This is a genomic window from Janthinobacterium rivuli (assembly GCF_029690045.1).
GTDB lineage: Bacteria > Pseudomonadota > Gammaproteobacteria > Burkholderiales > Burkholderiaceae_D > Janthinobacterium > Janthinobacterium rivuli.
Genome location: NZ_CP121464.1, coordinates 1428795 through 1486465 on the forward strand (window position 1 = coordinate 1428795; position 57671 = coordinate 1486465).

General features: G+C 61.1%; 43 protein-coding genes (2 of these 43 cut by a window edge). 25 read left to right on the plus strand and 18 right to left on the minus strand.

Going from position 1 to position 57671, the window contains the following annotated elements:
- The 4 genes from P9875_RS06475 to P9875_RS06490 form a co-directional block, all read right to left on the minus strand.
- On the minus strand, window positions 1-186 hold the 5' portion of the coding sequence (locus P9875_RS06475; protein ID WP_035825103.1) for a polyhydroxyalkanoate depolymerase. Its footprint begins 1035 nt before the window's first position; the window shows 186 of its 1221 coding nt (coding positions 1-186); its start codon is at window positions 184-186; the stop codon falls past the left edge of the window.
- Between the two features lie 273 nt (window positions 187-459).
- The gene (gene fdxA, locus P9875_RS06480; RefSeq protein WP_034782458.1) at window positions 460-783 is read right to left on the minus strand and encodes a ferredoxin FdxA; all 324 of its coding nucleotides are present in this window, start codon (window positions 781-783) and stop codon (window positions 460-462) included.
- Window positions 784-1148: 365 nt separating this feature from the next.
- Window positions 1149-1436: a protealysin inhibitor emfourin gene (locus P9875_RS06485; RefSeq protein ID WP_099400755.1), complete on the minus strand. Its 288-nt coding sequence runs from the start codon at window positions 1434-1436 to the stop codon at window positions 1149-1151.
- An 87-nt stretch (window positions 1437-1523) separates the two neighbouring features.
- A complete protein-coding gene (locus P9875_RS06490; protein WP_035825108.1) occupies window positions 1524-2918 on the minus strand; it encodes a hypothetical protein in 1395 nt (464 codons plus the stop codon).
- Window positions 2919-3118: 200 nt separating this feature from the next.
- Here P9875_RS06490 and P9875_RS06495 point away from each other — a divergent pair, with 200 nt between their 5' ends.
- The 4 genes from P9875_RS06495 (at window position 3119) to proX (ending at window position 7379) form a co-directional block, all read left to right on the plus strand.
- Complete coding sequence (locus P9875_RS06495) at window positions 3119-3403, plus strand: polyhydroxyalkanoic acid system family protein (RefSeq protein WP_099400757.1); 285 nt, start codon at window positions 3119-3121, stop codon at window positions 3401-3403.
- A 572-nt stretch (window positions 3404-3975) separates the two neighbouring features.
- Window positions 3976-5208 carry a glycine betaine/L-proline ABC transporter ATP-binding protein ProV gene (gene proV, locus P9875_RS06500; protein ID WP_035828675.1) on the plus strand — a complete coding sequence of 411 codons (1233 nt, stop codon included), beginning with the start codon at window positions 3976-3978 and terminating at the stop codon, window positions 5206-5208.
- Complete coding sequence (proW, locus tag P9875_RS06505) at window positions 5205-6311, plus strand: glycine betaine/L-proline ABC transporter permease ProW (protein ID WP_278317881.1); 1107 nt, start codon at window positions 5205-5207, stop codon at window positions 6309-6311. The genes proV and proW overlap by 4 nt, the downstream gene beginning before the upstream one ends.
- Before the next feature lie 9 nt (window positions 6312-6320).
- A complete protein-coding gene (gene proX, locus P9875_RS06510) occupies window positions 6321-7379 on the plus strand; it encodes a glycine betaine/L-proline ABC transporter substrate-binding protein ProX (protein ID WP_278317882.1) in 1059 nt (352 codons plus the stop codon).
- A 91-nt stretch (window positions 7380-7470) separates the two neighbouring features.
- Here the strand turns inward: proX and P9875_RS06515 are convergent, their stop codons facing one another.
- From P9875_RS06515 to P9875_RS06525, 3 genes are all read right to left on the minus strand, one after another.
- Window positions 7471-7941, minus strand: coding sequence for a GNAT family N-acetyltransferase (locus tag P9875_RS06515; protein ID WP_278317883.1), 471 nt, complete (start codon window positions 7939-7941; stop codon window positions 7471-7473).
- 47 nt (window positions 7942-7988) lie between these two features.
- Window positions 7989-8243, minus strand: a complete 255-nt coding sequence (locus P9875_RS06520; RefSeq protein ID WP_034760268.1) for an acyl-CoA-binding protein — start codon at window positions 8241-8243, stop codon at window positions 7989-7991.
- A gap of 200 nt (window positions 8244-8443) precedes the next feature.
- Window positions 8444-8800 (minus strand): FKBP-type peptidyl-prolyl cis-trans isomerase, encoded by a 357-nt coding sequence (locus P9875_RS06525; protein ID WP_034760263.1) that lies wholly within the window; start codon window positions 8798-8800, stop codon window positions 8444-8446.
- A gap of 197 nt (window positions 8801-8997) precedes the next feature.
- On the opposite strand from P9875_RS06525, the gene P9875_RS06530 reads away from it, so the two are divergent.
- The 7 genes from P9875_RS06530 to P9875_RS06560 all read left to right on the plus strand — a co-directional run bounded on the left by P9875_RS06530 (window position 8998) and on the right by P9875_RS06560 (window position 17447).
- Window positions 8998-9969: a beta-propeller fold lactonase family protein gene (locus P9875_RS06530; RefSeq protein ID WP_034760259.1), complete on the plus strand. Its 972-nt coding sequence runs from the start codon at window positions 8998-9000 to the stop codon at window positions 9967-9969.
- An 11-nt stretch (window positions 9970-9980) separates the two neighbouring features.
- Entirely contained in the window at window positions 9981-10832 is an 852-nt protein-coding gene (locus P9875_RS06535) for a polysaccharide deacetylase family protein (RefSeq protein WP_423221820.1), read from the plus strand.
- Window positions 10829-11869, plus strand: coding sequence for a sterol desaturase family protein (locus P9875_RS06540; protein ID WP_423221821.1), 1041 nt, complete (start codon window positions 10829-10831; stop codon window positions 11867-11869). Before P9875_RS06535 ends, P9875_RS06540 begins: the two co-directional genes overlap by 4 nt.
- Window positions 11869-12696, plus strand: coding sequence for an EI24 domain-containing protein (locus tag P9875_RS06545; protein ID WP_099400760.1), 828 nt, complete (start codon window positions 11869-11871; stop codon window positions 12694-12696). Before P9875_RS06540 ends, P9875_RS06545 begins: the two co-directional genes overlap by 1 nt.
- Before the next feature lie 31 nt (window positions 12697-12727).
- Window positions 12728-13513 (plus strand): competence/damage-inducible protein A, encoded by a 786-nt coding sequence (locus P9875_RS06550; RefSeq protein WP_278317884.1) that lies wholly within the window; start codon window positions 12728-12730, stop codon window positions 13511-13513.
- A gap of 364 nt (window positions 13514-13877) precedes the next feature.
- Window positions 13878-17006, plus strand: coding sequence for a transglycosylase domain-containing protein (locus P9875_RS06555; RefSeq protein ID WP_278317885.1), 3129 nt, complete (start codon window positions 13878-13880; stop codon window positions 17004-17006).
- Between the two features lie 60 nt (window positions 17007-17066).
- Window positions 17067-17447 (plus strand): hypothetical protein, encoded by a 381-nt coding sequence (locus P9875_RS06560; RefSeq protein WP_099400763.1) that lies wholly within the window; start codon window positions 17067-17069, stop codon window positions 17445-17447.
- On the opposite strand, the gene P9875_RS06565 is transcribed toward P9875_RS06560, so the two are convergent.
- Window positions 17444-18049 carry a glutathione S-transferase family protein gene (locus P9875_RS06565; RefSeq protein ID WP_278317886.1) on the minus strand — a complete coding sequence of 202 codons (606 nt, stop codon included), beginning with the start codon at window positions 18047-18049 and terminating at the stop codon, window positions 17444-17446. The genes P9875_RS06560 and P9875_RS06565 overlap by 4 nt on opposite strands.
- Window positions 18050-18180: 131 nt before the next feature.
- Here P9875_RS06565 and P9875_RS06570 point away from each other — a divergent pair, with 131 nt between their 5' ends.
- The gene (locus P9875_RS06570) at window positions 18181-19533 is read left to right on the plus strand and encodes a TAXI family TRAP transporter solute-binding subunit (protein ID WP_278317887.1); all 1353 of its coding nucleotides are present in this window, start codon (window positions 18181-18183) and stop codon (window positions 19531-19533) included.
- Between the two features lie 139 nt (window positions 19534-19672).
- On the opposite strand, the gene P9875_RS06575 is transcribed toward P9875_RS06570, so the two are convergent.
- The 3 genes from P9875_RS06575 to P9875_RS06585 form a co-directional block, all read right to left on the minus strand.
- A complete protein-coding gene (locus P9875_RS06575; RefSeq protein WP_099400765.1) occupies window positions 19673-19957 on the minus strand; it encodes an XRE family transcriptional regulator in 285 nt (94 codons plus the stop codon).
- Window positions 19954-20304 carry a type II toxin-antitoxin system RelE/ParE family toxin gene (locus P9875_RS06580; RefSeq protein ID WP_176388880.1) on the minus strand — a complete coding sequence of 117 codons (351 nt, stop codon included), beginning with the start codon at window positions 20302-20304 and terminating at the stop codon, window positions 19954-19956. Before P9875_RS06580 ends, P9875_RS06575 begins: the two co-directional genes overlap by 4 nt.
- Window positions 20305-20460: 156 nt before the next feature.
- A complete protein-coding gene (locus P9875_RS06585; RefSeq protein WP_070303347.1) occupies window positions 20461-20922 on the minus strand; it encodes a rhodanese-like domain-containing protein in 462 nt (153 codons plus the stop codon).
- 385 nt (window positions 20923-21307) lie between these two features.
- Here P9875_RS06585 and glnA point away from each other — a divergent pair, with 385 nt between their 5' ends.
- The 6 genes from glnA to P9875_RS06615 all read left to right on the plus strand — a co-directional run bounded on the left by glnA (window position 21308) and on the right by P9875_RS06615 (window position 28640).
- A complete protein-coding gene (gene glnA, locus P9875_RS06590; protein ID WP_029496182.1) occupies window positions 21308-22723 on the plus strand; it encodes a type I glutamate--ammonia ligase in 1416 nt (471 codons plus the stop codon).
- Between the two features lie 181 nt (window positions 22724-22904).
- On the plus strand, window positions 22905-23387 hold the full coding sequence (locus P9875_RS06595; protein ID WP_099401069.1) for a DUF4124 domain-containing protein: 483 nt from the start codon (window positions 22905-22907) through the stop codon (window positions 23385-23387).
- 5 nt (window positions 23388-23392) lie between these two features.
- Window positions 23393-24481, plus strand: coding sequence for a nitrogen regulation protein NR(II) (glnL, locus tag P9875_RS06600; RefSeq protein WP_278317888.1), 1089 nt, complete (start codon window positions 23393-23395; stop codon window positions 24479-24481).
- Window positions 24482-24529: 48 nt separating this feature from the next.
- Window positions 24530-26020, plus strand: coding sequence for a nitrogen regulation protein NR(I) (gene ntrC, locus P9875_RS06605; protein ID WP_035825145.1), 1491 nt, complete (start codon window positions 24530-24532; stop codon window positions 26018-26020).
- A gap of 146 nt (window positions 26021-26166) precedes the next feature.
- Window positions 26167-27132 (plus strand): magnesium/cobalt transporter CorA, encoded by a 966-nt coding sequence (gene corA / locus P9875_RS06610; RefSeq protein ID WP_034760218.1) that lies wholly within the window; start codon window positions 26167-26169, stop codon window positions 27130-27132.
- A 134-nt stretch (window positions 27133-27266) separates the two neighbouring features.
- Complete coding sequence (locus P9875_RS06615; RefSeq protein WP_278317889.1) at window positions 27267-28640, plus strand: GAF domain-containing sensor histidine kinase; 1374 nt, start codon at window positions 27267-27269, stop codon at window positions 28638-28640.
- Window positions 28641-28655: 15 nt separating this feature from the next.
- On the opposite strand, the gene P9875_RS06620 is transcribed toward P9875_RS06615, so the two are convergent.
- On the minus strand, window positions 28656-30284 hold the full coding sequence (locus tag P9875_RS06620) for an NAD(P)/FAD-dependent oxidoreductase (protein WP_035825150.1): 1629 nt from the start codon (window positions 30282-30284) through the stop codon (window positions 28656-28658).
- Window positions 30285-31771: 1487 nt separating this feature from the next.
- On the opposite strand from P9875_RS06620, the gene P9875_RS06625 reads away from it, so the two are divergent.
- On the plus strand, window positions 31772-34834 hold the full coding sequence (locus P9875_RS06625) for a TonB-dependent receptor (protein ID WP_099400768.1): 3063 nt from the start codon (window positions 31772-31774) through the stop codon (window positions 34832-34834).
- 157 nt (window positions 34835-34991) lie between these two features.
- On the opposite strand, the gene P9875_RS06630 is transcribed toward P9875_RS06625, so the two are convergent.
- Window positions 34992-35717 carry a 16S rRNA (uracil(1498)-N(3))-methyltransferase gene (locus P9875_RS06630; protein WP_278317890.1) on the minus strand — a complete coding sequence of 242 codons (726 nt, stop codon included), beginning with the start codon at window positions 35715-35717 and terminating at the stop codon, window positions 34992-34994.
- Between the two features lie 196 nt (window positions 35718-35913).
- On the opposite strand from P9875_RS06630, the gene tkt reads away from it, so the two are divergent.
- Window positions 35914-37911: a transketolase gene (gene tkt, locus P9875_RS06635; protein WP_099379390.1), complete on the plus strand. Its 1998-nt coding sequence runs from the start codon at window positions 35914-35916 to the stop codon at window positions 37909-37911.
- 78 nt (window positions 37912-37989) lie between these two features.
- Complete coding sequence (gene gap / locus P9875_RS06640) at window positions 37990-39000, plus strand: type I glyceraldehyde-3-phosphate dehydrogenase (protein ID WP_010395244.1); 1011 nt, start codon at window positions 37990-37992, stop codon at window positions 38998-39000.
- 50 nt (window positions 39001-39050) lie between these two features.
- Here the strand turns inward: gap and P9875_RS06645 are convergent, their stop codons facing one another.
- Both P9875_RS06645 and glnE read right to left on the minus strand, forming a co-directional pair.
- Complete coding sequence (locus tag P9875_RS06645) at window positions 39051-39833, minus strand: YoaK family protein (RefSeq protein WP_278317891.1); 783 nt, start codon at window positions 39831-39833, stop codon at window positions 39051-39053.
- Between the two features lie 13 nt (window positions 39834-39846).
- On the minus strand, window positions 39847-42600 hold the full coding sequence (gene glnE, locus P9875_RS06650) for a bifunctional [glutamate--ammonia ligase]-adenylyl-L-tyrosine phosphorylase/[glutamate--ammonia-ligase] adenylyltransferase (protein WP_423221822.1): 2754 nt from the start codon (window positions 42598-42600) through the stop codon (window positions 39847-39849).
- Window positions 42601-42859: 259 nt separating this feature from the next.
- Between glnE and P9875_RS06655 the strand changes: the two genes are divergently transcribed.
- The 3 genes from P9875_RS06655 to tldD all read left to right on the plus strand — a co-directional run bounded on the left by P9875_RS06655 (window position 42860) and on the right by tldD (window position 49469).
- Complete coding sequence (locus P9875_RS06655; protein ID WP_341353819.1) at window positions 42860-47020, plus strand: YhdP family protein; 4161 nt, start codon at window positions 42860-42862, stop codon at window positions 47018-47020.
- Window positions 47021-47050: 30 nt separating this feature from the next.
- The gene (locus P9875_RS06660; protein ID WP_099400774.1) at window positions 47051-47851 is read left to right on the plus strand and encodes a carbon-nitrogen hydrolase family protein; all 801 of its coding nucleotides are present in this window, start codon (window positions 47051-47053) and stop codon (window positions 47849-47851) included.
- A 157-nt stretch (window positions 47852-48008) separates the two neighbouring features.
- Window positions 48009-49469 carry a metalloprotease TldD gene (gene tldD, locus P9875_RS06665; protein WP_278317893.1) on the plus strand — a complete coding sequence of 487 codons (1461 nt, stop codon included), beginning with the start codon at window positions 48009-48011 and terminating at the stop codon, window positions 49467-49469.
- Window positions 49470-49539: 70 nt separating this feature from the next.
- On the opposite strand, the gene P9875_RS06670 is transcribed toward tldD, so the two are convergent.
- Window positions 49540-52386 carry a TonB-dependent receptor gene (locus tag P9875_RS06670; RefSeq protein ID WP_278317894.1) on the minus strand — a complete coding sequence of 949 codons (2847 nt, stop codon included), beginning with the start codon at window positions 52384-52386 and terminating at the stop codon, window positions 49540-49542.
- Window positions 52387-52884: 498 nt separating this feature from the next.
- Here P9875_RS06670 and aroG point away from each other — a divergent pair, with 498 nt between their 5' ends.
- On the plus strand, window positions 52885-53949 hold the full coding sequence (gene aroG / locus P9875_RS06675) for a 3-deoxy-7-phosphoheptulonate synthase AroG (protein ID WP_086146852.1): 1065 nt from the start codon (window positions 52885-52887) through the stop codon (window positions 53947-53949).
- A gap of 79 nt (window positions 53950-54028) precedes the next feature.
- Here aroG and P9875_RS06680 read toward each other — a convergent pair whose 3' ends face one another.
- Both P9875_RS06680 and P9875_RS06685 read right to left on the minus strand, forming a co-directional pair.
- The gene (locus tag P9875_RS06680) at window positions 54029-56875 is read right to left on the minus strand and encodes a TonB-dependent receptor (RefSeq protein ID WP_278317895.1); all 2847 of its coding nucleotides are present in this window, start codon (window positions 56873-56875) and stop codon (window positions 54029-54031) included.
- Window positions 56876-57232: 357 nt separating this feature from the next.
- Window positions 57233-57671, minus strand: partial view of a TonB-dependent receptor gene (locus P9875_RS06685; RefSeq protein ID WP_278317896.1) — the end only. The gene runs 2237 nt beyond the window's last position; 439 of the gene's 2676 nt are visible here — the last part of the coding sequence; the start codon falls outside the window, past its right edge; its stop codon occupies window positions 57233-57235.

Sequence of the window (57671 nt, forward strand, 5' to 3'; positions counted from 1 at the left end):
GAATTGTGGTTTTTCGTAGTCTTTGCCAAGGCGGTACATCAGCTCGTAGCCGGCTGCGATGCGTTGCGAAAACGGGGTGTGGGCCAGTGGAGAAACCGGGTTGGTAAATAACTTGGAGGACATGTCTGCCCATTGCATCACCGGAGTGAGGAAAGAGCGTTGCAGTTCGTGCAGTTGGTAAAGCATATAGAGTCCTTGTTTAATTCCAAGCGCCAATATCGGCTCAAATATCATAATCCAATTTTACGATATTTGTTGAGGACAAAATGTGCATTACCACGCATAGATCCACAGTTTGCGCTTTGGTGTGACAGCGCGCCACACTTGCGTGGATAGACCTGCAACGATGCTTTAAAAGCAAAAAAAGCAGCGTTTCCGCTGCTTTTGTCTGTTTTTTTGCCGCTACGCCCGTGCGGAAAAGAATCTTCCCGCCGGAACGGCCGCGGCATCGCCGTGCGTTTAGCGCACCAGCATGTCGAGCTTGTCCTTGACGTCCTTGAATTGCTCGGCTTCCGGCAAGGCAGCCTTCGTCTTGGTGATCGACGGCCAGTTACGCGCCAGATCGACGTTGATCTTGATGAAGGCTTGCTGGTCGCCCGGCACGTCTTCTTCCGCGAAAATCGCGTTCACCGGGCATTCTGCCACGCAGACGGCGCAGTCAATACATTCGTCCGGATCGATCGCCAGGAAGTTCGGGCCTTCCCGGAAACAATCTACCGGGCAGACATCGACGCAGTCGGTATAGCGACAGGCGATGCAGGATTCGGTGACAACGTGGGTCATAACAGTCCTATCAATTTTTGGGGAGGTGCTGTAGCGCCTGCAGGAAACTCGGCGGCGCATACTAAAGCAAAGCATTGTATTTTAAGGCAATTCGCTATTTCTCACAAATCCCGCTTATATACAATACGTATAAGCAAATTCATTTTTTGGCAGTGCCGTTGCCGCGCAGAGTGGGCAATTCAGCGACTATCCGGGACGTTGCCATGAAGAACGCGGCAAGAAAGCGACAGTCGCCCGCCGGTGCGGGGTGCAGGGCGGGCGACGCAAGGGCTTGCCGTGTGGTGTTTTTGTTTTACTCAAATCAAGATCAGTAAAAATAAGTGCCAGGCATGTGCCAAACATGTGCCAAACAAGTGCCGGAACAATCAGGCGCTGGCGCGTATTTGCGTCAGTAACTGTTGCCAACGTGCATTTTCAGCACTGCCATCCTCGGCAAAGGTGATGGTGCGGCGCGCGGCAGGGGCGTCGACGGTGATCTGCCATTGAGGGATATCGGCGCCCACCTGTTCGCCCGTGGCTTGCGGGTGCGTGAAAAAGCCGCTGCTGGCCAGTGCCGCTTCCAGCCCGGGGCCGGCCGGGTGGGCCTGCGTATCGATCTCGTACTGTTCGCTCAGGCCGGCAAAGCCGCCGCTGCTGCGGGCTGAAATTTTCATGCTGCTCCTTCTTGAGGATGGTGGTGGGGACGTGATGCGGCATGTCATCGCCTGTGGCTGAATGCTGGCTGGTGGGCGCGTACGGCGTTATCGGGGGGCGTAACTGCGGCACCAGGCCGCCAGCGCTTCGCGTTCCGCTTCCAGCAATTGATCGGACTCGCTGTATTCCGCATGGTTCATGGTACCGCAGCAGGCCCGCCTGTCTTGCACGGCACCTTCGTCATCGACGATGCCTGCGGCAAAGTTCATCTGTCCATCCCCCGTCATGGCGTTCTTGAGCACTTCGCGCACGGTAAAGCTGTTGCGGATGAAATCCAGGTAGGTAGTGTAGCCATCGGCCTGCGCCAGGGTCAGCATGTGGCCAGCCACGTCGGCGTACGTGGCTGCGTGATCGGGGGACGCCACCAGGGCGCGCAAGACCAGGCTGCGCAGGTAGTCGCCGCAACGGTGCAGCACGGCCGCGTCGTCTTCCAGCTGGGGCTGGCGTTCGTGGGCAAAGATGTCGGCCAGGATGTCGTAGATGGCGCCCGTAAACACTTGCGAGATGGCGTGCACTTCCGTGCCTGCTTCCGACAATTTGATGTCATTGTCTGCATTGCGCAAACCGTTAGGCCGGCCCAGCGCCAGGCCGAACTGCTCCGCCAGGTCGGCCAGGAAGGTTTTATCGTGGAGGTCGGATTTGGTTTGCGCGATCACGGCTTCGACCTGGTCCAGCTGCGACAGGGCCAGGAAGATGGCCGTCAGGTCGCCGAACGATTCATGCAAGCCGCCCGTCTGCGGTGGATTATTGTTGAGCAGCCAATTCGGCTTGAGGCCATCGAGGATGGCGTGTCCTGTTTCATGCGAAACGATGTCGAGCGAACGGCAGGTGTAGACGCGCTCGGTGGCTCCGCTGGGGATGAAGTCGCCGAACTTGAGGGCGTTGTCGCTGCGGCTGTAATAGGCATTCATGACGTTGGGCAAGCCGTGCGGGAACACGCGCAGCGGTTCCGTATTGTTGGCGTTGTTCCATTGCCAGGGCAGGGGCGGCGCCGTGTCGTTGCTGGCCATCGCGCGCTGGTACATGGTGAGCGTCATGCGCACGATGGCAAACGTGTGCACGGCGTCGAACTGGTCGGTGTTGGGCGAGACGATGAAGTCGCCAAAGGCGTTCGGGCTGACCCGGGCGATGCCCGGCTCGCCGAACGTGATGCGCGCATCGCGCGGGCCTTGCAGGGTCAGGCCGGGCAGGAAGGTCTTGCGCGTGCCCAGTTCGCTCACGGACGGGTCTTGCTTCCAGATCAGCACGCGCGAACCGACAGGCACGGCGGCCAGGTCGCGGGCCGTTGCCTCGGTCAGGCGCGGCCGACCCGGCTGCAGGGTCAGTTGCGCATTCTTGCGGTGCTGGCGGTAGGGCGCCGAGGGGGTGGGGACATAGCCGACGGGCAAGGACACGCATTTGGTCAGCACGGCTTCGACCGGCACGATGACTTTCTGGTCCATGGTAGCTCTCCAAGACACTTGCAACTGGAATGGAGATAGTCGGCCTGCTTCGCTGGTTTCGGTTTGATGTGGCGCAAGCGCCGCACAGGAAAGCGCGGTTTTTTCCATGTGCCGGCATTCCCCATGGCTGCGGCTGCCGCGTGGCGGCTGGTATGATGCTGGCCGTATGGCACCCGTTTTTATAATAAAAGGATCGTTTGATGGCGGATATAAATATAGTTCAGCAACATAAGCTGACAGCAGAAAAGGCGCGCGAAGCGGCGCAGCAAGTGGCCGACAAGCTGGCCCAGGAATATGACCTGGCGTGCGCCTGGGATGGCGACGTGCTGCGTTTCGAGCGCAGTGGCGTCGATGGGTCGCTGACCCTGGAAAAAGAGCAGGCGCAACTGCAAATCAAGCTGGGCTTCATGCTCAGCGCCTTCGCTTCCACGATTGAAGGCAAGATCGCCGAGAAGATGCGCAAGGTGTTTACCGAGACAGTTTGAGTCGCTTGTCTGGCGCCATGTTTGGTGCTAGGGAACGTGTCGCAGTGATGGGCGAAAAGACGATGAAAACACGTCGCTTTTCGCCTTTTTCACGTCTGACTGTACGCTGGCGAACATTGCTAGCACATTTCTATTTGGAAAGCCATTGGACTTTGGTGGCTTTTTGCGTTATACTTGAGTCATATTTACAACAGCTACACCGCGTTTCACCTTCTGCTTCGCAGTACTCCCCACTCGCTGAGTGGTGAATAATTCTTCGGGTTTTACACCCGCATCCAGTTAAAAAGTAGCTTGGTCGATTTTTTCGGTCAAATACATTTGGTGCCATGTATTTGCATGGCGCTAGCGTTGTTAAAAGTCCTGAACCACAGCCTCTTTTAGCACGCACACGGCACCCCGGCACCGGCTTTGGCCATCCGCTGGTCACACGCGTGTCACCCCCTGTTACCTGTCGCTCCCGTGCGCTTTTTGCGCCGTGGCGTAGCCGACGCAACAGGGTTTGTTGATTCCCGCCGCAAGCTAGCAGCTTGCTGGGTTTCATTCCATTCGTCAAATCGAGGGAGAACCACATCGTGGCAAAACAAATCATTATCGACCATGTGTTCAAAGTGTTCGGCGACAAGCCAGAAGAAGCACTTGAACTCGTTCATCAGGGCGCCAGCAAGCAGGACATCCTGGCCAAGACTGACTGCACCATCGGCGTTTTCGACGCCACCTTTACCATTGAAGCGGGCGAGATATTCGTCATCATGGGCCTGTCCGGTTCGGGCAAGTCGACCCTGGTGCGCATGCTGAACCGTTTGATCGAGCCGACCGCCGGCCGCATCCTGATCGACGGCAACGACATCAATACCTTGCCGGACGCCCAGTTGCGCGCCCTGCGCCGCAAGGACATCAGCATGGTGTTCCAGTCGTTCGCGCTGCTGCCGCAAATTACCGTGCTCGACAACACTGCCTTCGGCATGGAACTGGCGGGCATGCCCAAGGCCGAGCGCCATGCGCTGGCCCAGCAAGCGTTGGAGCAGGTAGGCCTGGATGGCTACGGCGCCAGCTATCCCGACGAATTGTCGGGCGGCATGCAGCAGCGCGTGGGCCTGGCCCGTGCGCTGGCTTGCGATCCATCGATTTTGCTGATGGATGAAGCGTTTTCCGCGCTCGATCCAATTATCCGTACGGAAATGCAATCGGAACTGCTGCGCTTGCAGCAAATCAAGCGCCGCACCATCGTCTTCATTTCGCATGATCTCGACGAAGCCATGCGCATCGGCGACCGCGTCGCCATCATGAAAGACGGCCACGTGGTGCAAGTGGGCACGCCGGAAGAAATTCTGCGCAAACCAGCCAACGATTACGTGCGCAACTTCGTGCGCGGCGTCGATGCGGCGGCCGTGTTCAAGGCCAGCGATATTGCCCGCAAGAGCCAGATCGTCGTGTCGGAATCGCCGAGCCGCGGTTCGCGCGCCGCGCTGTCGATGCTGGAAGAGCAGGATCGCGCGTTTGCCTACGTCGTCAATCCGCAGCGCAAGTTCCTTGGCGTCGTGTCGGCCGATTCGCTGCGCAGCGCGCTCGACGGCCATGTTGGTCCGCTGGGCCTGGCGCATGCCTACCTGCCCGACGTGCAGACCATCAACGCAGATGAGCCAGTCGCCGGCCTGTTCGGCCAGGTGGCGCAACTGCCTTACGCCGTCCCTGTGGTGGCCGATGACGGCAGCTTCCGCGGCGCCATCAGCAAGACAACCTTGCTGAAGTTCCTTGACCGCGACACGCCAGCCATAGCCGAACAACAACAGAAAGGACAAGCATGAACCCCAGCACCGTTTCCACAGTAGAAGCTGTTGTTGAACAGCCAGCCGCGCAAATCAATCCCTGGGCGCTGACGCCGCCGACCGACGCCAGCACTGCCTGGCTGGACGCCGCCGCGCCTGCCGTGCAGCCGGAACATGCGACCGGCTTTCACCTGACGCAGATTTTCGACGGCTCGCTGCCGCTGGAAAGCTGGATCAACCAGGGCCTGGGCTGGGTTGTCGCCCATTTCCGCCCTTTCTTCCAGGCAGTGCGCGCGCCGATCGACAGCGTGCTGTCCGGCGTGGAAGGCGTGCTGCTGGCGGCCCCGTCGCTGACGGTGATCGCCATCATCGGCTTGCTGGCGTGGCAATTTACCAGCCGCACGCTGGCCGTCGGCACCGTGCTGGCGCTGCTGGTCGTGTCGATGCTGGGCATCTGGCCCGAAGCCATGACGACCTTGTCGCTGGTATTGACGTCGCTGGCGTTCTGTCTGGCCATCGGCTTGCCGCTGGGTATTTTCCTTGCCAGCAGCGACCGCGCGCAGAATATCCTGCGCCCCCTGCTCGACGCCATGCAGACGACGCCTGCCTTCGTCTATCTGGTGCCGGTGGTGATGCTGTTTGGTATCGGTAATGCCCCAGGCGTGATCGTGACGATCATCTTTGCCCTGCCGCCGCTGGTGCGCTTGACCAACCTCGGTATCCGCCAGGTGCGTCCCGACCTGATCGAAGCGGCACGCGCCTATGGCGCCTCGCCGTGGCAGTTGCTGACCCGAGTGCAGTTTCCGCTGGCCATGCCATCGATCATGGCCGGTATCAACCAGTCGCTGATGCTGTCGCTGTCGATGGTCGTGATCGCCTCGATGATCGCCGTCGGTGGCCTGGGCCAAATGGTATTGCGCGGTATCGGCCGCCTGGACATGGGCCTGGCAACCGTCGGTGGCCTGGGCATCGTGCTGCTGGCCATCACCCTGGACCGCTTGACGCAAGCGATGGGCCAGCCACGCCGTGGCGTGCGCCACTGGTACCAGACGGGTCCTGCGGGTTTCGTGCTGCGCCTGGTGCGCGGCAATGCACAGAAAAATAATGTTGAACAGCAAGCTACGCTGGCCAACGCACAATAAAGGAAGCACATGCATCAAATTGACAATTTTAAAGTGACGCAAAAATCGCAACGCAAGTTCCAGCTGTTTTCCGCCCTGGCGATTGCCGCCATGGCCCTGACCACCAGTCTGGCCATGGCGCAGACGCCGGCCGTGGCCGCCGATGTGCTGCCCGGCAAGGGTGTCAAGGTGCAGCCGCTGCAAAGCTCGATCGCGGAAGAAACCTTCCAGACCATGCTGGTCGACAAGGCGCTGGAAAAGCTCGGTTATGAAGTGCAGCCGATCAAGGAAGTGGAATACCCGACGGCGCATATCGCCATCGCCAACGGCGACGCCACCTTCATGGCCGTGCACTGGGACCCGATGCACAAGGATTTTTATAACAATGCGGGCGGCGACGCCAAGCTGTTGCGCACGGGCCAGTATGCCGGTCCTGCCGCGCAAGGTTATCTGATCGATAAGGCAACGGCGGAAAAGTACAACATCACGAATATCGACCAGCTGCGCGACCCGACCCTGGCCAAGCTGTTCGACCATGACGGCGATGGCAAGGCCGACTTGACGGGCTGCAACCCGGGCTGGGGCTGCGAAGCGCTGATCGAGAATCACATGGATGCGTATAAATTGCGCGAGACGGTGACGCACGTGCAGGGCAGCTATGCGGCCCTGATCGCCGATACCCTAGGCCGCTACAAGCGTGGCGAACCGATCCTGTACTACACGTGGACGCCGTACTGGGTCAGTGGCGTGCTGGTGCCGGGCAAGGACGTGATCTGGCTGAAAGTGCCATTCTCGGCCAATCCGGACAAGGTGAATACCCGCCTCGACGATGGCAGCGATTACGGTTTTGCCGTCAACACGGCACGCATCGTGTCGAACAAGGCCTGGGCCGAGAAAAACCCGGCCGCGGCCAAGCTGTTCGAAGTGATGCAGCTGCCCGTGGCGGACATCAATGCGCAGAATGAGCGCATGCGCCGCGGCGAAAACACGCAGGCCGATATCGCCCGCCATACGGCCGGCTGGATCAAGTTCCACCAGCAAAAGTTTGACGGCTGGATCGCGCAGGCGCTGGCGGCAGCCAAGAAGTAAGTGTTAACGCCGTTTCAACATGAAAAAGTGGCTACCATTTTGGTAGCCACTTTTGCGTTAACAGCCTGTTTTTGTGGTTTTTGGTGAGTTTTTAGCCGTTTTCGGCCAGTTTCAGGTGCAAAATGGGGAAAGGCTTGCCGAACGGGTCAAGCGGCGAGCGGTTTTCCACGGTAAAGCCCAGGTGGCGGTAAAAGCCATGCGCCTGCGTGTTGTGTTCGTTGACGTCGACGGCCGTGGCTTGCAGCTTGACGATGGCGTACTGGACCAGATTGCGGCCGGCACCGCTGCCGCGCCGGTCCGGATGCACGAACAGCATTTCGATCCTGGCGTGCTCGACGCACAGGAAGGCGTAAGCGACGCCGTCATCGGCGCGCAGCACATGCAGCAGGCGTTCGGCCGTCACTCTGGCCAGCTCTTCGCGTACGAAGGGCATCAGGAAGGCGATATCGCTATCGGCGAGGAAATCGTGGGTGGCGCGTACGGACAGGTGCCAGACGTCGAACAAACGGGGCAGGTCGGCGGCATGCGCCAGCGAAACCTGGGAAATCAGTGATGGTGTCATGCAGAAATTATACTGCCCCGACAGGCGCCGGGGCAGGGGAGGGACGATCAGTCCTTCAAGTCTTCGATCAGGTCGATGTATTGCTGTTGCGCATCTTCCTTCGAGGTGCCGGCCAGGGCCGCCCAGGCGTCGAACTTGGCGCGGTTGACGAAGTCGGTCATGCCAGGACGCTCGCCCGTGGCGTCGCCGCTCGACGCTTGCTTGAACAAGGCGTAGATTTTCAACAAGGTCATATTGTCCGGACGCTCGGACAGGGTCTTGGAATCGAGCTGCGCTTGTTCGAATTGCTCTTGTAAACTCATGATGGCTCCTGTGTGCTGATGGAATCGCTGGAAAAGTGCGGCAGGCCCGGCGGAGTGGCCACCGTGCGTGCTGCAGTGCCTGACATCATAGTGAAAAAAGCGCGCCGTGCATTAGAGGACACCCTCAAAACAAAAAACGCCGCCGCTGCGTGAACAGGGGCGGCGCCGGTACAGTCGCTTCAGCGCTGCGGAGTCGGTTCTTATACGCCCAGCAGTTCGACGTCGAAAATCAGGGTGGCGTTCGGTGGAATCACGCCGCCGGCGCCGCGTGCGCCATAGCCCAGTGCCGCAGGGATGATCAGCTGGCGCTTGCCGCCCACTTTCATGCCTTGCACGCCTTCGTCCCAACCCTGGATGACGCGGCCTGCGCCCAGCGGGAATTCGAATGGATCGTTGCGGTCCTTGCTCGAGTCAAATTTCGAGCCGGCGCTGCCGTCGTCGTTCTGCAGCCAGCCCGTGTAATGCACGACAACATTGTTGCCGGCTTGCGCTTCAGCGCCTTCGCCAACGACGGTATCGATGTATTGCAGGCCGGAAGCGGTAGTGGTGGTGGTCATGATAATCCTTGTGTAGGCGATGAAAGCTTCAGATTGTAGAGCAATGAGTTGCAAAGCGCCATTCCAGGCCCGACACAGGGAAAAAACGGAAATTATGGCGATGTGTGGCTGCCGGCAGCATTTAAGGGGGGATTTCGCACAATAAATACAGTGTTCCACGTAAAATGCATGTTTTGTATTTAACAGTGATTTCTTCCATGTTCCGCAGTCTACGCCGCCTTGTTTTTTCCTCGCTGTGCCTGGTTTCCGCAATATCGACGGCGCAAGCCGAAGTGGTGGTGGTGCTCAATTCCCGTGATGCCACGGTGCAACTGCTGGACCAGAAAACCTATGCTCCCCTGTCGACCTTTGCCGTCGGCAAGGAACCGCATCATCTGATGGAAACGCCGGACGGCAAGTCGCTGATCGTCGCCAGTTCCGTCGGCAACGAGCTGATTTTCCTCGACCCCGTCTCGGGCCAGATCCAGCGCCGCATCAGCAACATCCTCGACCCGTACCAGATCGGTTTTTCGCCGGACCAGAAATGGTTCATTTCGAATTCGCTGCGCCTGGACCGCATCGACCTGTACCGCTACGACGGCAAGAACCTGACCCTGGCCAAGCGCATCCCGCTGCCGAAACTGCCTAGCCACATGGCGTTCACGGCCGACAGCACCATGGCCTTCATTACGCAGCAGGGCAGCAACCAGGTCAGCGCCATCGATCTGGCCACGCAAACCGTCAAATGGACGATGCCTGTCGGCCCGGCGCCGGCCGGCATCACGATGACGCCCGATGGCAAGCATTTGCTGGTCGGCATCATGGGCAGCGATTACGTGGAAGTGATCGACTGGCGCACGCAAAAGACCGTCAAGCGCATCAAGGCGGGCGCCGGCACGCACAATTTCCGCGCGCTGGGCGACAACCGCATGACGTTCGTCTCGAACCGCGTGTCGAACACCATCAACATCATCGACCAGCAAACCCTGGAAAATGTGGGCACCATCAATGTGCCGGGCGGCCCCGATTGCATGGAAATCACCCCGGACGGCAAGACCATGTGGGTGACCCTGCGCTGGATCAAGAAAGTAGCCGTGATCGATCTGACCACGCGCAAGGTCATCAAGACCATACCGGTGGGCCGCTCGCCCCATGGCGTGTATTTCGCCACCCACTCGCCGCGCATGTGATGGCGGGTGTGATGATGAAACGCCTCACTTTCGCGGGCTGCGTGCCCGCCATGCTGCTGTGCGCCAGCGCCATGCTGTCGCCCGCGCATGCCGCCGCACCGGTGCCGGCAGCCCAAGCCGCACAGGCTCCAGCCGCATCTTCGGCCCCGGCCGCTTGCAAGGGCACGATCTACATGACCTTCGACACGGGCAGCCAGTCGCAAGCGCAGCTGATCGCCGACGTGCTCAATCAGCGCCATGTGAAGGCAACTTTCTTCCTGGCCAATGAAAAGACCACGCGCGGCGACTATTCGCTCGATGCCTCGTGGGCGCCGTACTGGAAAGCCAGGGTCGCCGAAGGCCATGCATTCGGCACGCATACGTTTGACCACGTGTACTGGAAGAAGGATCTGGCCAACGGCTTGATCCAGGTCAAGCCGCAGTTCGGCAAGGATGGCGGCAAGCTCGCTTCCTTCACCGACAAGCAGTTCTGCGAGGAATTGCGCCGCGTCGATACGCGCTTCCAGGAGTTGACCGGGCATAAGCTTGACCCGTTCTGGCGCGCGCCGGGCGGCTACACGTCGCCGCGCACCCAGGCGGCCGGCAGCGCCTGCGGCTACCAGCATGCGGGCTGGGCGCCGGCGGGGTATTCGGGCGATGAACTGCCCAGCGATAAATATCCGAACGCCATGCTGCTGAAAAAAGCCCTGGCGAACTTGCGCAGCGGCGACATTTTCATTGCGCACATGGGCATCTGGTCGCGCAAGGATGCGTGGGCGCCGGCCAACCTCGACGCCCTGATTGGCGGATTGCAAGACAAGGGGTTCTGCTTTGCCACCCTGCGCGAGCATCCTGCCTACGCGCAAAAGAAGGGCCAGCCATGATCGCCGCCGATATCCTCGGCTACGTCACGCCCGTGATCGACACGGTGGTCGACGCTTTTGGCGTGGCGCAAGGCTGGCTGTTCCAGACCATCGTCAATCCGCTCGTGTATCACCTGGGCTTTGGCGAATTCACGGAAGAAGCGTTCGAGGGAACGGAATGGCTGCTGATCGGCCTGTGCGAACTGGTGCTGCTGTTTCTCGTGCTGCGTCCGCTCGAAGCCCTGATTCCCGCGCAAAAGATCACCGACCCGCGCGCCCGCTGGAACGATTTTTTGTACACCGTGCTGCACCGCATCGGCCTGTTTTCCGTCGTGGTCTTCTTTACGCTCGATCCGCTGATGGATGCCTTGGCGGGCGCCTTGCGTTTCGACAATATTCATCCCTTGAACCTGGAATCGCTGTTGCCCGGCATCAGTCCCTTGCTCAGTTTTATCATTTATTTTGTGATACTGGACTTCGTCGACTATTGCTACCATCGGGCCTCGCACCATTTCGGCTGGTGGTGGGGCTTGCACAGCCTGCATCACAGCCAGCAAAACATGAACTTGTGGAGCGATGACCGCAACCACTTGCTCGACGATTTTTTACGCGACGTGGTGATGGCCCTGGTGGCGCTCGGTATCGGCGTGCCGCCGGGCCAGTATGTGCTGCTGGTGTCGATTTCGCGCATTCTGCAAAGCTTGCAGCATGCGAATGTGAGGATACACTTCGGCCGCATCGGCGAGCGGCTCTTGATCTCGCCCCGTTTCCACCGCACGCACCATGCGATCGGCGTGGGGCACGAGTCGAAGGGAAAGGGCAGCATGGGTGGTTGCAACTTCGGCGTGGTCTTGCCAATTTGGGATATGCTGCTGGGCACCGCGAATTTCTCGTCGGGCTATGCGCGCACGGGCGTGCGCGACCAGCTGGCCCGCATCGACAGCAATGGCGTGGGCCGCCCCGGACGCGAGTATGGCCGCGGCTTCTGGCAGCAGCAATGGCTGGGCCTGCGCCGCATGGTGGAATTTGCAAGAGTTAAACGAAAAGGACGCCGTTGATGCGTAATGTGTTGAATTCGTATGGCCGTGCTTTCCTGTCGCAATTGCATGGCAGGATATTGCTGCTGAGCGTGGCGCCCTTCATCCTCTCACTGGTGCTCTGGGGCGGATTGCTGTATGTGGGCTTGCAGCCGCTGATCGACAGCCTGCATGCGCTGTTCACGCAGTACGATTTCTTCCGCACCAGCGGCCAGGTGTTGTCCACCTTTGGCCTGGGCGTGCTGAAAGCCGTGATCGTGCCGCTGATCGCCATGTTCATGCTGCTGCCGCTGATGATCCTGACGGCGCTGATCTTCATGGGCCTGTTCGCCATGCCGGCCATCGGCCGCCATATTGGCGGACGGCACTTTCCGCAACTGGACAAGAAGCATGGCGGCAGCCTGCTCGGCAGCGTCGCCACTTCGCTGGCGACATTCCTGCTGTTTATCCTGGTCTGGGTGCTGATGCTGCCCCTGTACGCGTTTCCGCCGGCCGCACTGGCGGGGCAGGCCGTGCTGTGGGGCTGGCTGACGTACCGCGTGATGGCGTACGACGCCATGGCCGACTACGCCAGCGCGGAAGAGCGCCACGCCATCATGCGCGAGCAGCGCTGGCCCCTGCTGGCCATCGGCATGGTGTCCGGCGCGGCCGGCGCCGTGCCGGGCATGCTGTGGATGGGCGGCGTGATGTCGGTGGTGTTTTTCCCCTTCCTGGCGGCGTTTGCCATCTGGCTGTATGTGCTGATCTTTATCTTTACGGGTTTGTGGTTCCAGTATTACTGCCTGGAAGCACTGTCGCGTTTGCGGGGCGTACGCGGCATGACCGACGTGGCGCCGGCCGACGCCTGACCATTATTATCGAATTCTACGAGGGAGCTTCATGGCTATCGGATTGATCATCATCGGCGACGAAATCCTGTCGGGCAAGCGCACGGACCAGCATTTCCCGAAAGTAGTACAAATGCTCAAGCAACGCGGATTGCAGCTGAGCTGGGCGGAATACGTGGGCGACGAGCCGGCCCGCCTGGTTGCCTTGCTCAAGCGCAGCTTTGCCAGCGGCGACATCGTCTTCAGCTTTGGCGGCATCGGCGCCACGCCGGACGACCATACGCGCCAGGCGGCGGCCGATGCGCTGGGCTTGCCATTGGTGCTGCATCCGCAGGGCAAGGTCAATATCCAGCAGCGCATCACGGAAATGGGAGCAGAGGCGGGCGTGCCGGCCGATTTGAACTCGCCGGAAAACCTGCACCGCCTGAAAATGGCGGAATTTGTCGATGGCGCCGAGCTGATTCCGAATCCGTACAACAAGATTGCCGGCTTTGCCGTGCGCGAGCATTACTTCGTGCCGGGCTTTCCCGTCATGTCCTGGCCCATGATCGAATGGGTGCTCGACACGCATTACCCGCACCTGTTCAACCAGGTGCCGCACGCGGAACATGCCTTGCTCGTGTATGAAACGGCCGAATCCCTGCTGACGCCGCTGATGGTGCGCCTGGAAGCGGAGTTTCCGCTGATTAAGGTATTCAGCCTGCCCAGCGTGGGCGATGCGCAGACGCGCCGGCATATCGAACTGGGCGTCAAGGGCGAGCCCGCGCAAGCGACGGCCGCCTTCGCGCAGATGTGCGCCGCGCTCGATACCTTGCAGGCCGAATACACCACCATCTGAGCTGCAGCCAGCCCGGCGCCGGCGGCTTTTTCGCTGGCGTCCAGCCCGCTTTGCATCTATGTACGCAAGCGTACATTCCAAGACGTTGTTTTTTTGCGAAAATCTTCAATGAAGCAAGATTTTTGTGTGCGCTCGTCAGTCGTTTTCATGCCGATGTGGTGGAATGGTGAACAGGGGCCTTGCGTGTCGAACGCGGGGTCGCCTGCCTGTGCAGTAACGTGTTTTTTTGATTCACCGGTATGGACATCATGTTAAGCAAGCTTTGTTGTGACCGGCCCTGGCTGGCCCTCGTCTTATCCCGCGCGGAGCGGTATCGCTACCGCATTTCCCGCGCCGTCCAAACCCAACTTTATCCCAGCATCCCATGAAAGACACAGGCGTCAATCTGGCCGCGCAAGAGCGGCCCCCTTCTGATCCACTTTCCGACACGGGCGCCGAGGCGCCGCCGCCGGCGAGTCCGCCGAAGAAGCGCCGTTCGCGCATCTGGCCCATCTTTGCCATCATCGCGCTGGCGCTGATCGCCGGCGTGGCATGGTTCGTCATGCGCGAAGTGCGCACCTCGGCCCTGCAGGCGGAGTTTTTCACGCGCCTGGACCGCCAGCTGGCGTTCAAGGTCGAGCCCGGCCCCGCACCGGCGGGCGCCATCCGCTATCCGCAGCACGGCCCGTATGACGAGCGGCTCGGCTATGCCAGCTTGCCTGACTTCATCACCAAGCTCAACGCGCGCGACTATGCCGTGACGGCGCAGGCGCGCATGTCGCCGAAGATGGTGCAACTGGTCGACCGGGGCATTTTTGCCACGTATCACGAGAAAAACCGCGCAGGACTGACCATCCTCGATTGCCGCGCCGCACCGCTGTTCGCGGCCAGTTATCCCGAGCGCATGTTCGACGGCTTTGCCGAAGCGCCGCCCGCGCTCGTGCAAAGCCTGCTGTTCATCGAAAACCGCGAATTGCTGGACCCGGGCACGCCCGAGCGCAATCCCGCCGTGGAGTGGGACCGCCTGAGCAAGGCTGTCCTCGACAAGGCGCTGAACCTGTTCGGCGGCCACCGCGGTGGCGGCGGCAGCACCCTGGCCACGCAGATTGAAAAATATCGCCATTCGGAAGACGGACGCACCAGTTCCATGCAGGACAAGCTGATGCAGATGATTTCGGCCAGTCTGCGCTCCTACCAGGATGGCGAAAACACCATGGAAGCGCGGCGCAAGATCGTCGTCAACTACCTCAACACCGTGCCGCTGTCGGCCAAGAGCGGTTTTGGCGAAGTCAACGGCATTGGCGACGGCATGTGGGTCTGGTATGGCCGTCCATTTGCTGAAGTGAAAACTTTGCTCAAGGGTAATATGGACCAGCCGGGCAGTGCGCTGGCCTACAAGCAGGCGCTGAGCCTGCTGATCGCGCAGCGCCGTCCTTCGCATTACCTGGTGGCCGGCGGTGCTGACCTGGAAGAACTGACCAACAGCCATCTGCGCCTGCTGGCGCAAGCGGGCGTGATCTCGCCGCAGCTGCGCAACGCGGCCATCGCCGAGAAGCTGCGCCCGTCGACGGCCTCTGGCGTGCAATCGGAGGCATCGACCTCGTTCGTCACGCGCAAGGCCTCGAATGCCGTGCGCAACCACCTGGCCAGCATGCTCGGCGATCCGCGCTTGTACAACCTTGACCGCCTCGACCTGAAAGTGGTTAGCACGCTCGATGCGCAGGCGCAAAACGCCGTCACCAAGGTCTTGCGCGAATTGCGCGACCCGGAAGTGGCGAAAGCGGCCGGCTTGACGGGCAAAGGCATGCTGGGCAATGGCGACCCGGCCAATGTCGTCTACAGCTTTACCTTGCTGCAAAAGGGCGACCAGGCCAACTTGCTGCGCGTGCAGACCGATAACTACGACCAGCCGCTCGACATCAACGAAGGCGCCAAGCTGGACTTGGGTTCCACGGCCAAGCTGCGCACCCTGGTGACGTATATGGACATCATCGACCAGTTGCACCAGCGCTACAGCGGCATGGGTGCTAGCGAGCTTGGCAAGATCGCCGTCGATCCGAAGGACATGCTGTCGCAGTGGGCGATTGCCTATCTGAAACCATTGGCCATCGGCGAGGCGCGCAACCTGCCGGCCATGCTGGCGGCCGCCATGGAACGCAAATACTCGGGCAACCCGGGCGAAGGCTTCTTCACGGGCGGCGGCTTGCACCACTTCGGCAACTTCTCCAAGCTTGACGACAGCCGCATCATGACGGTGCAGCAGGCGCTGCGCCAGTCGACTAACCTGGTGTTCGTACGCCTGATGCGCGACGTGGCCCGCTACTACATGTTCTCGCGTCCCGATTCCTCGGCCTCGCTGCTGGCGGACGCCGATGATCCGCGCCGCGCCCAGTACCTGAGCCGTTTTGCCGACAAGGAGGGGCGCGAATTCCTGCACCGCTTCTACCAGAAGTACCGCGGCAAGAGCGTCGACGAGCAGGAAAAAATCCTGCTGGCCAGCATCCGCCCGACCCCCGTGCGCCTGGCCAATATCTTCCGCACCGTCAATCCGAAGGGGACCGTCGCGGAATTTGGCGATTTCCTCAACGCCAACCTGACGTCGCAAAACGAAGTGCCGCCCGAGCGCGTGGCCAGGATGTACCAGCAGTACGCGATGGAAAACTGGTCGCTGGCCGACCGCGGTTATCTGGCCAACGTGCATCCGCTGGAACTGTGGATGGTGGCGTATCTGCGCCAGCACGAAGGCTCCACCCTGTCGCAGATGGTGGCGGCCAGCGAGAAGGAACGCCAGGAAGTCTATAAATGGTTGTTCAATACGCACCGCAAGCATGCGCAGGACCGCCGCATCGCCAACTTGCTGGAAGTGGAAGGTTTCCTGGAAATCCACCGCCAGTGGAAGAAGATGGGCTATCCCTTCGACTCGCTCGTGCCGTCGTATGCGACGACCCTGGGCGCCTCGGCCGACCGTCCTGCCGCGCTGGCCGAGTTGATGGGCATCATCATCAACGATGGCGTGCGCAAGCCGAGCGTGCGCATCGATTCCATGCATTTCGCCGCCAACACGCCGTATGACACCATGGTCAAGCGGGGCACGAAGGTGGAAGCGGAGCAAGTCCTGTCGCCGGACGTGGCGAAAGCGGTGGCCAAGGCCATCCGCGAAGTGGTGTCGGACGGCACGGCGAAACGGGCGAAGACGGCGTTTGTCGGCGCCGACGGCGTGCCTATCCCGATGGGCGGCAAGACGGGCACGGGCGACCAGCGTTTCGACGTGTATGGCGCCGGTGGCCGCCTGATCGAGTCGCGCTATGTGAACCGTTCGGCCACGTTCGTCTTCAATATCGGCGAGCGCTTCTATGGCAGCATGACGGCGTATGTGCGGGGGCCGGAATCGAAAAACTACGATTTCACCAGCGCCTTGCCCGTGCAACTGCTGGTGTCGCTGGCGCCGAGTTTGATGCCGCTGATCGAGGCGCCCGCGCCGGCCGAAGGCGTGGCCAAGCAGTGCACTAACTAAAAATATCTAGCCTGTGTGAACGCCGGCCCGCAAGGCCGGCGTTTTTTTTGAGGAGTGCAATTGGACAGGACGCAGCAGATTTTTCAGCAATACCACCGCTTTGACGATGGCGCGCTCGTGTCCATCGAGCAGCAGTATCAGCCCGGCGGCGTGCAGGCCGTGCGCATCGTCTTGTACGCAAGAAATCATGGGCTGGAAGGCAATGTTTGGCGCCAGGTCGCCGTCACCGTGGGCGACGTGCGCGAATTGATGATGAAGACGCCGGGCAACTTCATCAACCGCATCTGCTGCGGCGTGAAGCTGCTGCGTTACGGCGATGTCTGGTGCGTGGATATCGACGGCACCTACATGCACGATGAGCCGGCGACCCTGGATGAGGTGCGCCGCGATGGCGATTGCTACGTCATCGGCGGCACGGTCGAGGCAATCGAACTCGATTAACCGGCAAACACGGCCGTTTTATCTTCCAGGCGCGCGTGATACGCGGCGATGGCCGGGTAGTCGGGGCGTTGCATCGGCGCCATCAGCCAGCGCTTGACGGACAGGCCCAGCACGATATCGGCCAGGGTGAACGTTTCGCCGCAGACGAAGGCGCCCGTGCGCTGCAGCTGCTGTTCCAGCACGCCCATCATCTTGTTCCATCCGGAAATACCGGCCACCAGCTGGGCCGCATCCTGGTGCGCCGGGCTGTGGCGCACCAGCGACATGAAGGCGTAGCGCCAGTTGTTGTTCAGGTCACCCATCTGCCAATCCATCCATTTTTCCACTTCCGCGCGGGCGCGGGGCATGCTTGGCAGCAAGTCGTCGCGTCCCGCCTGGGCGCACAGGTAGCGGCATATCGTGTTCGACTCCCACAGCACCAGGTCGCCGTCGAGCAGCACGGGCACCATGGCGTTCGGGTTCAAGGTCAGGAAGGCCGGGTCGTCCGTGGCGCGAAAGCCGCTGCCCCAGTCTTCGCGTTCGTAGGGCAGGTCGAGTTCCTCGCACGTCCACAGGACTTTGCGGACATTGATCGAGGCGGCTTTTCCAAGAATTTTCAGCATGCGGGGCTCCGGAGGACAAATGGTTGATCTTGCACTGTAGCGGATTTGGCCACGCCGCGCATGTGAAAGTGCCTTGCATAGTTGAGGTTTTCTTGGCATCGTAGCCACCCATGAAACCTATGCGCCACCACATGTCCAAAATCCTCGCGTTCAGCCGCTTTTCCGTGCGCGATTTTCTCGCCACCGCCGGTCCCACCTTGCTGCTGGTCGGCGCGTTTTGCGCGCTCGCTTACTGGCTGGTCGACCCGGCGCCGCCACGCCAGGTGAGCCTGTCGACGGGGCAGGACAATAGCGCGTACGAAGAATTCGGCAAGAAATATGCGGCTACCCTGGCCAAACACGGCATCAAGGTGACCTTGCAACCGTCGCTGGGTTCGCAGGAAAACCTGCAGCGCCTGAACGCGGGCAAGACCGATATTGCTTTCGTGCAAAGCGGCTCGACGGAACACGACGATGCCGAGCGCCATGGCCTCATTTCCCTGGGCAGCCTGTTTACGGAACCCGTCTGGCTCTTCATGCGCGAAGACAAGGCCGTGACGGAACTGACGCAACTGAAGGGCCTGAAGATCAACCTGGGGCCGGAGGGCACGGGCGTGCCCGGCCTGTTCCGGCAGTTGCTGTCTGTGAATGGCGTCGAAGCGAAGGAATTGACGGTGAGCGACTTGCAAAACACGCCCGCCACGGTGGAGCTGCTGGAGGGGCGCATCGACGGTCTCGTGTTCAGCTCGGCACCGGAAGCGCCGCTGATCCAGATGCTGCTGCAAACGCCGGGCATCAAGCTGTTTGATTTTTCGCAAGCGGAAGCCTACACGCGGCGTTTGCCTTTCCTCACGCATGTTGTCTTGCCACGCGGCATCGTCGACCTGGGGCAGAATATTCCCGCGCAGGATTATCATTTGATCGCGCCGACGGCCACCCTGGTGGCGCGCGAAGACTTGCATCCGGCCCTGGTCGACCTGTTCGTGCAGGCGGCGGCCGGCATCCATGGCGGCACGGGCTGGTTCCAGCAGCAGGGGCAGTTCCCGTCCGCGCGCTACACGGAAATTCCCGTGGCGCCGGAAGCGCTGAAATTCTACAAGGATGGCGCGCCCGTGCTGCAGCGCTACATGAGTTTCTGGCTGGCCAATTTCTTTGATCGCATGTGGGTGCTGGTGGTGGCCTTGGGCGCGCTGATTTTACCGCTGTCGCGCGTGGTGCCGCCCTTGTACGTGTGGCGCATCCGCTCACGCGTGTACCGCTGGTATGGCCAGTTGCGCACGGTCGAGCAGGCGCTGGAAGACGTGCCGCCAGAGCAGCGTGCGCAAGTGTATGCGGCGCAATTGAAACGGCTGGACCAGATCGAGGAGATGGTCAACCAGATCTCGATTCCCCTGTCGTTTGCCGATGGTTTGTATGGCTTGCGCAGCCACATCAATTTCGTGCGCAAGCGCATCCTGTCCCTGATGGGCGAGCATCCTGCCGCCGAGGCGGGCGAGCCGGCCTGAGCAATTCACTCGCTTAACAACGCCTAATAAAAACCGTAGCGAGCGGAAGGAAGTTGTGGTTGAGAAGCGCAACTGTACGAAGGTACAGTGAGCATCGCAGACCGCAAATTACGACGCGTAGTAGGTTTTGATAGGCGTACTAAACGAGGGTGATCGACAGCTTGCGTCCCACCAGCGCGGCGGCCCGCTCCAGGGTCGACAGGGTGACGTCGCTGCTGGGGTCGAGCAGGCGGTCGAGTTGCGAGCGGCTCGTCTGCAGCAGGGCCGCCATGCGCGTCTTCGACATCGATTGTTCCTGCATCGCCTGCGTCAATTGCCAGGCGATCACTTCCTTGATGGCGCGGTTTTGCGTTTGTTCGAAGATGCCTTCTTCCTTGAGGAAGTCGTCGAGACTGCTGCCGAGGTGGGGTGAGGTGGCGTTCATGTCAGTTCCTTGTAGCGTTTTCGGGCCAGCGCCAGGTCGTCATCGGGCGTGGCACGGGTTTTCTTGATAAAGCCGTGCAGCGCCACCAGGCAGTCGCCGTGATGGCAGATCAGCACGCGCGCGATGCGGTTGCCGGGCAGGCTGCTGCGTACTTCCGACAATCCTTGCCCCAAATGGCGGCACAAGGGCATGCCGACGGGCCAGCGCCATTGCGCATGCATCAAGTCCTGCCCGATCATATGGCGCTCTTCAACTGGCAAGGACTTGAGCCAGTCGCGCACGGGTTCGCCGCCATTGCCGTTCGCATAGAACAGCAGGGTAATCTGCCGCAAGCCGGAAGCATCCATGACGCACCTCTACGTTGTACTATATAAGGTACACGTTCGCAAGAAGAATTTGCGCCGCAGTTGAAAAAATCGGGCGCGCATGGATGGTTGTAGCCGATGGCGGGCCGCAAGGTGGCCCGCCAGATCAAACACTGTTCAGATAGTCAGTTGGCAGCGTCAGGCGCCCAGCCACGGCAACCCCGCCTTGCACCAGCCGCCGATCTGCTTGCGGTGGCCGTCGGCGTCCTTGTCGCCCTCGAAGCCTTCGAGGATGTCGAAGCAGTGCAGGTAGCCGTGCTCGGTCGCCAGCTTGGCGGCGTGGCGCGAACGCACGCCGGAGCGGCACAGGAACAGCAGCACCTCGTCCTTGCCGGCCTGGGCGGCCAGCTGCGCGAGGAAATCGGGATTCGGCACGCCACCGGGATAGGTGGCCCACTGCACCGCACCATGCTGGGTATCGGCGATGTCGACCCGGCCCACCCAGTCGCGCTCGGCATTCGTGCGCACATCGATGAGCTTGACGGCGGGATCGCCCTGCAGCAGGTCATACGCTTCCTGCGGCGTGACGGCGCCGGCATACGGCGTACCTTCATTGGCCCGGCTGCGGGCGGTGGTCAGGATGTCGGCGGCGGTGGTCATGGCGTCCTCGATGAAAGTGGGCAGGTGTGGACGATTATAGTGCGCCGTCCGCGCCTCGCAAACGGAAAACCATGGTGCATCGCGTATGCACCACAACGAGGCATTTTTCAAGAATCGGCACAAAATGCACGATAATGGTGCGTTATTCGTTTTTTGCACTTGCTTAGTGCATTCTTGATTTGACGCAAACGCAGCAGGAAAATCGCGGGCAGGAAAACTTTCACTGGCAAGGCCGGGTTTTGACCTGGGCCGCCACATCCCATCAGAAGCTGGCATGGAATCTGCTATGATCCTTATGAGTTTTGGTGGCACGCAATGTTTGCTTCGCTTCATCAGCCCAGACGCACTAAGGTCGGCTCACCCCACATTCATTTAGGAGATACGCATGGCAATGACAGCCGCAGAAGTCTTGAAGATGGTAGAAGAAAACGAAGTCAAATTCGTTGATTTCCGCTTTGCTGATACCCGTGGTAAAGAGCAGCACGTGACGGTTCCCGTGTCGCACTTCGACATGGACAAATTCGAGTCGGGCCACGCCTTTGACGGTTCTTCGATCGCTGGCTGGAAAGGCATTGAAGCGTCCGACATGATCTTGCTGCCGGATCCAAACACGGCCAATATCGACCCGTTCATGGAAGAAACGACCCTGTTCATGCAGTGCGACGTGATCGAACCGTCGGACGGCAAGGGCTACGACCGCGACCCGCGCTCGATCGCGAAACGCGCCGAAGCCTATCTGAAATCGTCGGGCATGGGCGACACCGCCTACTTCGGCCCTGAGCCAGAATTCTTCATCTTCGACAGCGTGCGCTGGAAGATCGACATGTCGGGCTGCTTCGTCAAGATCGGTTCGGACGAAGGTTCGTGGTCGACCGGCAAGGACATCGAAGGCGGCAACAGCGGCCACCGTCCTACCGTCAAGGGCGGCTACTTCCCCGTGCCACCAGTGGACAGCTTCCAGGACATGCGTTCGGAAATGTGCCTGATTCTCGAGTCCTTGGGCATCCCGGTTGAGGTACATCATCACGAAGTGGCCGGCGCCGGCCAGAATGAAATCGGCACCAAGTTCTCGACCCTGGTCGAGCGCGCCGACTGGACGCAAAACCTGAAATACGTGGTGTGGAACGTGGCGCACAGCTATGGCAAGACCGCCACCTTCATGCCGAAACCTATCGTTGGCGACAACGGTTCGGGCATGCACGTGCATCAATCCGTATGGAAAGATGGCAAAAACCTGTTCGCTGGCGACGGCTATGCCGGCCTGTCCGATTTCGCCCTGTACTACATCGGCGGCATCATCAAGCACGCCAAGGCACTGAACGCGATCACCAACCCGGGCACCAACTCGTACAAGCGTCTGGTACCAGGCTACGAAGCACCAGTGAAACTGGCGTACTCGGCGAAAAACCGTTCCGCCTCGATCCGTATCCCGCACGTGGCCAATCCAAAAGGCCGCCGCGTCGAAGCGCGCTTCCCGGATCCACTGGCGAACCCGTACCTGTGCTTCGCCGCACTGCTGATGGCTGGCCTGGACGGCGTTGCCAACAAGATCCATCCGGGCGAAGCCGCCTCGAAAGATCTGTACCATCTGCCGCCAGAAGAAGACGCACTGATCCCGACCGTATGCGCTTCGCTGGAAGAAGCTCTGGATGCACTGGACAAGGACCGCGAGTTCCTGACCCGTGGCGGCGTGTTCAGCGATTCGATGATCGACGCTTACCTGGAACTGAAAATGCAGGACGTACAGCGCATGCGCATGACCACGCATCCTGCCGAGTTCGACATGTACTACTCGCTGTAATGGCGCCACGCCGGCAATGTGCCGGTAGTGAATAAAAAACGCGGGTGAGGCGATGGTCTCGCCCGCGTTTTTTTATGCAGTACCAATGCGGCGCCAGTACGGTGTTGTATAGTCGGCCAAGGATTGATACGGCACGAGCCGACAGGAGTGAAGATTGACCAAGCATTACAGAATGGCGCTGATGGCAGGATTGCTGGGCGCGGCGGCACAGGCGCACGGGCAGCTGTATGTCTGCGCCGATGCGCAAGGACACAAGACGTACACGGACAAGCGGGCTGGCGCGCATTGCCAGCTGCTCGATTTGCCGGGCGCCATGACGGAGCCGCCACGCAGGACGGCGCCGCTGGCCGGCGCGCCGGCCCGGCCCGCCACGCAGGCGGCGGCCACGGCTGCGCCTGCCGCTGGCGCGTTTCCCAAGGTCGATGGCGCCGAACAGCGCGCGCGCGACCTGGACCGGCGCCAGATCCTGCAGGACGAATTGCGCAGCGAAGAGCAGAAGCTGGCGGCGCAGCGGCTGGAATTCAATGCCGGCCAGCCCGAGCGCCAGGGCAATGAGCGTAACTATGCGAAATACCAGGAAAGAGTGGCGCAGTTGAAGGACAACATTGGCCGGACACAGCAGAACGTCGAGGCCCTGAAACGCGAGATCGCGAATATTCGGTAAAGCACATGACACTAGACAACCATTCCAGCCGTCCCGCCCACCTGGCCGGCCTTGATTTGCTGGCCTCGGCCGTGATCCTGCTCGATGGCGATGGCCGCATCAGCTATGCCAACGCGGCGGCGGAAAACTTGCTGGAAAGCTCATTGAAGGCCTTGTCGCGGCAAAAGCTGACGGCGCTGTTCTTGAATCCCGAGGAGCTGGCCGGCATTTGCGCGCAGGCGCTCGAACATAAATTTTCCGACTTGCGCCAGGATCTGAGCCTGGAGCGCCTGGGGCGCGAGCCGCTGCGCGTGCACAGCATCGTCAGCGCGCTCGACGCGCCGCGCGACGGCGTGCTGATCGAGCTGCGCGAAAACGTGCAGCAATTAAAACTCGACCGTGAGGAGCGCATCCTCGACCAGAGCCAGGTCAACAAGGAGCTGATCCGCAACCTGGCGCATGAAATCAAGAACCCGCTGGGCGGCATCCGCGGCGCGGCGCAGCTGCTGGAGCTGGAATTGCCGGCCCTGCACCTGAGCGAGCTGCGCGAATACACGCAAGTGATCATTAAGGAAGCGGACCGCCTGCAAACCCTGGTCGACCGCCTGCTGGCGCCGCACCGCCGCCCGCATATCGTCGGCGACGTGAATATCCACGAAGTGTGTGAAAGGGTCCGCAGCCTGATCCTGGCCGAGTTTCCCAGCGGCCTGACCATTTCGCGCGATTACGACGCGTCGATTCCCGAGTTTCGCGGCGACAAGGAGCAATTGATACAGACCGTGCTCAACATCGCGCATAACGCGGCGCAGGCACTGGCCGAACGCATCGAAGCGGGCGATGCCGAGCTCATTTTCAAGACGCGCGTGGCGCGCCAGGTGACCCTGGCCAAGGTCCGTTACGGCCTGGCATTAGACTTGCATATCATTGACAATGGACCGGGCATCGCACCCCAGATCTGCGACCGGATTTTCTACCCGCTGGTGTCGGGCAGGGAAGGCGGCAGTGGGTTGGGACTGACCTTGGCGCAAACCTTCGTGCAACAGCACCTGGGCGTGATCGAGTGCGAAAGCCGGCCTGGATACACCGATTTCAGGATCGTTCTACCCTTGCCATAAGCGAGGCGGTATCCCACCCATGAAATCCATTGCGGGACGCACACACTAATGAAGCCAATCTGGATAGTTGACGACGACGAATCAATCCGCTGGGTGCTGGAAAAAGCCCTGGCGCGGGAAAATCTCGCCACCAAGAGTTTTGCCAATGCGCGCGACGCCATCGCCGCGCTGGAATTTGACACGCCGCAAGTGCTCGTGTCCGATATCCGCATGCCGGGCGCGTCCGGCCTGGAATTGCTGCAGACGGTCAAGTCGCGCTTTCCCGGCTTGCCAGTCATCATCATCACGGCCTTTTCCGACCTCGATTCGGCCGTCGCAGCCTTCCAGGGCGGCGCCTTCGAATACCTGGCCAAGCCGTTTGACATCGACAAGGCTGTCGAGCTGATCCGCCGCGCGCTGGAAGAAAGCCTGCGCGAGACCAGCGTTGAGTCGGGCCCGTCGGAAACGCCGGAAATCCTCGGCCAGGCGCCGGCCATGCAGGAAGTGTTTCGCGCCATCGGCCGCCTGTCGCAATCGAATGTCACCGTGCTCATCACGGGCGAATCCGGTTCCGGCAAGGAACTCGTGGCGCGCGCGCTGCACAAGCACAGCCCGCGCGCGGCGCAGCCCTTCATTGCCCTGAACACGGCGGCCATCCCCAAGGATTTGCTGGAATCGGAACTGTTCGGCCATGAACGCGGTGCCTTTACGGGCGCGCAGACGACGCGCCGCGGCCGCTTCGAGCAAGCCGAGAACGGCACCTTGTTCCTCGATGAAATCGGCGACATGCCGTTCGACCTGCAGACGCGCTTGCTGCGCGTATTGTCCGACGGCCATTTCTATCGCGTCGGCGGGCATCAGCCCATGAAGGCGAACGTGCGCGTCATTACGGCCACGCACCAGAACCTCGAGCAGCGCGTGCGTGACGGCCTGTTCCGCGAAGACTTGTATCACCGCCTGAACGTGATCCGGCTGCGCCTGCCCAGTTTGCGGGAGCGGCGCGAGGATATCCCCATTCTGGTGCGCCACTTCCTGGTGCAAAGCGCGCGTCAGCTGGGCGTGGAAGCCAAGCGCATGAGCGAGCCGACGATGCAGTTCTTGAGCAGCCTCGACTTGCCCGGCAATGTGCGTCAGCTGGAAAACCTGTGCAACTGGATCACCGTCATGGCGCCAGGCCAGACGGTGGAAATCAAGGACTTGCCGTTGGAACTGACGCAGGGGCAGGGCGATGGCGCCGCCACGGTGGCGGCGAGCGAAGCTGTGCCGGCGGCCGTTGCCCATGCGCAGGGCGGCCAGGTCTTTGAAGCGGCCGCGCCTGCCAATGGCGCGCCGCCGGGCTGGATTGGTTTACTGGAATTGCAGGCGGCCGGCATGCTGGGCGCAGGGCAGCAGGAAGTCATGGCCGTGCTGGGGCGGCAATTCGAGTCGGCCCTGATCAAGACGGCGCTCAAGCATACGCACGGGCGCAAGAATGACGCCGCCGTGCGCCTGGGCATCGGCCGCAACACCATCACCCGCAAGATATCCGAACTGGGCATCGACGGCGCCAAGGACGACTGATTGCCGTCCGGACGGGGTTTATGCCCCGTCCGCTTCCCCTTGCGGCGTTTCTCGCACGCCACAACACCCACAACAATGACAGGCGATAAGGTAAGCTGGCGCCTGCCGGACTGTTTCGTCCGGTCTTAACTTTATTGTGGAACTGTATGCTGATTAACTGCGTGGCCTACCAGGATGGCAAAAAACTGGCCGACTTGCCGATCGACGACATCAGCGATTACGTCGAGCGCCCCGATTGTTTCGTCTGGGTCGCCCTGCTCGACGCCACGCCGGACGAACTGAAACAGATGCAGCACGAGTTTTGCCTGCACGAACTGGCGGTCGAGGACGCACAGCGGGGCCACCAGCGCCCGAAGATCGAGGAATATGGCGATTCCCTGTTTGCCGTCGTGAAAACCGTGGAAATGGTCGAGAACGAACTGGTGCTGGGCGAAGTCGACATTTTTGTCGGCGCCAACTACGTGCTCTCGTCGCGCAGCAACAGCTCGCAAGGTTTCCTTGGTGTCCGCGCGCGCGCCGAGCGCGAACCGCACTTGCTGCGCCAGGGTTCGGCCTTCGTGCTGTACGCGCTGATGGACGCCGTCGTCGACCGTTACTTTCCCGTGCTCGACGCGCTGGAATCGGAGCTGGAACTGATCGAGGACCGCATCTTCGACCGTGGCACCGAGCGCGACAATATTGAACGGCTGTATCAGTTGAAACGCAAGGTCATGGTCTTGCGCCATGTGGTCGCGCCCCTGATGGAAGCGGTGGGCAAGCTGCACGGCGGCCGCGTGCCGCCGCTGTGCCACGATACCCAGGAGTATTTCCGCGACGTGCACGACCACTTGGCGCGCATCAACGGCACGCTCGACACCATCCGCGACACGATCAGCACGGCCATCCAGGTGAATCTGTCGATGGTGGCCATCGACGAGAGTGAAGTGAACAAGCAGTTGGCAGCCTGGGCGGCCATCTTTGCCGTGTTCACGGCGTTTGCCGGCATCTGGGGCATGAACTTCAAGTTCATGCCGGAGCTGGACTGGCATTATGGCTATCCGGCCGCCGTGGCAGTGATGAGCTGTGTCTGCGGTTATATGTATTACTTGTTCAAGCGTTCCGGCTGGCTGTAAAAAATTCCTGTGTATCTGTATTATTAAGCAATAGCCAGGGGTACAATCGCGGCAGGTCCGCTGGGGCGGGCCATGGCTGAGAGTCGCCGCGCCGGCAGGCGTGGCTGCGCTTGCGGTGCCGTGCAGGAGCATTCATGAGTATTCCGTTGTTCGATGTGAATTCGCAAGAACCCCTGTTCGATGCCGAGCAGCGGCGCACCCTGGCGGAAGCGGCCCTGCGCTCGATTACCGCCTCGACGGCGCACGCCCGTGGCGACGACTTCCTGCGCATTCTCGTCAAAGACCTGGCCGAAGCACTCGACGTGCACTATGTGATCGCCGGGCGCCTGGTGCGCCTGGACGATGGCAGCGAAGGCATCCGCACCCTGGCCCTGTGGGGCGGCGATGGCTACCAGCCGAATATCGAATACAGCCTGCAGCACACGCCTTGCCAGGACGTGACCTGCCAGAGCATGTGTTTTCACGGCAGCGATATCCAGCGTCGCTTTCCATTCGATAGCCTCCTGGTCGACATGCGGGCGGAAAGCTATGTCGGCATGCCGCTGATCGATACCGATGGCAAGACCCTGGGCATCCTGTCGGCCATCGACACGCGGCCCATCGATGAAAACAAGCGTTTGCTGGCCTTGCTGCTGCTGTCGATCTTCTCGGCGCGCGGCGCGGCCGAGCTGCAGCACCAGGAGCGCACCCAACAGCTGGAAGAAATCGTGCGCCAGCGCAGCGAATCGCTGCTGGCGGCGCAGGCGAACCTGATCGAGCAGGAGCAGATGGCGGCCCTCGGTTCGCTGGTGGCCGGGGTCTCGCATGAAGTCAACACCCCCATCGGCGTGGCGCTGACGGCGGCGTCGAGCATGGGCAGCTATGCCGACCAGCTGGTGCAACTGCTGGGCGGCGCCAAGGTCAGCCGCGCCGAACTGATCGACATTGCCGAGTCGCTGAAAGGCGCGGCCGCCTTGATCGAGCGCAACCTGGCGCGCGCCGCCGACCTGATCGGCAACTTCAAGCAGCTGGCCGTGGACCAGGTCAGCGAATACGTGGCCGACCTGGCCCTGCACGACTATGTGCACGGCCTGGTGTCGGCGCACAGCCCGGAACTGCGCAAGGCGGCGCTGGGCGTGGAACTCGATATCGCGCCCGATTGCCAGGTGCGCCTGGCGGCCGGCAAGCTGTCGCAAATCCTCTCGAACCTGTTGATGAACAGCGCCCGCCACGGCTATCCGCAGGGCGGGCCGGGGCGCATCACGATACGCGCGCGCATCGAGGCGGACGGTGATGAGGCGGCTACGCGCTGGCTGCTGCTGGAATTTTCCGACGACGGCATCGGCCTGGCGCCGGCCGTGCGCGAACACATGTTTGAACCGTTTTTCACCACCAAGCGGGGCCAGGGCGGCTCCGGCCTGGGCATGCACATCGTCTACACGATCGTGCAGCAACTGGGCGGCCAGGTGTGCGCCATCGACAGCACACCCGGCTGCCATATACAGATCAGGCTACCGCTGGCAGCCTGATCTGCTGTACGGACCTCAGGCGGCGGCCATCGACAGCGCTACCGCCTCTGCCACTTTGATGCCATCGACGGCCGCCGACAGGATGCCGCCCGCATAGCCGGCGCCTTCGCCAGCGGGGAACAGGCCGCGCGTGTTCAGGCTTTGCAGGTTGTCGTCGCGGCGCTTGATGCGGATCGGCGACGAGGTACGCGTTTCCACGCCCGTCAGCACGGCGTCGGCCTTGTAGTAGCCCTTGATCTGCTTGTTGAACGCCGGAAACGCTTCACGCAGGGCCGTGATCGCGTATTCGGGCAAGGACGGCGCCAGGTCCGTCAGGTGCACGGCCGGCTTGTAGGACGGCACCACGCTGCCGAACTCCGTCGAGGCGCGGCCAGCGACGAAGTCGCCGACCAATTGCCCCGGGGCATCGTAGTTGCCGCCGCCCAAGGCAAACGCGCGCTCTTCCAGTTCGCGCTGCAGGGCGATGCCGGCCAGCGGGTCGCCCGGGTAGTCGGCCGGCGTGATGCCGACGACGATGGCGCTGTTGGCGTTGCGCTCGTTGCGCGAATACTGGCTCATGCCGTTCGTCACCAGGCGGCCCGGTTCCGAGGCGGCCGCCACCACCGTGCCGCCCGGACACATGCAGAAGCTGTAGACGGAACGGCCATTGCTGGCGTGGTGCACGAGCTTGTAGTCGGCCGCGCCCAGGATAGGGTGGCCGGCGCTGGGGCCGAAGCGGCAGCTGTCGATCAAGGATTGCGGATGTTCCACGCGGAAGCCGATCGAGAACGGTTTCGCTTCGATGTACACGCCGCGCTTGTGCAGCATCTCGAAGGTGTCGCGCGCGCTGTGGCCGATGGCCAGCACGACGTGGTTGCTGGCGATGGTTTCACCATTGTCCAGCACCACGCCGCGCACCTGGCCACCGTCGGCACCGGGGACGATGTCGAGGTCGACCACCTTGCTGCTGAAACGGTATTCGCCGCCCAGTTGCTCGATGTTCGCGCGCATTTCTTCCACCATCTTGACCAGGCGGAAGGTGCCGATGTGCGGCTTGCTCACATACATGATTTCCTCGGGCGCGCCCGCCTTGACGAATTCCGTCAGGACCTTGCGGCCGTAATGCTTGGGATCCTTGATCTGGCTGTACAGCTTGCCGTCCGAGAAGGTGCCGGCGCCGCCTTCGCCGAACTGCACGTTCGATTCCGGATTCAGTTCGCGCTTGCGCCAGAAGCCGAAGGTGTCGACCGTGCGTTCGCGCACCTGCTTGCCCCGTTCCAGGATGAGGGGACGCAAGCCCATCTGCGCCAGGATCAGCGCCACGAACAGGCCGCACGGACCCGTGCCGATGACGATGGGGCGCGGTTCAGTGCTGTGGCCGGCCAGCTGTTCGCCGCCAGCGACGAATTTGTAGTCGGTATCGGGCGCGGGCATCAGGTGCACATCGTGCTGCAGGCGCGCCAGCACGGCCGCTTCATTTTTGACGTCCACATGCAGCGAGTAAATCAACACCACGGCGCTGCGCTTGCGCGCGTCATAGCTGCGTTTGAAGACGGTAAAGCCGAGCAAATCGGCGGCGGCTATGTCCAGGCGCGCCAGGATGGCGGCGGGCAGGGCCGCTTCGTCGTGTTCGAGGGGGAGTTTTACTTCGTTGAGTCGCAACATGGTGTCTATCCGAAAAGTGCAGGGCTCCGTATCTAGCGGAGAGTGGGCAGCCGCGTGGCGTGGCGCAAGGCGGCATTTTACTCCTTCTGGCACGCAATGCATGGCGGCCCGGGCGGATGTCGGGCCATTTTCCTGCCCCATGGAAGTTGCCGGCGGCCGGGTTCAGCGCAGGAGGCGGCGCTTCCCCAGACGTCATGGTGGCATCGGCTACATGAGGCGATGGCATGACAGCAAACTTCCGCAATGCACCATTTGGGTGCGCCAGCCTGTCGTTGAACAGCCTCGGCTGGCATTTGCAATGCGGTAGGCAAACTCTGCCTGAAAAGTTGATGGCGAGGTGTTTTACCTGTCTTTGAGCACAGTTCATTTTGTGTGCTGGGGAGCTGTTTTTGCACGCTCAAATTACACACGTCCGTGCACCGGTTGATCAGGCGGGCTAGCGGTCAAATAAATTGATTATCAATATGTATAGGCAAATTCTGAATTTTCTTGCCAAGTTGAATGGACAAGAAGTGCAGCAGCGATACGGGGAGAGGGGATTTTTGGCAGCCTCGGGACGGCTGCCATCGTGGCATGGCGGGGCAGCGTGCTGCTGGGGCTGCCACATTGAAGCTTCGCGCGCGGGAAGGATGCTGCGCTCCGGCACCGGCCATCCAAGTCTGCTTTTTATTTCAAATTATTGCGTTTAATAACTGCGGAATTACTCGATGCGATTCTCCCGGAATGGCGAGGTTATTGCATTTCCGAGTTAATTTCTTTGATTGTTCAGATATGATTTTTTGATGGTGCTGATTTTTTTGTTTCTCAGAGGGGAGGGAATGCAGGGTATATTTCTATTTGTTATTTATTTTAATATTGAATATAAAAATTTCACTGCAGGATTTTGATAATCGTTGGTGTATCTAATAACTTATATTCAAATGTGAATATTCTCGTTGAAGATATTCATACAATGTAATTGAAAACTTAAGATTTGAATAGTTCAATTCGATTGTGTGTTGTCAATCTGCAACAGGCCTGCCGCCATCCCACAGGCTTCGCGTGCTGAAAGGCAGGGTGCCAAGGGCTGCAGGCGCGCCACGCCAGGCATTTCAGATTGTGGCCATGCACGCGAGACGCACGCAACGTCATGTGTTTTTAAACAATAATTTTTCGCATATTAATATGCGTTTTTTTTGCAGTGCATCAAAATGGTGCATTGCCGCACAATCTTGGACGCATTTGCCATTTCCCCGCTCCATTCATTTTGTTGTATCTTTGCATCATATTTTTCTCCTATGTTGACAGTGAACAATCGCCTATGGTTTTATGTATCGCTTAGGCAAGTAGGTTTTCCTGTTTTGTCTGAAGCCTGTCCTATCAGTGGCGGGGAGTGTCAAGTCATCAAAAACTAAAACCGGAAATAAAAACGTATTAAACATGATTTAGTGCTTAAATTTACCAAGCAACTCTACCAGAGACGCTTAATCTAATAATTAGGAAACCACATGTTGAGAAAAACTGTTTTAGTACGCGCGCTGGCGCTGGCCTTCAGTGCCGGCGCCATGTCCGCCATGGTCGTTGCGCCCGTCATGGCGCAGTCGAACGCAGCAGGTAGTATTTTTGGTAAGGTCGGCAGCGGCACCGGCGATACCGTCGTGTTGCAAAACAATGGTACCAACCAGACGCGTTCCACGGCAGTTGATGCAAACGGCTCATTCCGTGCTACGAGTCTGCCTATCGGTACTTATACCGTAACGCTGAAGAAGGGCGAATCGGTTGTTGGTACTACGTCGCTGGAAGTGCTGGCCGGTCAAGGTGTCGAGGCAATTTTCCCTGCCGCTGGCGGCGTTCAGGCCGTGCAAGTGACGGGGCGTCGCAACCGCATCGATATCTCGAGCTCGACCAATGGCGCGACCTTTACCGCACGCGAGCTGGACAAGTTGCCGATCGCACGTAACGTCGACGCAATCGTTCAACTCTCCCCGAACACCACCCGTGGCGACCCGACCTATCCTGCCGGAGCCAGCTTCGGCGGTGGCGGCGCTTCGGAAAATGCCTACTATATCAACGGTTTCCCGGTAACCAACCCGTTGTCGCAATTGGGCGCAATGGAACTCCCATTTGGCGCGATCGCTCAAGCTCAAGTTTTGACGGGCGGTTATGGCGTTGAGTTTGGCCGGTCGGTTGGCGGCGTGGTCAACGTCACGACCAAATCCGGTACCAACACCTGGGAAGCCGGTGCACTGGTATCGATCGCACCGAAGTCGTTGCGCGCCAAGTCCCGTGACATGTACTACGCCAATACCGGTGTTTTCCCGCAAACAGACGGGACCCTGCGTATTCGCCGCGAAGACAATGAATTCGAGCAAAAACAGTACTCCGCCTATGTCGGTGGTCCGCTGATCAAGGATACCTTGTTCGGTTTCGTTGCACTGGAGCAAACGCGCGCCGAAAGCAATGGCGTCTTTGGCGGCCGTACCGCGCTGACTAACGGTGATAACGGCTGGCGCGATTACAAGACCACCACCGAGCGCTACTACGGTAAGCTGGACTGGAATATTTCCGATAATCATCGTATCGAATTCACCACGATCGGTGACCTGCCGGAGACCAACACGCAATTCCGTTCGTATGATTACGCGACCCGCGCCGTCGGCAGCAAGGTCAACTCGTCAACCCACGAAGAATACGGCCCATTCAACCCGAACGGCGGCGAAGCAAATATCCTGCGCTACGTTGGTAACATTTCCGATAACCTGACCGTCACTGCCCTGTATGGCAAATCGCGTGCCAAGCATATCTATGAGCCTACAGGCTACGATCCAACGCTGGCACAAGTGAGTGCGGCAAAGGCGGATCAGGCACCAGGCTTGAACTACACGGGTGGTCAGCCGTTCTCGACCAATCAACCAGTCAATGGTTCCACCGACCGCGTAACGTCCAAGCGTCTGGATTTGGAATACAAGATTGGCAACCACACCCTGCGTGCTGGTCTGGACAATAACAAGATGTCCTCGGCAGACGCTGGCGACGCTTTGGCCGGTGGCGCACTGTGGTTGTACGGCAAGACCCCAGATGCTACCAAGCCATTTGACGTTCCTGGCGGCCAAGTTGGCGCGCTGGCAGGCAAGGGCCCGCTCGCATCGCAAGGTTTTTATGTGTCGCGTGTCCTGTCCTCGACCGTATCGAATGCTTTCGCTGGTCAGGATGCTCAGTACATTGAAGATCGCTGGCAAGTGACGAAGGACGTGTTGTTGACCGCAGGTCTGCGTCGTGAGGGCTTCTACAATGCCAACCAGGACGGCACTAAGTATATTGAGATGAAGAACCAATACGCTCCACGCGTAGCAGCAGTGTGGGATGTGAATGGCGATGCATCGTTTAAAGTATTTGGTAGCGCAGGCCGTTACACCCTGCAAATGCCAACCGTGATCGCTTTGCGCGGTGCAAACGGTTCGCTGAACACCAACCAGTACTACGCTTACACGGGTACGGATGCACATGGTGCGCCAACGGGCTTGACCCAGTTGACGGATGTCTTGTCTGCAAACAATGAATTCGGTCAAGCAAAAGATCCGAAAACCGTTGCTGCACTGGACATGAAGCCGTCGTATCAGGATGAGTTGACCCTGGGCTTTGAAAAGGCCTACAACCCTAGCCTGAATTTCGGTGCCAAGGTTACTTACCGTACCCTGAAATCGACGATCGATGACTTCTGCGATGGTCGCGTGTTCGCAAAATACGCCAAGCGCAATGGTATCGATACTTCGAACTACGGCGGTTTTAACTGCGCATCGTTCAACCCAGGCGAAGCAAATGATTTCCTGGTTGACTTCGCTGGTACGCAGTCCAACTACACCCGCGTCCACCTGACGAAGGAAGACCTGGGCTTCGACAAGGCCAAGCGTACTTACGCTGCACTTGATGTGTTTGCTGAGCATCCATACCGTAACGGCTGGTATGGTAAGATCAACTACACCCTGTCGCGCAGCAGCGGCAATACTGAAGGTCAGACGCTGTCCGATACCACGACTGGCCAGGCTGACGTTGCAGCTACCCAGACCTGGGATTACGCAGCACTGATGCGCTATGCGGATGGCCGCCTGCCAAATGATCGTAAGCATCAGATCAAGGCTTATGGCTTCTACGACGTGACCCCAGAGTGGACCCTGGGTGCCGCCGCCTTGCTCGCTTCGGGCCGCCCACGTTCGTGCGTCGGTACCAATCCGAACACGCAATCGGCAGACGATGTCGGCTTTAACTATCAGTCCGCTTCGCACTATTGCTTCGGTGCAACTGGCAATCAGAACGTTGTTTCGCCACGCGGAACCGTGGGCAATCTGCCATGGGACAAAAACCTGGACTTGAACGTGTCGTACAAACCAGCTTATGTGCCAGGCCTGGCAGTTAAACTGGACATCTTCAATGTGTTCGACACGCAAACCACGCAAAAAGTGGTCGAGCGTTACAACACCAACCAGGCACGCTATGCTCTGTATGAATCGGTACTGAGCTATACCGCACCTCGTTCGATGAAGTTGACTGCTGAGTTCAACAAGAAGTTCTAATCGTGTGATGGCCGCCGGTTTGCCGGCGGCCTGCAAAAGACACGATTTCAGTAAAAATGCCGCGCCCTGTCAAACAGGGCGCGGCATTTTTTTTGGCTATGTCCACGGCAGGCGTGGGAGCGCCCCCGGCGTTGCCTTCAATATGGTTTCTCGCCTCTTACATCCCGCCCCACAATGCCGCCAGGGTGGCCAGCGCCGTCAGGCCCGCCGTTTCCGTGCGCAGGATGCGCGGGCCCATGCTCAAGCCGATGGCGCCGGCGGCCAGGGCCGCCTTTTCTTCCGCTTCCGAAAATCCGCCTTCCGGTCCCACCATCACGGTGATGGCCTGCGGCGGCTGGTGACGCGCCCAGTCGGCCAGCGACTGCTCCGCGCGCGGCGTCAGGATGATGCGTTTGTGTAAGTCTTGCTGGCGGCTCCAGCTATTAAAATCTTGCAATGGCGCCAGCTGCGCCAGGCGGTTGCGCCCGCATTGTTCCGATGCTGACACGATAATGCCTTGCCAATGCGCGAGTTTTTTCTCGGCCCGCTCGGCGGACAAGCGCACGACGCAGCGCTGCGCCGACAGCGGCACGATGCCCGCCGCACCCAGTTCGATGGCTTTTTCGATGATCCAGTCCATTTTGGACGCTTCCGGCAAGGCCTGCGCCAGGGTTACGGCGTACGGCAGCTCCGCTTCGCGCGCCACGTGTGTCTGGATGTCCGCCGTCACGCTGCGCTTGGCGACAGCCACCAGGCTCGCCTGCACTTCGCCGCCTTCGCCATTGAACAGGGTGATGACGTCGCCCGGCGCCAGGCGCACGACCTGGATATGGTGGGCGACAGCCTCCGGCAGGGCGATGGTGGTGCCGGCAACGAGCGGCTGGGGGCAGAAAAAACGCGGCATGCAAATCCTCAACGGGGGTATATGTGGGGTGGAAAGACGTCAAAGTATAGCCATTTGGCTGGCCAGTACGCCGCAATTCTAATTTGCGGCCCCCTAGTCTGGTAAAATAGTTGACTACATAAAGCAGCCGGCCTGGGTTCTTTCTTGTCCGTGCTGTTGCAAACGAATCCCAAACTCGCGACTGACCCACACCACCATGACAACTACGCTCCCGACTACCAAAATGGCCAATGCGATCCGCGCACTGGCAATGGACGCTGTACAAAAGGCCAACTCCGGCCATCCAGGCATGCCGATGGGCATGGCCGAGATCGCAGTTGCTCTGTGGAGTGGTCACTACCGCCACAATCCCGCGAATCCAAAATGGCAGAACCGCGACCGTTTCCTGTTGTCGAACGGCCATGGCTCGATGCTGCACTACGCGCTGCTGCACCTGACCGGCTACGAGCTGTCGATGGATGACATCAAGGCGTTCCGCCAGATGCATTCGAAAACCCCGGGCCACCCGGAAGTCGATATCACGCCGGGCATTGAGACGACCACCGGCCCGCTGGGCCAGGGCATCGCCAACGCCGTCGGCATGGCCCTGTCGGAGCAATTGCTGGCTGCTGAATTCAACAAGCCTGGCTACGACATCGTCAACCACTACACCTACGCCTTCGTCGGCGATGGTTGCCTGATGGAAGGTATTTCGCACGAAGTGTGCGCGCTGGCCGGCACCCTGGGCTTGAACAAACTGATCGCCCTGTACGATGACAACGGCATTTCCATCGACGGCAAAGTCGAAGGCTGGTTCACGGACGACACCCCGGCGCGCTTCGAAGCGTACGGCTGGAACGTCATCCGCGCCGTCGATGGCCACGATGTTGCCGCCGTGGCTGCCGCCATCGCCGCCGCCAAGACCGCATCGAAGCCAACCCTGATCTGCTGCAAGACCATCATCGGCAAGGGTTCGCCGAACCTGCAAGGCGGCGACAAGGTCCACGGCGCCGCGCTGGGCGACAAGGAAATCGCTGCCGTACGCGAATACATCGGCTGGGATGCCGCACCGTTCGAGATGCCGGCCGACGTGTACGCTGCCTGGGATGCCAAGAAGCAAGGCGCCCTGCTGGAAGCGGACTGGAACGAGCGTTTCGCCGCCTACGGCCGTGAATTCCCGCAGCAAGCTGCGGAACTGAGCCGCCGCATGCAGGGCGAGCTGCCTGCTGCATTTGAAACGGCGCTGTCGGCCGCGATCGCTTCCTGCGTCGAGAAGAAAGAAAACATCGCCACCCGCAAGGCCAGCCAGAACGCCATCCAGGCGCTGGCTTCGTCCCTGCCGGAATTCCTCGGCGGCTCGGCCGACCTGACCGGTTCGAACCTGACCAACTGGAAAGAATGCGTGGCTGTGCGTTCGGGCCAGCCTGGCAACCACATCAACTACGGCGTGCGTGAATTCGGCATGAGCGCCATCATGAACGGTATCACCCTGCACGGCGGCTACATCCCGTTCGGCGCCACGTTCCTGACGTTCTCCGACTACAGCCGCAATGCCCTGCGCATGGCCGCCTTGATGAAACTGCGTTCGATCTTCGTGTTTACCCACGACTCGATCGGCCTGGGCGAAGACGGCCCGACGCACCAATCGGTCGAGCATGTCTCGTCGATGCGTTTGATCCCGAACCTGGACAACTGGCGTCCATGCGACACCGTCGAGTCGGCTGCTGCCTGGGGCGCCGCCGTGCGCCGCAAGGATGGCCCGTCGACCCTGATCTTCTCGCGCCAGAACCTGCCTTACCAGGAGCGTAGCGCCGAACAGATCGAGAACATCTACCGCGGCGGCTATGTGCTGAACGACGTGGCGGACGCCAAGGCGATCCTGATCGCCACCGGTTCCGAAGTGGAACTGGCCGTCGCCGCCGCCAGCGCGCTGGCGGCCGAAGGCATCAACGTGCGCGTGGTGTCGATGCCGTCGACCGACGTGTATGACCGCCAGGACGCCGCCTACAAGGCCAGCGTGCTGACCCGCGGCGTGCCGCGCGTGGCCATCGAAGCGGGCGTGACCAGCTTCTGGTACAAATACGTGGGCCTGGAAGGCGCCGTGGTCGGTATCGACACGTTTGGCGAATCGGCGCCTGCCGGCGTGCTGTTCAAGCACTTCGGCTTCACGGTCGAGAACGTCGTAGCCAAGGTGAAAGCCGTTATCGCTGGCTAATATTGATTTTGAGCAGACCCTGGCCATGTGCTGGCCGGGGGGCTGTGCTGATACCTTTTTTTTAATCAGGAGCAGAGTATGACGATCAAAGTTGCAATCAATGGCTACGGCCGCATCGGCCGTAATGTATTGCGCGCTTTCTACGAAGGCGGCAAGAAACAGGATATCCAGATCGTTGCCATCAACGACCTGGGCGATGCCAAATCGAACGCCCACCTGACCCGCTACGACACCGCGCACGGCAAGTTCCCGGGCACGGTCACCGTCGAAGGCGACAACATGATCGTCAATGGCGATCCGATCCGCGTATTCGCACAGCGCAATCCTGCTGAAATTCCATGGGGCGAGCTGGGCGTGGACGTCGTGCTGGAGTGCACGGGTTTCTTCACCACCAAAGAGAAAGCTTCGGCTCACTTGAAGGGCGGCGCGAAAAAAGTCATCATTTCGGCACCAGGCGGCAAGGACGTCGACGCGACCGTCGTGTTCGGCGTGAACCACTCCGTGCTGAAATCGACCGATACCGTCATTTCGAACGCTTCGTGCACCACCAACTGCCTGGCACCGCTGGTCAAGCCACTCAACGACGCCATCGGCATCGAAACGGGCCTGATGACCACCGTGCACGCCTACACCAACGACCAGGTGCTGTCCGACGTGATGCATGAAGACCTGCGCCGCGCCCGTTCGGCCACCATGAGCATGATCCCGACCAAGACGGGCGCCGCCGCCGCCGTGGGCCTGGTGCTGCCTGAGCTGAATGGCAAACTGGACGGCTTCGCCATCCGTGTGCCGACCATCAACGTCTCGCTGGTCGACCTGTCCTTCATCGCCAAGCGCGACACCACCGTGGAAGAAGTCAACGCCCTGATGAAAGCCGCGTCGGAAGGCGCCCTGGAAGGCATCCTGACGTACCAGACCGAACCACTGGTCTCGATCGACTTCAACCATAACCCGGCTTCGTCGAACTTCGATTCGACCCTGACCAAAGTGTCGGGCCGCCTGGTGAAAGTATCGTCGTGGTACGACAACGAGTGGGGTTTCTCGAACCGCATGCTCGACACCACCGTCGCACTGATGTCGGCCAAGTAATTTTTTGACCGCATAAGAAAAAACGCCCAGGTAGTTGCCTGGGCGTTTTTTCATTTATGGCTGTGCGAATAGAAACGGCGCCGGTAAAAACGCCACAGCAGGCGCAAGTCGCGCAGCACGGGCACGCCCGACAGCAGGGTCAGTACACCGGCGAGCAGGATGGTGGCGGCGGGAAAGCCGATGTGCTTGAAGGCCAGGGCGCCGCTGACGCCGCCGATGAAGAAGCAGGCGATCAGCAGGCTGTGCGTTCTCAGCTTGCCGCGGTTGACCTTGACCATCCGATCCGGCAGGTGGCGCCGGTTGTAATACGCCATCTTGCCCAGTTCGATGCCGATGTCGGTCGACAGGCCCGTCACGTGCGTGGTGCGGATGACGGCGCCCGAAATCTTGGTGATGATGGCGTTCTGCAAGCCCATGACAAAGCACAGCAGCAAGATGGTGACGGGGCCCAGCACGTCGGGCATGGTGGCCAGGTAATTGCCCGTCAAGCCGAACAGCAGCAATAAGGCCGCTTCCAGCATCAGGCTGGCGGCGAATTGGCTGTGCAGCCGTCGTCGCTTGCCCCAGTTCACCATGATGGCCGTGACGGCCGCGCCGCTGACAAAGGCCAGCCAGGCGCCCAGCGCGGCCAGGGCCACCGTGATATTGCCCAGCGCCAGGTCGTCCGCCATGCCCGAGACGATGCCCGTCATGTGCGAGGTATAGCCGCCGATGGCAAGAAAGCCGCCCGCATTCACAGCGCCGGCCACCAGCGCCAGCACGCAGCCCAGCTGCAGATTGGCTTGCGTATCGCGCGCCGATCCGCTCAGCCGGGACAGGTAATGGAGTGGCATGCCCGGGTCGGCCTCAGGCAACGGCGCCGAAGATGGCTTGCCACAGGCGCATCACGTTGTCCGCATGCACGCGCAGGCGCTCCGGTTCCACGCGGGCCAGATCTTGCCCCTGCAGGCGCAACTGGTGCTGGAGCTTGCGCAGCGCGCGGTAGGCGTCGGCGACCTGGGCGGCCAGCTGGGCGTCGATCAACCCCAGTTCGCCGCACAGGCGCAGCAGGGCGATATTGCCCGAATTCGCCGTCAGCTGCGGATACTGCGCCGCATGCTGGAGCACCAGGTATTGCACCATGAATTCGATGTCGATCATGCCGCCCGGATCCTGTTTCAGATCAAAGCTGCCGGGGCGGGGCGGATGCGCGTCCAGCATCTTTTTGCGCATGGCCACCACTTCGCCCTTGAGCGGGCCGTTTTCCGGCCGCTCCTTGCGCAGGATGGTGTCGCGGATGCGTTCGAAATGCTTGCCGATGGTGGTATCTCCGGCGCAAAAGCGCGCGCGCGTGAGCGCCTGGTGTTCCCACACCCAGGCCGCGCTGCCCTGGTAGCGCTCGAACGCCTGCACGCTGGAGACCAGCATGCCCGAGGCGCCGTCGGGGCGCAGGGCGATGTCGATGTCGAACAAAATGCCGGCCGAGGTGTGCGATGTCATCCAGGTAATGAAGCGTTGCGCCAGCTTGGCGTACAGGCCGGGCGCTTCCTGGTCGTCGTCATCGAAGAGGAAAATGACGTCGAGGTCCGAGACATAACCGAGTTCCTTGCCGCCCAGCTTGCCGTACGCGATGACGGCGAATTTCGGCACGTCGCGGTGGCGCGTGGGCAAGGTTTGCCAGACCGCTTGCACGGTTGCGGCGACGATGATGTCGGCCAGCTGCGACAGGTAGTCGGCCAGCTTTTCCACGCTCAGGTCGCCCGCCAGGTCTTGCGCCAGGCACTGGAACAGTTGCGCATGGTGCATTTCGCGCAGGATATCCATTTGCCGCTCCGTGTCGCCGGGCGCGTCGTCGAGCTGGCGCTGCAGATCCAGCGCCAGGGCGGCCGGGTCCGGCACAGTGTTGCGGATGCGTTCGTCCAGCAGTTCATCGAGCAAAATCGGATGTTGCGTGAGGAAGGTGGCGGCCCAGCCGCTGGCGCACACCATGCGCACGACGCGCTCGAGCGTATGCGGGTATTCCGTCAGCAGCGACAGATAGGCCGAGCGGCGCGCGATCGCTTCCAGGAAATCGAGTAGCCGGCCCAGGGTCGCCAGCTGGCTGGCGTTACCATTGGAAACGGAGCAATCGGTGATCAGGGGCAGGGCGGAATTGACGAGGGCCACCAGTCTCGTGCGGCTCGCCTCGGGCAAGGACTGCAAACGGGGCGCCTGCCACGTGGCCAGCAGGCGGCGCGCGCAGGCGGCCGGCTCATGGAAACCCAGGGCGGCAAAGCGCGCTTCGATGGCTTCCTGCTGGTCCGAGGCGGCGCAGTCGTTCGACGTCTGCGGGTCGATGCCCGTGTCGGCCGGCGGCGTGCCGCTGCTCTTGTCGCTGAACATTTCGTCGAATTGCCCGGCGACAAATACGCGGTGCGCTTCCAGCTGGGCCAGCAAGGTCGCCGTGTCAGGCAAGCCCATCATCTGCGCCACGCTCAGGCGGTCGACGTCATTCGCGGGCAGGGTGTGGGTTTGCGCATCGTCAAGATACTGCAGCCGGTGTTCGAGGTTGCGCAGGAAAGTGTAGGAGCCGAGCAGTTGTTCCACGATGGCCGGTTCCAGCAAACCCTTGTCGGCCACCGTGCGCAGGGTGGCGCGCGTGGAGCGCTCGCGCAGTTCGGCGTCGCGCCCGCCCCGTATCAACTGAAACACTTGCGCGAGGAATTCGATTTCGCGGATGCCGCCACGGCCCAGCTTGACGTTGTTGCTGCGGTCAGGGTGCAGCCGTTCCTGGCGGTTGACCTCGGCGCGGATCTGGCCGTGCATGGTGCGGATGGCGTCGATGACGCCGAAATCGAGGTAGCGGCGAAAGACGAACGGGCGCACGATGGCGTCGAGCGAGGCAATGTCTTCCGGCTTGCCCGTCACGGCGCGCGCCTTGACCCAGGCGTAGCGCTCCCATTCGCGGCCTTGCACGATCAGGTATTGCTCCACCATGCTGAGGCTGGCGGCCAGCGGACCCGAGTTGCCGTTCGGACGCAAGGCCATGTCCACGCGGAAAGTAAAACCATCCTGAGTGATCTCGGCCAGGGCGGCGATCAGTTTCTTGCCCATGCGAATGAAAAACTCGTGGTTGGACAGGCTGCGCTGACCCGGTACGGTGACGTGCGTGTCGCCGTCTTCCGGGTAGACAAAGATCAGGTCGATGTCCGACGACACATTGAGCTCGCCGCCGCCCTGCTTGCCCATTGCCAACACCATCAAGGCCTGTTCCTCGCCCGATTCCTCGCCGACAGGCATGCCGTGCAGGGCCACCATCTCGGCCATGATGGCGTCCACATGCGTGCGGATGGCGAAATCGGCAAAGCTCGTCATGGCCGTGACGACTTCGTGCAAGTCGGCCCGGCCTTCCAGATCGCGCGCGATCAGGCCGCAGACGAGCAGGTTGCGCAGGCGGCGCATGGCCCGCTCGGGCGGCAGCGGCGGCGTGGCGGCGTTCGCCTGGGCGGCCAGCTCGGCGGCAAAGTCGAGCTTGTCCAGCGGCGCGCGCACCAGTTGCGCTACCTGCGCGGCGCGCTCGGGGGCGGCGTCCAGCCAGCGCTGGTAGAAACGGGAGGCGGAAATCAAAGGCTGTGTGCTCATGGTATCGGTAACTGTCTCGTGGATGCTGCGTGCATGTTCTTGTTTAACTTGGCTGCGAATGGCGGGGGATGCGGTAAAATTGTGCCGCTGGTAGCATACCGCCGGCAGTACGTGCTCTTCCGGACGATGGTAAGGGAGGCTTTGCTCAGACGCAAGCGCGGGGATGCAGGCGCGTACCACGAATGCAGACGATTTTTGCCATTATTTGACGCCGGGCCAGTTTATTAGCTTATTGATGCAAAAACCGCCAGAAGCAAGCGTGACAGAACATGTGCCATTGGCCCTGCGCTGGCAGCGGCTGCGTGCCGCCTATCGCATGGCCAACCTGGCCACCCATCATGTATTGGGTTTTACCATCAAACTGGTGCTGCTGGCGTATTTCGCCTTCGCCGTGCTGTTTTTATTCCTGCGCTACGCCATTCTGCCGAATATCGATTATTACAAGGGCGATATCGAGCGGGCGGCCAGCCGAGCGCTGGGCAACCCTGTCAGCATTGCGCGTATTTATGCCTCGTGGCATGGCGTGCGGCCGAATCTTTTCCTCGGCGACGTGACCCTGCGCGACCAAGCGGGACGCCAGGCGCTGAGTCTGCCGAGCATATCGGCCACCGTGTCGTGGTGGAGCGTGCTCGGTTCCGTGCGTTTTACAACCCTGGAAATCACGCGGCCCGACCTGGACGTGCGGCGCAGCAAGGATGGCAAGCTGTACGTGGCCGGGGTGTTGATCGACAGCACGCAAGGCAGCGATGGCAAGGGCGCCGACTGGCTGCTGTCGCAGCATGACATCATCATTCGCGACGGCAAGGTGCGCTGGACGGATGAAGCGCGCGGCACGCCCGAGCTGGCTTTATCACAGGTCAACGTGTTGCTGCGCAACCGCTGGCGCAGCCACCGGCTGGGCTTGCAAGCCACGCCGCCCGCCAGCCTGGCCGCGCCCATCGATGTGCGCGCTCACTTCACGCACCCGCCTTTCAGTACGCGCATCTCCGACGTGTCGATGTGGAAAGGCGAGCTGTACGCTGACCTGAAAAATGCCGACCTGGCCGCCTGGCGCCGCTACCTCGATTACCCGTTCGAACTGAGCCAGGGCAAGGGCGCCCTGCGCGCCTGGTTGAGCCTGGATCACGCGCGCCTGGCCGGCTTCACGGCCGATGTCGGCTTGACGGATGTGACGGCGCAGCTGGGCGAGCATATCGCGCCGCTCGACCTGTTGTCCGTCAGCGGGCGCATTTCGGCAAAAGAAGAACTGTCGGCGCAGGTGCCGGACGGCAAGCCGACGTTTGGCGCGTATGGGCACCAGGTCGAGTTGACGAATTTCGCGGTGGAAACCCGAGATGGCCTCAGCCTGCCGCCCACGACCCTGTCCGAACGCTTTGTTGCCGCCACCAAACGCAAGCCGGCGCGCACGGAAATCACGGCCAAGTCGCTCGATCTGCACACCCTGGCCGCGCTGGCCGACAAGCTGCCGCTGGGCGAACAGCAGCGCCAGCGCCTCGACGCCCTGGCGCCGCGCGGGCGTTTGCAGGATTTCTCGGCGCAATGGGAAGGCGAGATGGCGACGCCGGCCAGCTACCGTTTGCGCGGCAAGCTCATCGATCTTGGGCTGAATGCGCAGCCGGCGCGCCTGGCTGTGGCGAAGACGGCGACCAGCCCCGCGCAGGCGGCTGCACCGGCTATCCCCGGTTTCGATCATTTGACTGGCAGTCTCGACGCCAGTGACAAGGGCGGCAAGATCGATATCGATGCACAGGGATTGGTATTGCAACTGGCCTCCTATTTGAGTGAGCCCGCCTTGCCGTTCGAACAATTCGAAATGGCGGCACGCTGGGCTTTCCAAGCAGACAATATGCTGCAAGTCGACCTGGACAGGCTTGATTTAAATCAACAAGGCATGCGAGTCGCCTTGCATGGCTCGCAGCGTTTGCCGCTCGACGGCAAGAATCTGGGCCAGGTCGACTTAACGGGCAGCATCGACAATTTCCAGATCAACACCATCGGCCGCTATCTGCCCCTGCAAACGCCGGAGCACCTGCGTCACTGGCTGACGGGCGCGCTGGAAGGCGGCGTGGCGCGCGATGTCAGCCTTCGCCTGCGCGGCGAACTCGAGCATTTCCCCTTCAAGGGCGATACGCCGGCCCAGCGCAATCGCGGCGACTTCCGCGTGGCCGGCAAGATCGAGAATGGCACCCTGAACTATGCGCCCGGCGAGTTTGCGGAAAGCGGCCCGCTGGCCGGCAAGGCGCCCCTGTGGCCGCAGGCGGACAAGATCAAGGGCAGTTTCGTGTTTGAACGGGCGCGCATGGAAATTCGCGGCGACACGGCCACCACGGGCGGCGTGGCCCTGACGAATGTTAAAGCCGTGATCCCCGACCTGACCGTCTTCGACACCCTGCTCGATATTGAAGGCAACGCAGCTGGCCCGATGCAGGAATTTCTCAAGTACGTGACGGCCAGCCCCGTGCTGGGCTGGATCGAGCATTTCACGGATGAAACGACGGCGACGGGCAACGCCAGGCTGGCCCTCAAATTGCACTTGCCGACAGAGCGCATGCTCGAGTCGACCGTGCAGGGCAGCTTGCAGCTGGCGGGCAACGACGTGGTGCTGTTCCACGACATGCCGCCCGTGCTGGGCACGCAGGGCAAGATCGAATTCACTGAAAAGGGCGTCAACCTGAATGGCTTGAACGGCAACCTGCTGGGCGGGCCGCTGGCCATTTCGGGCGGCACGCAGGCGGACGATACCATCCAGGTCAAGATTGCCGGCAACATGACCATCGATGGCTTGCGCAAGACGTATCCGGCGCCCGTGCTGCAGCGCCTGGCAAAACACTTGAGTGGCGGCGCCCGTTACAGCGGCCTGATCACGGCGCGCGATCATCAGGTGGTGGTCAATGTCGAGTCGCCGCTGACGGGCCTGGGCCTGGATTTCCCCGCCCCCCTGAAAAAACCGGCCGGCGACAGCCTGCCCGTGAAATTTACCCTGACGGGCAATGCGGCCAATGGCGCGGGTCTGCGCACGGACGATATCCGCATCGCGCTGGGATCCGGCATCGCTGCGCGCTACCAGCGCCAGAAGCAGGGCAAGGACGCCTGGCGCCTGGTGCGCGGCGGCATCGGCGTGAATGTGCCAGCGCCGGAACCGGACAGCGGCATGATGTTCAACGTCAATATGAAAACCCTGGACGTGGACAGCTGGATCGCCGCCGGCAGCGAGATCGCCGGCAGCGCCACGGTGCCCGCCGACAGCGGCGCCGCCGACGATGCGCCCGATATCGCCCAATATGTGGTGCCGGACATGATGGCGGCCCGTGCCAGCGAATTGATGCTGGGTGAGCGCAAGCTGGAAAACGTGGTGGTGGGCGCCACGCACCAGAAGGATGTGTGGCAAGCCAATATTGATGCGAAACAAGTGTCCGGCTATGTGACGTGGCTGGAAACGCCGTCCGGCCTGGGCAAGATGACGGCGCGCCTGTCGTCGCTGATCATTCCGGAGTCGGCCGCCAACGACGTGAAAAATTTGCTGGAGGGAAAGAGCGGCGCCCAGTCGATTCCTTCGCTCGATATCGTCGCCGAGCAATTTGAACTGTTCAACAAGAAGATCGGCCGGCTGGAGTTGCAAGCCTATAACACCATGGCGGCGGGCGGGCGCGAGTGGCGCGTGGGCAAGCTGCAATTATCGAATGCCGATGGCGCCCTGAGCGGCAATGGCAAATGGGTCATCAAGGATGGGCAAAGCACGACCAGCCTGCGTTTCGGCCTCGATATCGTCGACGCGGGCAAACTGCTCGACCGTTTCGGCTTTGCCGACACGGTGCGCCGCGGCAAAGGCCGCCTGAGCGGCGACATCGCCTGGAACGGCTTGCCGTATTCGCTCGACATTCCCACCCTGTCGGGGCAGATCGAGATGAACGTGGAGTCGGGCCAGTTCCTCAAGCAGGATCCGGGCGCCGCCAAGCTGTTGGGCGTGCTCAGCCTGCAAGCCTTGCCCCGCTTGCTGAAACTCGATTTCCACGACGTGTTTTCCGAAGGCCTGGCCTTCGACGGCATCACGGCCAACGCCAGCATCAAACGCGGCGTCGTGACCACCGACAACCTCAAGATGCATGGCGTGGCGGCCACCGTGCTGATGGATGGCACGGCCGACATCGCCAATGAAACGACGAATCTGCACGTGGTGGTGATCCCGGAATTTAACCTGGGCACGGGGCCGCTCGTCTACGCGCTGGCCGTCAACCCCGTCATCGGCCTGGGTAGTTTCCTGGCGCAATTGTTCCTGCGCGCCCCCGTGATGAAGGCGCTCACCTATCACATGCAGATCGCCGGCCCGTGGAAATCGCCCGTCGTGACCAAGCTCGATGGTGGTAAATTGGATCCCGTCGCCGTGCCTGCCGCCGCAGCCGTGGAGGCCGTGGCGAAATAGGCGAGGCGTTCGAATGGAGAAAAGGTGGCAATGATGCATACAGTCGCAGCAGTACAAATGATTTCCTCGCCATCCGTGGACGACAACCTGGCCACGGCACGGCGTCTGGTGGCGCAGGCCGCCGCCGCTGGCGCGCAACTTGTGGTGCTGCCCGAATACTGGGCCATCATGGGCAAGCAGGAAACGGACAAGCTGGCCCATGCGGAACAGCCCGGCAGCGGCCCCATCCAGGATGGCATGGCGCAGATGGCGCGCCAGCACGGCATCTGGCTGATCGGCGGCACCTTGCCACTGATTTCCGGCGAGGAGGGCAAGGTACTCAATACCACGCTGGTGTACGACCCGCAAGGCGCGCCTGCCGGCCGCTACGACAAGATCCACCTGTTTGGTTTTACGCGCGGCACCGAGTCGTACAACGAATCGCGCACCATCGTGCCGGGCGCGCAGGTGCGCTCGATCGAGACGCCGTTCGGCCGGGTCGGCCTGTCCATCTGCTATGACCTGCGCTTTCCAGAGCTGTACCGCGCCATGGGCGATTGCGCGCTGATCGTCGTGCCGGCCGCGTTTACCCATACGACGGGCAGCGCCCACTGGGAAGTGCTGCTGCGCGCGCGCGCCATCGAAAACCAGTGCTATGTGCTGGCCTCGGCGCAGGGCGGGCTGCATCCGAACGGCCGCCGCACCTGGGGCCACAGTATGCTGATCGACCCGTGGGGCGAAGTGAAAGCCGTGTTGCCCGAAGGCGAGGGCGTGGTGAGCGGCGAGATCGACCTGCTGTTTTTGGCCGGCGTGCGCGAGTCGCTGCCAGCCCTGGCGCACCGCACTATGTGAGGGTACCTGACATAAGCTACTGCGCGTCGCGCTTTGCGGCCTGCGATGCTCACCGTGCTCAAGCACGGCTGCGCTTCTCGGCCACAAATCACTGCCGCTCGCTACGCTTCTGTCAGGTACTGAGAATGAGTTGAATATAATTAGCGAGTGCAAAGTTATGAAGCCATTTGAACCCAATCTGTCCAGCCTGGCCGTGGCGCGCGATATCCTGCTCACGCCGTTTGGCCTGGACGAAGACAAGCTGTTGAAAGCCCTGGGCACGATGTTTACGCACAAGGTCGACTATGCCGACCTGTACTTCCAGTCGACCAGGAGCGAAGGCTGGAGCCTGGAAGAGGGTATCGTCAAGACGGGCAGTTTTTCCATCGACCAGGGCGTGGGCGTGCGCGCCGTGTCTGGCGACAAGACGGCGTTTGCGTACTCCGACGACATTTCCGAGCGGGCCCTGCTGGAAGCGGCGGTGGCCACGCGCACGATTGCGCGCGCCGGCGCCGGCAAAATCAAGATTGCGGGCCAGATGCAGCCGCAGGGTGGACGTTCCTTGTACTTGCCCAACGATCCGCTCGCCTCGCTGGACGCCACGGCCAAGGTGCAATTGCTTGAACGCGTGGAAAAGATGGCGCGGGCGAAAGATCCCCGGGTGGTGCAAGTGATGGCGGGCCTGGCCGGTGAATATGATGTAGTGCTGGTGCTGCGCAGCGACGGCGTGCTGGCGGCCGACATCCGTCCGCTGGTGCGCGTCTCGCTGACCGTGATCGCGGAACAGAATGGCCGCCGCGAAACGGGCTCGGCCGGTGGCGGCGGGCGTTTCAGCTATGACTATTTCAGCGATGCCGTGCTGGAACAATACGCGACGGACGCCGTCAATTCGGCGCTGGTGAACCTGGAAGCGCGCCCGGCGCCTGCCGGCCCCATGACCATCGTGCTGGGCCCTGGCTGGCCCGGCATCCTGCTGCACGAAGCGATCGGCCATGGCCTGGAAGGCGATTTCAACCGCAAGGGTTCGTCCGCATTTTCCGGGTGCATCGGCGAGCGCGTTGCCGCCAAGGGCGTCACCGTGGTCGACGACGGCACCCTGGCGGGCCGGCGCGGTTCCCTGAATATCGATGACGAGGGCAACCCCACGCAGTGCACGACCCTGATCGAGGATGGCATCCTGAAGGGGTACATCCAGGACACCATGAATGCGCGCCTGATGAAGATGCCCGTGACGGGCAATGCGCGCCGCGAATCGTTCGCTCACCTGCCCATGCCGCGCATGACGAACACGTATATGCTGGGTGGCGACAAGGATCCGGGCGAGATCCTCGCATCCGTCAAGAACGGCTTGTATGCCGTCAACTTCGGCGGCGGCCAGGTCGACATCACGAATGGCAAGTTCGTCTTTTCGGCCAGCGAAGCGTACATGATCGAAAACGGCAAGCTCAACTACCCTGTGAAGGGCGCCACCCTGATCGGCAACGGCCCTGACGTGCTCAACCGCGTTTCCATGATCGGCAACGACATGCGCCTGGACTCGGGCGTCGGCGTGTGCGGCAAGGAAGGGCAAAGCGTGCCCGTGGGCGTGGGGCAGCCAACCCTGCGCCTGGACGGTATTACCGTCGGCGGTACGGCGTAAGTGCTGAAGCAGGCATTTCAGGAGCCTGCAGTTCCTGAAATGCCCGGCACGTCCGGTAGTTTGACGCATATCAGAACTTGTATTTCACCCCCGCACTGATAAACCGTCCGGCCGCGCCCGCGTAGTCGAGCGGGTTGTAGCCCGTGGCGCCATAGGTCAGCGGGTCGAGCGGGGCGATCTTGTCGAACAGGTTTTGCACCATCGCAAACACTTCCAGCTTGGGCGTGGCCAGCCAGCGGGCCGTCAGGTCCACCGTGGTGAACGAGGCGATGCGGCAACCGCGCGGCGCGTCCGTGCCATCGGCGAAATGTGTGGCGCAGCCGTCCGGGTCATTCTTGAACAGCACGTTATCGAGCGGCGCGCGGTAGTTGACGTTGGCCGTGACGCGCCAGTTCTGGCGTTCCCAGGTTGCGCCCAGGTTGATGCGGTCGTCCGGCGTGCCCATGCAGTTGGACACGTCGCAATTGCCGTGCGTGCCCGCAAAATCGCGCTGCGTGCCATCCTGTTCCGTGCGCAGCCATTTGTACAAGTGCGTCCATTTCAGGTCGAACACCAGGCTGCCATAGTCGTTGCCCAGGCTGAAGCGCTGGCGCGCGTCGATATCGATGCCGCGCACCGTCGTTTGCGCCGAATTCACATAATTGGCCAGCACGGCCGTGATGGCGCCCGGATCGCCGGCGATGCCGGTAGCCGTCGACGGGTCGCGCGCCACATGGCCTTCGGCGATGGCCGTGTCCGTTTGCTCCTGGTTGATTTCATTCTTGCGGCGGATTTGCCACAGGTCGACGGAAATGCTGGTACGCGGCAGCGGGTCCCAGATGGCGCCCACGGAATAGCTGCGCGAACGCTCGGGCGACAGGTTGGGATTGGGCGAGGTGATGACGGCGATTGCCGCTGGATCGCACGCCACTTCCACACCCAGCGCGCAGCGCAGCGGATCGCTGGCGGTGGAGAATGCTGCAAGGCCGCCGACGCCGTTTTCCGCCGCGCTGGGGGCGCGAAAGCCCTTGGCGAAGGTACCGCGCAGGGCCAGTTCGCGCACGGGTGTCCATTTCACGCCCACTTTCGGCGTGTAGGAATTGCCCACATCGGTGAAATGGTCGGCGCGCAGGGCGCCAGACAGTTCCACGGTCTTCAGCACGGGCGCCAGCACCTCGGCATAGATGGCCGAGGCGTTGCGGCTGCCTTTGTAGGCGGAATAGCCGAGGCCGATGATATTGCCCCGTTCCGTGCCCGTGGTGGGCTTGAGTTCCGTCGATTCGTGGCGGAATTCCGCGCCCACGGCCACGCCCAGGCTGCCGCCGTCGAGCTTGCCCAATTCGCGGCTGGCCTTGAAATCGATCTGCGCGATATGCGTCTTGGCGTCATTCGAGATGCGCGGCGACAGGGCCGCGTATAGCTCGGCGGAATTGAGGCCCGCGTTTTCCGCGATGCGCCACAGGCTGCCGGCTGGCAGGGCCGCATACGCGGGGTTCAGGCTGGCCGCCGCCACACTGGCGGCAGTCGGGTTGAGCAGGGCGAAGGCCACGTCGCGCTGCAGGTAGCCGTCCAGGTCGTTTGACACCTTGTTCTGCGAGTACAGCAGGGCGCTGTCGATATCCCAGCCCGCCACGCTGCCCTTGATGCCGGCGACAAAACGCGTGAAGGTGGAATTGACTTCCGACAGGCGCGGCCCCACGTCGGCCGCCAGGTAGCGCAGCCGCGCCGCCGTGCCGAAATACGGGTTGTCCGGATGGGCTGCGCCCAGCGACACGCCCGCATTGCTGACAGGGCCGCCCGGGTAGCCGACCGAGCCGCTGACCGTCGATGGCGTGGTGGCCGAGTTCGACTTGCTGTGATACAGGTTCAATTCGGCATACGTTTGCAGCGCTGGCGTCAATTGCCAGGCGGCGCGGCCGAAGAAATTGATGTTCTTTTGCTTGGGCTGGATCTGGCCGTATTGTTGGGCGGCATCGGTCAGGCAACCGCCGCCCGGATCACCTTGCGGATGCGTGGTGAAGTTGCCGCAGGCGGCGCCGGGGAAGGTGCGCGTAAAATCCGCGCCGGCCAGGTTGCCGCGGTTGTAGTAGTCGAGCGTGTCGGGATTGCGCACATTGCCGTTGACGGCGCTGCCGGCCGCATTGTTGGTGGTGATGGCCCCCGCGCCGCTCAGCGATTCCTGCGCGCTGAAGCCCAAGTCGCGCAAGTCGCTGCGCCCGATGGCGCCGCGCCCGGCCCGGTTGCGGTTCCAGATGGCGGCCTTTTCGCTGTATTCGAGGTTCAACAGCACGTTGTAGCGGTCGCTGTCGATGTCGCCGAAGCCGTGCGTGATGGCGGCGCGCGCATCGCGCCCGTCCCACTCCTTCGTCTTGCCGTAATTGCCCTTGATGGCCGTGCCCTGGTAGTCGCGCCGCAGGATCACGTTGACGACGCCGGCGATGGCGTCGGAGCCATAGATGGCCGAGGCGCCATCCTTGAGAATTTCCACCCGTTCCACCGCTTCCAGGGGAATGATGTTCAGGTCGGCAAATACTTTCTGGCCATCATCTGCCAGGCCATACGGCGCGACGCGGCGGCCATTCAGCAGCACCAGGGTCGAGGCCGTGCCGAGACCGCGCAGCGACACGCCGGAAGCGCCGGCGGCAAAGCCGTTGCCGAAGGTGGTGGGGACGGAACCCTGGTTGTCGACGGCCAGGGTCTGCAGCAGCTCGGCCACGCTGGACTTGCCCGACTTTTCAATGTCGGCTGCGTTCAGGGTTTGTACGGCAGAAGCCGTTTCTGCTTGTGCGCGGCGGATGTTCGAGCCGGTGATTTCCACGCGGGCAATCGGCGCGGCGTCCTGTGCCAGGACGGGTAGACTCAGCAGCGCACTGGCCAGTGCCAGGCCCAGTCTGGGTGGTGAAAAGGCAGCGGACTGTAGGGATGATGTAGGGATCATGCGGTTCTCCGGAAAGGTCAGGCGGTCAAAGGTCATCGATACGTCCTTGAGTTTTGTCCGTGCGGCGACGCCGGGACTAGATCTAGATCAAGTAGTGCCCCGCTTGTCGTCGATAGAATGGCCGGCGTGGCGTGGTTGCCACGACGAGCACAGCGGTAGGGGCGAACAGGCGGGTATCGGCAGCGCGCAACTTTTTATGCTTTTTTGCGTGTTGTGCAGTGTAAAACGGCGGCGGCATGCGGCTTTGCCAACAAATATGCTTGCCAACCGTTGCAATTTAGGTTTATAGTCGTTCATCACTTACGGATGACTCGCATGTTCGCTCGCCACTTTTTTACCGCTTATTTTTACTTTAGCAATTCCAACCCAAAGGCGGTGGAGTAGCGGTCGGTTCACGTAGCAGCAACACGAGATCCCAGCAAATTCTAAAAAACCGCCACTGATGGCGGTTTTTTTTTACCCAGATGTTTTACCCTTCCTTAAATTTTGGAGAAAATGATGCCCCGCACCGATGATTTGCGTATTCGCGAAATGAAGGAATTGACTCCGCCGTCCCACCTGATCCGCGAATTCGCCTGCTCGGAGCAAGCCGAACAGACCGCCGCCAGCGCCCGCATTGCCCTGCACCGTATCCTGCATGGCCAGGACGACCGCCTGATGGTGGTGATCGGCCCTTGCTCCATCCACGACACCAAGGCGGCGATGGAATATGCGCGCCTGCTCGTCAAGGAGCGCGCGCGTTTCGCCGGCGAACTGGAAATCGTCATGCGCGTCTACTTCGAGAAGCCGCGCACCACGGTGGGCTGGAAGGGCCTGATCAACGACCCGTACATGGACAACAGCTTCCGCATCAACGACGGCTTGCGCATGGCACGTGAGCTGTTGCGCGATATCAATGAGCTGGGCTTGCCGGCCGGCACCGAGTTCCTCGACGTCATCAGCCCGCAATACATCGCCGACCTGATCAGCTGGGGCGCCATCGGCGCACGCACGACGGAGTCGCAGGTGCACCGCGAGCTGGCGTCGGGATTGTCCTGTCCCGTCGGCTTCAAGAATGGCACGGACGGCAATGTGAAAATCGCCGTGGAAGCCATCAAGGCCGCCTCGCAGCCGCACCATTTTCTCTCCGTCACGAAGGGCGGCCACTCGGCCATCGTCTCGACCAATGGCAACGAGGATTGCCACATCATCTTGCGCGGCGGAAAAACCCCGAACTATGACGCGGCCAGCGTGGACGAGGCGTGCAAGGCCATCGCCGCGCAAGGCCTGGCGGCGCGCCTGATGATCGATGCCTCGCATGCGAACAGCTCGAAAAAACCGGAAAACCAGATCCCCGTGTGTGCCGACATCGCCAGCCAGGTGGCAGGCGGCGATGGCCGCATCGTCGGCGTGATGGTGGAATCGCATCTGGTGGCGGGGCGCCAGGATTTAATCCCGGGCAAGGAATTGATCTATGGCCAGTCCGTCACGGATGGTTGCATCGACTGGAGCGCCAGTGTGGCCGTGCTGGAAAACCTGGCCGCGGCCGTGAAGCAGCGCCGCTTGCAGGGCGACGCGGAATAAAATGACGTGCCGCGCAGCATGAAAAAAAGCCCGGAAAGCTAAGCTTTCCGGGCTTTTCAGTTTTCAGCTCACGATGAGCTTAGAACTTGTAGGAACCGCTCAGGTAGAACTGGCGGCCCAGGGCGCTCGAGTACGATGGGTTGTAGCCAATTTGATGCGAACCCGTGTTGCGCAGGGTGAATGGCGGATTGCGGTCGAACAGGTTCAGGATGCCGCCTGTGATTTCCACGTTCTTCAAAGGACGGTAAGCCGTCTGGAAGTCGAAGGTGGTGTAGCTCGGCACTTCCAGCTGGATGCCATAGCATTCGCCAGGGCTGCCGGCGACGATCACGGCGCAATCGTCGACAGTCTGTTCCTTGTCCGTGTAGCCATTGCGGTAGCTGGCGCTCAGCGTATGCGTGAACTTGGCCGTCTCATACGAGGTGGTGGCGCGGATGATGTTGCGGAAGCTGACCTTGTCGTTCGAGCCGTAGCGATTCAGGCTGGTTTCCCACTGATCATCGGTGCCCGGTGTCGTGTAGCGCGAACGCAGCAGGTAGGTACCCATCAGGCGGCTCGTCAGACGGCCGTCCAGCAACTTCATCTTGTGGGTGAAGTCGTAGTCGATACCGCGGTTTTCCACCTTGCCGATGTTAATCGGCAGCAGCTTGATGGCCAGCACGTCGAGGCCCGTCGAGGTGATGTGCTTTGTGGTGAACAGGTTGGCATACTTGGCTGGATTGTTGAAGATCAAGCCTTCGGAAACCGCCGTGACCTGGTCGCGGATTTCCACGTTCCACAGGTCGAACGACATCGACAAGCTATCGATCGGCTCGAACACGGTACCGATGCTCCATTGCTTCGACGTTTCCGGCTTCAGCTCAGGATTGCCGCCCTGGAAGGCTTCGAATTGCTGACGTCCAACGCCACTGCAGTAGCTGGCCAGCGGGTGACCGCCCATGCCGTTCGCTGCCGTCAATGGGCATTGATAGTTACCACCGGTAACGCCCCAGTCTTCCAGCGGACCGGCGATTTCTTGCATGCTGGCGGCGCGGAAGCCGGTGCCGGCAGCGGCGCGGAACATCAGGCTCTTGGTCGCGGAATACTTGCCGCTGACTTTCCAGGTGGTGGCGTTTTCTTTCTTGCCTACCGTTTTGCCCGTCAGTTTGTCGTCGATGGCGCCGATCTGGTCATAACGCAGCGAGCCGGTCACTTCCAGTTTTTTTGAAATCGGCAGCATCAGTTCGGCATACGCGCCCGCATTGTCGCGAGCGTATTCGCTGTCGACTTGCGCATTGTCAAACAGGATTTGCGCCTGCTTAGCGACGTCCGCCTGTTGCATCTTGAACGAAGTGTTGCGGTAGTCTGCGCCCACGCCCAGCATGGCGGTTCCGCCCGGCAGCGAGAACACAGGGCGCGAAGCGCGGCCATCGACGCCCTTCATTTCCACGGTTTGCGTGTTGTAGGTGCCGCTGAAGCCAGTGCCCAGCAGGGCCTGACGCATGGCGTTCGGCATGGCGCCCACAGGGTAGGCGAACGGGTCGATAGTGCCGGCGTCGAGCAGGGCGTTGAACTTGTCGGACAGCGGGAAGCCGCTGACGTAGTCCTGCGTTTGCTTGTTTTTCGAGTACGTCACGGCTGTGTTGATATCCCAGCCGAATGCACTGCCTTCCACGCCACCGACGAGGTGGGTCGCCTTGTTGCCGTAGTCGTACACGCGGTTACCCATTTCGGACAGGCGGTACTTGGCGACGCCGCTCACGGCATTAGCCAGCTGCGACGGGCTCAACTGCGAGGCAATGTATTTGCTGAACAGGGGCGAATCCGGGGAAATGGAGAAATCGGCCGGGTACGGCGCGATGCTGGCCTTGATGCTCGCTTCGGTGTAGGCGAAGTCGTAGAAACCCTGCCAGCCGGTCTTGCCCAACTTGACGGTACCCGAACTGAACAGCGAGTCGCGCTTCGATTCGGGATTGATTTCAATGGTGGACGGCGAGTCGAAATAGCAGTTGCCATCACCGTAGAAGTCCATATTGCTTGGCGCGCACTTGCCGCCATGGGCCAGTGCATACGGATTGGCCAGGTTGACGCTGTCGACGAACGGTTTGTTGGTTTCCGGGTTGATCACCACGTTGCCGTTTGCATCGGTACGGTTGTAGGTGGCAGCGGCATTGGCCGCCGACGAACGCGAGGAACCGTTGATGAATTGCAGCGCCTTGCCGGTCTTCGGATCGTTGAAATTGATGATGCCGCTTTTTGCGAAGCTGCGCTGCGATGCTTTCAGCGATTTTTGTTCGTCATGGCTGGCCGATACGAAGATGCTGTAGCCATCGTCGTCGATGTCGCCGAAGCCCTTGCTGATCGAAATCGAGTTGCTGGCGCCGCCTTTTTCTTCAGGGCGCGAGTACTTGGCATTGATTTCCAGCGGCGAAGCGCCTTTTTTCAGGATGAAGTTGACCACGCCGGCGATGGCGTCGGCGCCATACAGGGCCGAGGCGCCGTCCGTCAGCACTTCCACGCGCTCGATGGCCGACAGGGGGATCGAGTTCAGGTCGATGGTGGTGCCGGAATTGGATGGCGCCAAGCGGCGGCCGTTCAGCAGCACCAGCGTGTAGGCTGCGCCGATATCGTGGATCGAGGCCGTGGTGACGCCGCCGCCGCCGCCGCCCACCGAATCGGCGGCCACGGAGAAGCCCTGCATCGCAGGAATCTGCTGAATGAAATCGGTCACTGTGGTGACGCCGGTTTTCTTGATGTCTTTCTGGTTGAACGACTGCACCGGCAGCGACGCTTCGGAAGCGATGCGCTTGATGCTCGAACCCGTGACTTCCACGCGTTGCATGGTGCCATCTGTTGTTTCTTGCGCATACGCGGCGTGCATGCTCAGGGCCATGCCGCCTGCAAACATCAGGCGCAGCGACCGCGATATTACATTTTCTATCATCATCTGAAATTCCTTGTTATTGTGATAAAGGCGGCAATTATTTTGAAATAACTTGTTGCTCGCCAACAATTTATTTGCCTTTTTACAAATCCACCAATGAAAATTCTGTAAATTTTCAGGGCCCTCATCAAAACATTCACCATTCAGATTGTCAATTTCGTGCGGACTTTTTGGACAAAATGCAACATTTTCCTGTTTTTTTTATAATCCTTCAGCAATAAAGTATCGTGAACCCTTGTCAGTCCTGCTCAGATGCGTAAAATAAAACGGCGCACATCATCGCTGATGGCGCCGCTTTTCTGTCGCTGGCACGCTGTTGCCAGCGCTGCCTGTTTTATCTGTCGACCTGAACTTTTCCCCTTAAAACGTATAGCTGCCGCGCAGGTAATACGCACGCCCGACCGGGTCCGTGTAGCGCGGGTCATAGCCTTTCTGGAACAAGGTGCCCTGGTTCGAGAACGGCGGCTCCCTGTCCAGCAGGTTCTTCACGCCGGCCGTCAGCAGCAAGCCCTTCCACGCATAGCTGCCCGACAGTCCCAGCAGGCTGTACGACGACACATCGTGCCGGTATGGCGGCTCGACCAGGTTCTGGTCCGTGTAGCGCGACTTGAACGATTGCGACAGGGTGGCGCCCCAGTTGCCCTTGCGCCAGTTCAGCGCGGCCGTGTGCTTCCAGCGAAATACCGGGTTGTTGTCGGCATAGCGGCCCACGTTGGCGATGAAGGCGCCATTGCGTTCGTTCTGGTAGTCGTACTTGTGGGTCCACGTGCCATCGACCGTGACGCTGACATCGCCATAC

Coding starts and splice junctions, on each gene's coding strand:
- P9875_RS06680 (WP_278317895.1), bottom strand. CDS start 56,875: ATGATGATAGAAAATGTAATATCGCGGTCGCTGCGCCTGATGTTTGCA.
- P9875_RS06670 (WP_278317894.1), bottom strand. CDS start 52,386: ATGATCCCTACATCATCCCTACAGTCCGCTGCCTTTTCACCACCCAGA.
- P9875_RS06580 (WP_176388880.1), bottom strand. CDS start 20,304: ATGGATGCTTCCGGCTTGCGGCAGATTACCCTGCTGTTCTATGCGAAC.
- corA (WP_034760218.1), top strand. CDS start 26,167: ATGCTGATTAACTGCGTGGCCTACCAGGATGGCAAAAAACTGGCCGAC.
- P9875_RS06515 (WP_278317883.1), bottom strand. CDS start 7,941: ATGACACCATCACTGATTTCCCAGGTTTCGCTGGCGCATGCCGCCGAC.
- tldD (WP_278317893.1), top strand. CDS start 48,009: ATGAAGCCATTTGAACCCAATCTGTCCAGCCTGGCCGTGGCGCGCGAT.
- aroG (WP_086146852.1), top strand. CDS start 52,885: ATGCCCCGCACCGATGATTTGCGTATTCGCGAAATGAAGGAATTGACT.
- P9875_RS06520 (WP_034760268.1), bottom strand. CDS start 8,243: ATGAGTTTACAAGAGCAATTCGAACAAGCGCAGCTCGATTCCAAGACC.
- P9875_RS06565 (WP_278317886.1), bottom strand. CDS start 18,049: ATGCTGAAAATTCTTGGAAAAGCCGCCTCGATCAATGTCCGCAAAGTC.
- glnA (WP_029496182.1), top strand. CDS start 21,308: ATGGCAATGACAGCCGCAGAAGTCTTGAAGATGGTAGAAGAAAACGAA.
- P9875_RS06525 (WP_034760263.1), bottom strand. CDS start 8,800: ATGACCACCACCACTACCGCTTCCGGCCTGCAATACATCGATACCGTC.
- P9875_RS06585 (WP_070303347.1), bottom strand. CDS start 20,922: ATGACCACCGCCGCCGACATCCTGACCACCGCCCGCAGCCGGGCCAAT.
- P9875_RS06530 (WP_034760259.1), top strand. CDS start 8,998: ATGTTCCGCAGTCTACGCCGCCTTGTTTTTTCCTCGCTGTGCCTGGTT.
- tkt (WP_099379390.1), top strand. CDS start 35,914: ATGACAACTACGCTCCCGACTACCAAAATGGCCAATGCGATCCGCGCA.
- P9875_RS06540 (WP_423221821.1), top strand. CDS start 10,829: ATGATCGCCGCCGATATCCTCGGCTACGTCACGCCCGTGATCGACACG.
- proX (WP_278317882.1), top strand. CDS start 6,321: ATGCATCAAATTGACAATTTTAAAGTGACGCAAAAATCGCAACGCAAG.
- glnL (WP_278317888.1), top strand. CDS start 23,393: ATGACACTAGACAACCATTCCAGCCGTCCCGCCCACCTGGCCGGCCTT.
- P9875_RS06595 (WP_099401069.1), top strand. CDS start 22,905: ATGGCAGGATTGCTGGGCGCGGCGGCACAGGCGCACGGGCAGCTGTAT.
- fdxA (WP_034782458.1), bottom strand. CDS start 783: ATGACCCACGTTGTCACCGAATCCTGCATCGCCTGTCGCTATACCGAC.
- P9875_RS06570 (WP_278317887.1), top strand. CDS start 18,181: ATGTCCAAAATCCTCGCGTTCAGCCGCTTTTCCGTGCGCGATTTTCTC.
- P9875_RS06620 (WP_035825150.1), bottom strand. CDS start 30,284: ATGTTGCGACTCAACGAAGTAAAACTCCCCCTCGAACACGACGAAGCG.
- P9875_RS06490 (WP_035825108.1), bottom strand. CDS start 2,918: ATGGACCAGAAAGTCATCGTGCCGGTCGAAGCCGTGCTGACCAAATGC.
- P9875_RS06645 (WP_278317891.1), bottom strand. CDS start 39,833: ATGCCACTCCATTACCTGTCCCGGCTGAGCGGATCGGCGCGCGATACG.
- P9875_RS06495 (WP_099400757.1), top strand. CDS start 3,119: ATGGCGGATATAAATATAGTTCAGCAACATAAGCTGACAGCAGAAAAG.
- glnE (WP_423221822.1), bottom strand. CDS start 42,600: ATGAGCACACAGCCTTTGATTTCCGCCTCCCGTTTCTACCAGCGCTGG.
- proW (WP_278317881.1), top strand. CDS start 5,205: ATGAACCCCAGCACCGTTTCCACAGTAGAAGCTGTTGTTGAACAGCCA.
- P9875_RS06575 (WP_099400765.1), bottom strand. CDS start 19,957: ATGAACGCCACCTCACCCCACCTCGGCAGCAGTCTCGACGACTTCCTC.
- P9875_RS06625 (WP_099400768.1), top strand. CDS start 31,772: ATGTTGAGAAAAACTGTTTTAGTACGCGCGCTGGCGCTGGCCTTCAGT.
- P9875_RS06660 (WP_099400774.1), top strand. CDS start 47,051: ATGATGCATACAGTCGCAGCAGTACAAATGATTTCCTCGCCATCCGTG.
- P9875_RS06615 (WP_278317889.1), top strand. CDS start 27,267: ATGAGTATTCCGTTGTTCGATGTGAATTCGCAAGAACCCCTGTTCGAT.
- ntrC (WP_035825145.1), top strand. CDS start 24,530: ATGAAGCCAATCTGGATAGTTGACGACGACGAATCAATCCGCTGGGTG.
- P9875_RS06535 (WP_423221820.1), top strand. CDS start 9,981: ATGATGAAACGCCTCACTTTCGCGGGCTGCGTGCCCGCCATGCTGCTG.
- gap (WP_010395244.1), top strand. CDS start 37,990: ATGACGATCAAAGTTGCAATCAATGGCTACGGCCGCATCGGCCGTAAT.
- P9875_RS06545 (WP_099400760.1), top strand. CDS start 11,869: ATGCGTAATGTGTTGAATTCGTATGGCCGTGCTTTCCTGTCGCAATTG.
- P9875_RS06550 (WP_278317884.1), top strand. CDS start 12,728: ATGGCTATCGGATTGATCATCATCGGCGACGAAATCCTGTCGGGCAAG.
- P9875_RS06630 (WP_278317890.1), bottom strand. CDS start 35,717: ATGCCGCGTTTTTTCTGCCCCCAGCCGCTCGTTGCCGGCACCACCATC.
- P9875_RS06485 (WP_099400755.1), bottom strand. CDS start 1,436: ATGAAAATTTCAGCCCGCAGCAGCGGCGGCTTTGCCGGCCTGAGCGAA.
- P9875_RS06555 (WP_278317885.1), top strand. CDS start 13,878: ATGAAAGACACAGGCGTCAATCTGGCCGCGCAAGAGCGGCCCCCTTCT.